This is a genomic window from Providencia sp. PROV122 (genome assembly GCF_028482365.1).
Classification (GTDB): Bacteria; Pseudomonadota; Gammaproteobacteria; order Enterobacterales; family Enterobacteriaceae; genus Providencia; species Providencia stuartii.
This window is the reverse complement of record NZ_JAMPQI010000006.1, coordinates 173,015-230,685: the sequence shown is the minus strand read 5'-3', so window position 1 is coordinate 230,685 and position 57,671 is coordinate 173,015. Positions and strand designations below refer to the sequence as shown.

At 42.4% G+C, this 57,671-nt stretch carries 51 protein-coding genes (2 of these 51 running past the window's edge); 14 read left to right on the top strand and 37 right to left on the bottom strand.

Features of this window, described 5'->3' with window-relative positions:
* Positions 1–321, top strand: partial view of an alpha-xenorhabdolysin family binary toxin subunit A gene (locus tag PSE69_RS05950; protein ID WP_121875166.1) — the 3' portion only. It extends 882 nt beyond the left edge of the window; the window shows 321 of its 1,203 coding nt (coding positions 883–1,203); its start codon lies beyond the left edge, outside the window; the stop codon is at positions 319–321.
* Positions 314–1,342: an alpha-xenorhabdolysin family binary toxin subunit B gene (locus tag PSE69_RS05945; protein WP_272675155.1), complete on the top strand. Its 1,029-nt coding sequence runs from the start codon at positions 314–316 to the stop codon at positions 1,340–1,342. The genes PSE69_RS05950 and PSE69_RS05945 overlap by 8 nt, the downstream gene beginning before the upstream one ends.
* Before the next feature lie 54 nt (positions 1,343–1,396).
* On the opposite strand, the gene nuoN is transcribed toward PSE69_RS05945, so the two are convergent.
* The 14 genes from nuoN to PSE69_RS05875 all read right to left on the bottom strand — a co-directional run bounded on the left by nuoN (position 1,397) and on the right by PSE69_RS05875 (position 18,063).
* Positions 1,397–2,860 carry an NADH-quinone oxidoreductase subunit NuoN gene (gene nuoN, locus PSE69_RS05940; protein WP_004921103.1) on the bottom strand — a complete coding sequence of 488 codons (1,464 nt, stop codon included), beginning with the start codon at positions 2,858–2,860 and terminating at the stop codon, positions 1,397–1,399.
* A gap of 6 nt (positions 2,861–2,866) precedes the next feature.
* A complete protein-coding gene (gene nuoM, locus PSE69_RS05935) occupies positions 2,867–4,387 on the bottom strand; it encodes an NADH-quinone oxidoreductase subunit M (protein ID WP_004921104.1) in 1,521 nt (506 codons plus the stop codon).
* Positions 4,388–4,406: 19 nt separating this feature from the next.
* The gene (gene nuoL, locus PSE69_RS05930; protein WP_121875165.1) at positions 4,407–6,263 is read right to left on the bottom strand and encodes an NADH-quinone oxidoreductase subunit L; all 1,857 of its coding nucleotides are present in this window, start codon (positions 6,261–6,263) and stop codon (positions 4,407–4,409) included.
* Positions 6,260–6,562 (bottom strand): NADH-quinone oxidoreductase subunit NuoK, encoded by a 303-nt coding sequence (nuoK, locus tag PSE69_RS05925; protein WP_004921109.1) that lies wholly within the window; start codon positions 6,560–6,562, stop codon positions 6,260–6,262. Before nuoK ends, nuoL begins: the two co-directional genes overlap by 4 nt.
* A complete protein-coding gene (nuoJ, locus tag PSE69_RS05920) occupies positions 6,562–7,107 on the bottom strand; it encodes an NADH-quinone oxidoreductase subunit J (RefSeq protein ID WP_004921110.1) in 546 nt (181 codons plus the stop codon). Before nuoJ ends, nuoK begins: the two co-directional genes overlap by 1 nt.
* Positions 7,108–7,119: 12 nt before the next feature.
* Positions 7,120–7,662 (bottom strand): NADH-quinone oxidoreductase subunit NuoI, encoded by a 543-nt coding sequence (gene nuoI, locus PSE69_RS05915; RefSeq protein ID WP_004921112.1) that lies wholly within the window; start codon positions 7,660–7,662, stop codon positions 7,120–7,122.
* A gap of 14 nt (positions 7,663–7,676) precedes the next feature.
* Positions 7,677–8,654: an NADH-quinone oxidoreductase subunit NuoH gene (gene nuoH, locus PSE69_RS05910; RefSeq protein WP_014656260.1), complete on the bottom strand. Its 978-nt coding sequence runs from the start codon at positions 8,652–8,654 to the stop codon at positions 7,677–7,679.
* A complete protein-coding gene (gene nuoG, locus PSE69_RS05905; protein ID WP_071821155.1) occupies positions 8,654–11,386 on the bottom strand; it encodes an NADH-quinone oxidoreductase subunit NuoG in 2,733 nt (910 codons plus the stop codon). Before nuoG ends, nuoH begins: the two co-directional genes overlap by 1 nt.
* 90 nt (positions 11,387–11,476) lie before the next feature.
* Positions 11,477–12,835, bottom strand: coding sequence for an NADH-quinone oxidoreductase subunit NuoF (gene nuoF / locus PSE69_RS05900; RefSeq protein ID WP_004921121.1), 1,359 nt, complete (start codon positions 12,833–12,835; stop codon positions 11,477–11,479).
* Positions 12,832–13,374, bottom strand: coding sequence for an NADH-quinone oxidoreductase subunit NuoE (gene nuoE / locus PSE69_RS05895; RefSeq protein ID WP_004921124.1), 543 nt, complete (start codon positions 13,372–13,374; stop codon positions 12,832–12,834). Before nuoE ends, nuoF begins: the two co-directional genes overlap by 4 nt.
* Before the next feature lie 2 nt (positions 13,375–13,376).
* On the bottom strand, positions 13,377–15,176 hold the full coding sequence (gene nuoC / locus PSE69_RS05890; protein WP_272675153.1) for an NADH-quinone oxidoreductase subunit C/D: 1,800 nt from the start codon (positions 15,174–15,176) through the stop codon (positions 13,377–13,379).
* Between the two features lie 73 nt (positions 15,177–15,249).
* Complete coding sequence (locus PSE69_RS05885; protein ID WP_004921127.1) at positions 15,250–15,924, bottom strand: NuoB/complex I 20 kDa subunit family protein; 675 nt, start codon at positions 15,922–15,924, stop codon at positions 15,250–15,252.
* Positions 15,925–15,942: 18 nt separating this feature from the next.
* Positions 15,943–16,386, bottom strand: coding sequence for an NADH-quinone oxidoreductase subunit A (locus PSE69_RS05880; protein WP_014656263.1), 444 nt, complete (start codon positions 16,384–16,386; stop codon positions 15,943–15,945).
* Positions 16,387–17,133: 747 nt separating this feature from the next.
* Entirely contained in the window at positions 17,134–18,063 is a 930-nt protein-coding gene (locus PSE69_RS05875) for a LysR family transcriptional regulator (protein WP_014656264.1), read from the bottom strand.
* A gap of 772 nt (positions 18,064–18,835) precedes the next feature.
* Here PSE69_RS05875 and PSE69_RS05870 point away from each other — a divergent pair.
* Positions 18,836–20,050, top strand: a complete 1,215-nt coding sequence (locus PSE69_RS05870; protein WP_014656265.1) for a pyridoxal phosphate-dependent aminotransferase — start codon at positions 18,836–18,838, stop codon at positions 20,048–20,050.
* Positions 20,051–20,577: 527 nt separating this feature from the next.
* Here PSE69_RS05870 and PSE69_RS05865 read toward each other — a convergent pair.
* Positions 20,578–20,937: a hypothetical protein gene (locus tag PSE69_RS05865; protein ID WP_121875358.1), complete on the bottom strand. Its 360-nt coding sequence runs from the start codon at positions 20,935–20,937 to the stop codon at positions 20,578–20,580.
* Positions 20,938–21,149: 212 nt separating this feature from the next.
* Between PSE69_RS05865 and yfbR the strand changes: the two genes are divergently transcribed.
* The gene (yfbR, locus tag PSE69_RS05860) at positions 21,150–21,731 is read left to right on the top strand and encodes a 5'-deoxynucleotidase (protein ID WP_014656266.1); all 582 of its coding nucleotides are present in this window, start codon (positions 21,150–21,152) and stop codon (positions 21,729–21,731) included.
* Between the two features lie 337 nt (positions 21,732–22,068).
* Here the strand turns inward: yfbR and PSE69_RS05855 are convergent, their stop codons facing one another.
* From PSE69_RS05855 to yfbV, 4 genes are all read right to left on the bottom strand, one after another.
* Positions 22,069–23,898: an SLC13 family permease gene (locus PSE69_RS05855; protein WP_121875314.1), complete on the bottom strand. Its 1,830-nt coding sequence runs from the start codon at positions 23,896–23,898 to the stop codon at positions 22,069–22,071.
* A gap of 87 nt (positions 23,899–23,985) precedes the next feature.
* A complete protein-coding gene (locus tag PSE69_RS05850) occupies positions 23,986–24,660 on the bottom strand; it encodes a sugar phosphatase (RefSeq protein WP_014656268.1) in 675 nt (224 codons plus the stop codon).
* Positions 24,661–24,680: 20 nt separating this feature from the next.
* Entirely contained in the window at positions 24,681–25,175 is a 495-nt protein-coding gene (locus PSE69_RS05845; protein WP_014656269.1) for a YfbU family protein, read from the bottom strand.
* A gap of 127 nt (positions 25,176–25,302) precedes the next feature.
* Positions 25,303–25,758 carry a terminus macrodomain insulation protein YfbV gene (gene yfbV, locus PSE69_RS05840; RefSeq protein ID WP_004921149.1) on the bottom strand — a complete coding sequence of 152 codons (456 nt, stop codon included), beginning with the start codon at positions 25,756–25,758 and terminating at the stop codon, positions 25,303–25,305.
* 603 nt (positions 25,759–26,361) lie between these two features.
* Here yfbV and ackA point away from each other — a divergent pair.
* The 4 genes from ackA to PSE69_RS05820 all read left to right on the top strand — a co-directional run bounded on the left by ackA (position 26,362) and on the right by PSE69_RS05820 (position 31,128).
* Positions 26,362–27,564 carry an acetate kinase gene (gene ackA, locus PSE69_RS05835; RefSeq protein ID WP_004921151.1) on the top strand — a complete coding sequence of 401 codons (1,203 nt, stop codon included), beginning with the start codon at positions 26,362–26,364 and terminating at the stop codon, positions 27,562–27,564.
* Between the two features lie 82 nt (positions 27,565–27,646).
* Complete coding sequence (gene pta / locus PSE69_RS05830) at positions 27,647–29,791, top strand: phosphate acetyltransferase (protein WP_014656270.1); 2,145 nt, start codon at positions 27,647–27,649, stop codon at positions 29,789–29,791.
* Between the two features lie 284 nt (positions 29,792–30,075).
* Complete coding sequence (locus tag PSE69_RS05825) at positions 30,076–30,756, top strand: hypothetical protein (protein ID WP_147441386.1); 681 nt, start codon at positions 30,076–30,078, stop codon at positions 30,754–30,756.
* A 57-nt stretch (positions 30,757–30,813) separates the two neighbouring features.
* Positions 30,814–31,128, top strand: a complete 315-nt coding sequence (locus PSE69_RS05820; protein WP_154610222.1) for a hypothetical protein — start codon at positions 30,814–30,816, stop codon at positions 31,126–31,128.
* A gap of 119 nt (positions 31,129–31,247) precedes the next feature.
* Here PSE69_RS05820 and PSE69_RS05815 read toward each other — a convergent pair whose 3' ends face one another.
* The 4 genes from PSE69_RS05815 to yfcD form a co-directional block, all read right to left on the bottom strand.
* Positions 31,248–32,702, bottom strand: a complete 1,455-nt coding sequence (locus PSE69_RS05815; RefSeq protein WP_014656274.1) for a sodium:solute symporter family protein — start codon at positions 32,700–32,702, stop codon at positions 31,248–31,250.
* Positions 32,699–32,896, bottom strand: a complete 198-nt coding sequence (locus PSE69_RS05810; protein WP_060561124.1) for a DUF3311 domain-containing protein — start codon at positions 32,894–32,896, stop codon at positions 32,699–32,701. The genes PSE69_RS05815 and PSE69_RS05810 overlap by 4 nt, the downstream gene beginning before the upstream one ends.
* Positions 32,897–32,914: 18 nt before the next feature.
* Positions 32,915–34,150, bottom strand: coding sequence for a M24 family metallopeptidase (locus PSE69_RS05805; protein ID WP_004921161.1), 1,236 nt, complete (start codon positions 34,148–34,150; stop codon positions 32,915–32,917).
* Positions 34,151–34,353: 203 nt separating this feature from the next.
* The gene (gene yfcD, locus PSE69_RS05800) at positions 34,354–34,896 is read right to left on the bottom strand and encodes an NUDIX hydrolase YfcD (protein ID WP_004921163.1); all 543 of its coding nucleotides are present in this window, start codon (positions 34,894–34,896) and stop codon (positions 34,354–34,356) included.
* Positions 34,897–35,194: 298 nt separating this feature from the next.
* Between yfcD and PSE69_RS05795 the strand changes: the two genes are divergently transcribed.
* Entirely contained in the window at positions 35,195–36,112 is a 918-nt protein-coding gene (locus PSE69_RS05795; protein ID WP_004921167.1) for a TIGR01777 family oxidoreductase, read from the top strand.
* Between the two features lie 85 nt (positions 36,113–36,197).
* Here the strand turns inward: PSE69_RS05795 and PSE69_RS05790 are convergent, their stop codons facing one another.
* The 12 genes from PSE69_RS05790 to PSE69_RS05735 all read right to left on the bottom strand — a co-directional run bounded on the left by PSE69_RS05790 (position 36,198) and on the right by PSE69_RS05735 (position 48,195).
* Positions 36,198–36,770, bottom strand: a complete 573-nt coding sequence (locus PSE69_RS05790; protein WP_004921169.1) for a UbiX family flavin prenyltransferase — start codon at positions 36,768–36,770, stop codon at positions 36,198–36,200.
* Positions 36,771–36,843: 73 nt separating this feature from the next.
* Entirely contained in the window at positions 36,844–37,668 is an 825-nt protein-coding gene (locus tag PSE69_RS05785; protein WP_121874605.1) for a YwqG family protein, read from the bottom strand.
* A gap of 405 nt (positions 37,669–38,073) precedes the next feature.
* Positions 38,074–39,591 carry an amidophosphoribosyltransferase gene (gene purF, locus PSE69_RS05780; RefSeq protein WP_121874604.1) on the bottom strand — a complete coding sequence of 506 codons (1,518 nt, stop codon included), beginning with the start codon at positions 39,589–39,591 and terminating at the stop codon, positions 38,074–38,076.
* Between the two features lie 14 nt (positions 39,592–39,605).
* A complete protein-coding gene (gene cvpA, locus PSE69_RS05775) occupies positions 39,606–40,109 on the bottom strand; it encodes a colicin V production protein (protein ID WP_004921179.1) in 504 nt (167 codons plus the stop codon).
* A 179-nt stretch (positions 40,110–40,288) separates the two neighbouring features.
* Entirely contained in the window at positions 40,289–40,969 is a 681-nt protein-coding gene (dedD, locus tag PSE69_RS05770; protein WP_004921181.1) for a cell division protein DedD, read from the bottom strand.
* Between the two features lie 5 nt (positions 40,970–40,974).
* Positions 40,975–42,264, bottom strand: coding sequence for a bifunctional tetrahydrofolate synthase/dihydrofolate synthase (gene folC, locus PSE69_RS05765; protein ID WP_183124486.1), 1,290 nt, complete (start codon positions 42,262–42,264; stop codon positions 40,975–40,977).
* The gene (accD, locus tag PSE69_RS05760) at positions 42,257–43,240 is read right to left on the bottom strand and encodes an acetyl-CoA carboxylase, carboxyltransferase subunit beta (RefSeq protein ID WP_036943936.1); all 984 of its coding nucleotides are present in this window, start codon (positions 43,238–43,240) and stop codon (positions 42,257–42,259) included. The genes folC and accD overlap by 8 nt, the downstream gene beginning before the upstream one ends.
* A gap of 159 nt (positions 43,241–43,399) precedes the next feature.
* The gene (locus PSE69_RS05755) at positions 43,400–44,086 is read right to left on the bottom strand and encodes a DedA family protein (RefSeq protein ID WP_036943938.1); all 687 of its coding nucleotides are present in this window, start codon (positions 44,084–44,086) and stop codon (positions 43,400–43,402) included.
* A 128-nt stretch (positions 44,087–44,214) separates the two neighbouring features.
* Positions 44,215–45,030 carry a tRNA pseudouridine(38-40) synthase TruA gene (truA, locus tag PSE69_RS05750; RefSeq protein ID WP_121874603.1) on the bottom strand — a complete coding sequence of 272 codons (816 nt, stop codon included), beginning with the start codon at positions 45,028–45,030 and terminating at the stop codon, positions 44,215–44,217.
* Positions 45,030–46,040, bottom strand: a complete 1,011-nt coding sequence (locus PSE69_RS05745) for an aspartate-semialdehyde dehydrogenase (protein ID WP_121874607.1) — start codon at positions 46,038–46,040, stop codon at positions 45,030–45,032. The genes truA and PSE69_RS05745 overlap by 1 nt, the downstream gene beginning before the upstream one ends.
* 100 nt (positions 46,041–46,140) lie before the next feature.
* Positions 46,141–47,271, bottom strand: a complete 1,131-nt coding sequence (pdxB, locus tag PSE69_RS05740; protein WP_121874606.1) for a 4-phosphoerythronate dehydrogenase PdxB — start codon at positions 47,269–47,271, stop codon at positions 46,141–46,143.
* A 132-nt stretch (positions 47,272–47,403) separates the two neighbouring features.
* Positions 47,404–48,195 (bottom strand): AraC family transcriptional regulator, encoded by a 792-nt coding sequence (locus tag PSE69_RS05735; protein WP_076914126.1) that lies wholly within the window; start codon positions 48,193–48,195, stop codon positions 47,404–47,406.
* A 99-nt stretch (positions 48,196–48,294) separates the two neighbouring features.
* Between PSE69_RS05735 and PSE69_RS05730 the strand changes: the two genes are divergently transcribed.
* Both PSE69_RS05730 and PSE69_RS05725 read left to right on the top strand, forming a co-directional pair.
* The gene (locus PSE69_RS05730; RefSeq protein ID WP_014656279.1) at positions 48,295–49,224 is read left to right on the top strand and encodes a DMT family transporter; all 930 of its coding nucleotides are present in this window, start codon (positions 48,295–48,297) and stop codon (positions 49,222–49,224) included.
* Positions 49,225–49,617: 393 nt separating this feature from the next.
* Positions 49,618–52,953: an SEL1-like repeat protein gene (locus PSE69_RS05725; RefSeq protein ID WP_163885679.1), complete on the top strand. Its 3,336-nt coding sequence runs from the start codon at positions 49,618–49,620 to the stop codon at positions 52,951–52,953.
* Positions 52,954–53,011: 58 nt separating this feature from the next.
* On the opposite strand, the gene PSE69_RS05720 is transcribed toward PSE69_RS05725, so the two are convergent.
* On the bottom strand, positions 53,012–54,430 hold the full coding sequence (locus tag PSE69_RS05720; RefSeq protein ID WP_004921200.1) for a sensor histidine kinase: 1,419 nt from the start codon (positions 54,428–54,430) through the stop codon (positions 53,012–53,014).
* Positions 54,427–55,095 carry a transcriptional regulator TctD gene (tctD, locus tag PSE69_RS05715; RefSeq protein ID WP_004921202.1) on the bottom strand — a complete coding sequence of 223 codons (669 nt, stop codon included), beginning with the start codon at positions 55,093–55,095 and terminating at the stop codon, positions 54,427–54,429. Before tctD ends, PSE69_RS05720 begins: the two co-directional genes overlap by 4 nt.
* A gap of 291 nt (positions 55,096–55,386) precedes the next feature.
* On the opposite strand from tctD, the gene PSE69_RS05710 reads away from it, so the two are divergent.
* The 3 genes in view from PSE69_RS05710 to PSE69_RS05700 are tightly spaced (at most 12 nt apart) and all read left to right on the top strand, a layout consistent with a single transcriptional unit that may run on beyond the window.
* The gene (locus PSE69_RS05710; protein WP_004921205.1) at positions 55,387–56,361 is read left to right on the top strand and encodes a Bug family tripartite tricarboxylate transporter substrate binding protein; all 975 of its coding nucleotides are present in this window, start codon (positions 55,387–55,389) and stop codon (positions 56,359–56,361) included.
* Between the two features lie 12 nt (positions 56,362–56,373).
* Positions 56,374–56,805, top strand: a complete 432-nt coding sequence (locus tag PSE69_RS05705) for a tripartite tricarboxylate transporter TctB family protein (RefSeq protein ID WP_004921207.1) — start codon at positions 56,374–56,376, stop codon at positions 56,803–56,805.
* A 10-nt stretch (positions 56,806–56,815) separates the two neighbouring features.
* Positions 56,816–57,671, top strand: the 5' portion of a protein-coding gene (locus PSE69_RS05700) for a tripartite tricarboxylate transporter permease (RefSeq protein ID WP_004921210.1). Its footprint extends 662 nt past the window's final position; the window shows 856 of its 1,518 coding nt (coding positions 1–856); the start codon lies at positions 56,816–56,818; its stop codon lies beyond the right edge, outside the window.

Genomic DNA, 57,671 nt, shown 5'->3' with positions numbered 1-57,671 from the left:
GTTGAAATCAATAACAAACTCAATAAAGATCGCTTTATTAAAAAAGTTATTTTTGATATTCAAGTACATTTACAGAAGATTGAAGGCTATTTTAAAGATGCAAGATTAGCAGTTGACCATTTAGACTATATGTGGCTTGTTATTTTGACCGAAATTAAGCAGTCAATAGAAACTTTTGCGCGTATTGATAATGCTGCCAACCTTTTAAAGTTTATTGCTCGTTTCAAAAAAATTATCACCGCATGGGCGTCTGTGCAAACTTACTCAGAACAACTCATTGAACTATTTGATATTAAAATGACACATTACTCTCATGCTTAATAAAGGTAATACTATGCACCAAACCGTAAATTTCCCAGTTTTACCTGCTATTGAGTTTTATCAGGTAAGAATGCTCATTAATAAAATTAATAATTTTAATCATAACATTCTAAGTTACGATCCGAGCATTTTTAATCGAATAAAACGGATTGCTACTCAGGCAGAAAGTCTCAATGAGCAAATCAGAAACTCATTGCCAATAATGAAATTAAAAACTCGTTATATCATTGATAGTACGATTAGTGAGCGATTTTCAAGTCAGGATGTTGATGACTTAAAGGGAGGTCAACAGGATTTAGAGTTAACAGAATTTATCGATGACTTTACTGAGCTTAAAAATGAGCTAGAGAAGCTAACGGCACCTTTACGTACCACAAGCGATTATCTATTGGCATTACAATTAGAAGAAGCAAACCACCTTAAAAGTGAGAGCTATCGTAACCTACAAAATCGCCTTTTATTACTGGCTAACAATAATCAAAAGACATTGGATGAGTTTAACCAAGAGTTAATTGCTATTGTTAAAGCTGAAGAAGTTATCTTAAATTACAAGCTAGCGGATTTATTTGATCATGTTTTTCCTGATATATCGCTCATTGAATCATTAAATATCCCTCCTTCTAAAAAAGATCTGCTAAAAATTGCGATTGCCTGTGCCAAGCGCTTACTCACTATCCTTGACAATGGCTTAGATTTTATAAAATTGGTCAATTTTCGACTCTATTTGGTCGATCAAATCGCTGTTTTAAATGAGAAAGACCAGCAGTTTAAAAAGCGCATTGATAAGCTGACACACCTACTTATGCTCACTAAAGATATTTCAAAAATAGATGAGCAACGACAAGATGTGGCTGCCCATTTTCAGCAGTTACAATCTTATTTAACGCAATGGATTGACTATATGCAGACATGTTTAGACGAGCAGACGTTTAATATCCATAATGCCATCAAATCTTGTGAAGCCTTTATGGACTTTATTAATGAAGCCGAATATCAATATCAGCGCCAATTAGCTGATTAAAAAAAACGGCTACTGAAAAGTAGCCGTTTATTTTTACTGTAATGGCGGTGAAGATTAAAGCGGGCTCACAGCCAATACCATATAGGAGAGATTGATAAGCGGTTGCGGCCATACCCCTAGCAGGATCACGATAATTGCACAGATAGCAGCAACAACTGTCCCGAAAGTGGCTTTTTCTGGCCCAGTATAACGATCTGCATGTTCTGCATCACGGCTATACAAGCTTGCCATAAAGCGTAGATAGTAGAATAGACCAATCGCACTACCTAAGACCACGGCACCAGTTAACCACCATAGCTCTGCCTTCACTGCGGAAATAATCACATAGAATTTACCAATAAACCCTAATGTAATCGGTATACCAGCCAGAGAAAGCATCATCACGGTAAGCACTGTCGCAAGTACAGGCTTATGCCAGAACAGCCCGCGAAATGCACTCAAGTCATCTTGGTCATCGCCACGATATGGGCTAGAAATAATGCTGATCACACCAAAGGCGCCCAAACTTGCAAACAGATAGCCGACTAAATAGATAGCGACAGTGACTTGGGAATCTGTTGGGGCGGCGCGTAATGCAACTAAGGCAACCAGCAGGTATCCCATGTGAGAAATGGACGAATAACCAAGTAGGCGTTTGGCACTTTTCTGAGTGATAGCCATCAGGTTACCAAACAGAATCGAAGCAATAGCGATGACGCTAACAACAATCGCCAATGTATTACTTTGAGCAGCAGGCGCTTCCATAAAGATACGCATTAATACTGCAAAGATACCAATTTTACTTCCCGTTGCTAAGAACGCGGATACCGGAGCTGGAGCACCTTGGTAAACGTCTGGAGTCCATAATTGGAATGGGAACAGTGATAATTTAAAACCGAAGCCTACAATCAACATCCCCAAGCCAATCAACACCAATGGCGCATGGATTTGGCTATCAGAAAGACTCTGACCCACAGCCGCAAAGCTTAAGCTGCCTGATTCTGCATACAGTAAGGCGATACCAAAGAGCAAGAAAGAAGAGGCAGCGGCAGATAACAGCATGTATTTGATACCTGCTTCCAGCGAACGTTTACGTTCAAAGGTGTAAGCCACAAGACCAAACAAGGGTAAAGAGATCAATTCAATACCAATGAACATGGATGCCATGTGGTTAGCCATTGAAAGTAAGACGCCCCCTGTTACCGCAATCGCCAGTAACAGATGGAATTCTTCTTTATTATCATTAAAGCCTTCCAACCAATGGAAAGCAAAAATGCTGGTTGCCATACCCGCAATCAGGACCAATGCGCTGTAGAACATCGCATAGCCGTCAACACGAATAAGCGGAGTGACTTCTATTGGCAGCCCCTCTGCAATAAAGAACAGAGATAGCAGCGCAACGGCGAAGCCGAATACTGTCAGTGTGGCACTTGTTAGGTGATCGCGTCGCCACGCAATGGACAGCATCACAACCACCGCCGTCAATCCGACGATCAATAGCGGGAGTATTGCGATCAATTGTTGAAGTGTTATTGTCATGGCGAATTACGGCCTTAATGTTGTAAGTGAAGCAGTGTACAAGTTATGTAATGTTTCCATCGCACCCTCTGAAGTATCCAGAATTGGTTGTGGATAGAAGCCAATAATAACCAGTAAAACAGCCAGAGCCAGCAGCACACCAAATTCACGTGCTGTTAACCCTTTCATTTCGCTCTCGGATTTTGGTGTACCGTAGTAGGTTTGTTGCATCATCCACAATGAGTAGACAGATGCGAACACCACACCAAAGACCATGATGCAAGTCACCAGCGTAAATTGGCTGAATGTACCAAACAGGATCATGAATTCACCGATAAAGTTACCTGTGCCCGGCATACCTAAAGTTGCAGCGGCAAAGAACAGTGATAAACCCGGTAACCATTTAATACGTTTCCATAATCCACCCATCATGCGCATATCACGGGTTTGTGTACGCTCATACAACTGCCCGCTGATGATAATTAATGCTGCACCTGACAAGCCATTTGTGATCATTTGGATCACTGCACCTTGGTATGCAAGAACAGAGCTAGCGTAGATTGCCACCGTCACAAATCCCATGTGAGACAAGCTACTGTATGCAGCAAGACGCTTAATGTCTGTTTGTTTAAATGCAAGCCATGCACCGTAGAAAATGCTGATCACACCAAGTGTCATCGCAATAGGTGTAAACTCGATCGATGCTTCAGGGAACAGAGGTAGTGTAAAACGCAACAGGCCGTAAGCCGCTGTTTTCAACATGATACCTGAGATATCCACAGAGCCTGCTGTTGGCGATTGCTCTTGGGTATCCGCCATCCAACCGTGGAATGGCACTAATGGCATCTTAACCGCAAAGGCAATAAAGAAGCCTAACATTAGCATAAAGCCAACGGTGCTAGACATCTGAGTACCAAGCAACTCATTGTAGTTAAATGTCCACACAGAGGTGTCGCCGAAGTGGACTAATGCTAATCCAACAATCGACACCAACATAATCAAGCCACTCGCTTGTGTGTAGATAAAGAACTTAGTTGCAGCGTTAATATGCTGTCTGTTTTCTGCTCCTTTGTGCCCCCAGTTAGCAATCAGGAAGTACATTGGGATTAACATCATTTCCCAGAAGAAGAAGAACAAGAACAGGTCAACCGCCGTAAAAATCCCCATCACACCTGCAATAATCCACAGCAGGTTAAAGTGATAAGCACCTTGGTTGGCTTGGTTTTCACTCCACGAACTGAGGACTGAGAAAGCCCCCATGATCGCGGTTAGTACCACCATTAACAGTGATAAGCCATCAATCGCCAGATGGAAATTAATACCCAGCATTGGGATCCACGGCATTGAATATTCCACTTGCCATTGTGGAACACCTTGTGGATTTACCAGAGAGTAATCTCCCTGTAGCCATAACAAGATTGATAATATTAATGTTATTCCCATTGAAGCCAGCGCAACCCAACGTGGTGCGCGGTGGCTAAACCGGTCAGCCTGCCAGCTTAGCAGGCCACCGATGAAGGGAATGAGTATTAGCCAGGGTAATAGCATGGCGCAATGTGTCCCTTAATTAAACCAAAAGCAGCAGAGCAAGAATCAGCACTGCACCCAGCCCCAATGAGGCAACATACCAACGGACCTGACCGTTCTCACTAATTGCCAACCCTTTGTTTGCCCAACGAGACAAGCAGGCAGGTAGGTTCATCAATGAGTTCACAGGATCGCTTTCCAGTAGCCATGCAACACCCTTGAAAGGTTTTACAAAGACAACGTCATACAGCCAGTCGAATCCCCACGCATGATACCACCATGTTGAGAAGAAACGGCCTGGTGCACTTTTCGCGATAACTGTGGCGATAGAGCGTCTGTACAGATAAATGAATGCCACAATCAACAGTCCGATAACAGCAAGGCTACCTGAAAGCATCTCCAACTGTAGCTTACCAGCTTCATGCTCCAGTGGATTAACAGGGAATACGCCTTCTAACGGCTGGTGAATCTGCGCACCAATAAATGTCGCTAAAATTGCCAAAATGCCCAATGGTATGGAGTGAGTAAATCCTTTGACCTTGTGCGCTTTAATTTTCGCTTCGCCATGGAAGGCGATGAAAATCATACGGAAAGTATACATTGCTGTCAGTAGTGCACCGATGAGGCCAGCCCATAAGAGAACCGTTTGGCCATCCACTTCTGCACCCCACAAAATAGCGTCTTTACTGTAGAAACCGGCCGTGAATAGAGGTAGTGCAGCCAGTGCACTTCCGCCGATTAACATCACCGTATAGACGTATGGAATTTGCTTACGCAATCCACCCATTTTGAAAATATTTTGTTCGTGATGACAAGCAATGATCACCGAACCTGCTGACAAGAACAACAGTGCTTTAAAGAAGGCGTGCGTCATCAGGTGGAAAATAGCTGCATCCCACGCCTGAACACCTAGAGCCAAGAACATATAACCAATTTGGCTCATGGTTGAGTAGGCCAATACACGTTTGATATCGGTTTGAACCAATGCTGCACAGCCTGCTAACAACAGGGTGACACCGCCCACAATGCCGACCAGATGTAAGATTTCTGGTGCCATCAAGAACAATGCATGGGTACGAGCAACAAGATAAACACCCGCGGTTACCATGGTTGCTGCGTGGATCAGAGCAGAGACCGGAGTTGGACCCGCCATCGCATCGGCTAGCCATGTCTGGAGTGGTAATTGAGCAGATTTACCTACCGCACCACCTAAGATCATTAAGGTTGCCCATGTGATTGCACTGCCACCTTCTGCCATTTTTTGTGGTGCCATTACAGCCATTTCGCTGAAGTTCAAAGTACCGAGTTCATTCCACAGAATAAACATACCGATAGCTAAGAACACGTCACCAACACGCGTAATGAAGAAGGCTTTCATTGCCGCTTTGCCGTTATCTGGATTGGTGTAGTAGAAACCGATCAACAGGTAACTGCACAGCCCTACCCCTTCCCAACCGAGATACATCAGCATCATGTTATCGGCGAGTACTAAAACCACCATGCTCGCGATGAACAAGTTAGTGTAAGTAAAGAAGCGTGAATACCCTTCCTCATCACGCATATACCAAGAAGCATAAACGTGGATCAGGAAGCCAACGCCCGTTACAACACCTAACATCGTCAGTGAGAGGCCATCAAGGCGAATCGTAAACGGGATATTGAAATCTCCCACTGACATCCAAGTCCAAAGCAGATCGGTGTACGGAGGATATGCACCATTTGCAAGTACAGGTTGTTCTAAAAACTCAATACCCGCATACAATGCAACAACCGCTGCAAGGCCGACGACTCCAGCCCCAATAATAGCTGAAACATTTTCTGACCAACGACCGCGGGAAAATGCTAATAGCACTGACCCCAGAAGCGGAAACAGAATTGTTAAATAGAGTAAATTCATCCGCGCATCTCACTGACTTTATCAATATTCAGGTTCTGACGATGACGATGGAGTTGCAGTAACAACGCCAATCCAATACTCGCCTCCGCTGCAGCCAGTGCAATTGCCAGAATGTACATTATCTGGCCGTCTGGTTGCCCCCAAAAACTCCCAGCGACCACAAAAGCGAGCGCTGTTGAGTTAATCATGATTTCCAGTCCGATCAGCATGAAAAGCAAGTTGCGGCGGATAACAAGGCAGCTTAGCCCCATCACAAACAAAATAGCCGCTAAAATCAGACCATGTTGAAGAGGTATCATTATTGTTCCTCCGCTTTCGCTTTCGCATTGCTAACAAGATCAGCACTGTTTTCAGTACGGTCACGACCTACGTGGAACGCAACTACTAAGCCTGCTAGCAGTAACAATGATGCCAATTCAACCGCTAGGACATAAGGTCCAAACAAGCTAATTGCCACCTCTTTCGCACTAATCACCGTGCCAGTAATACCGTCTTGGTATGACAGGCTGGTAATGCCGTAAACCAGAAGTGCCAGCAATACTGCAGATAACAGTGCCGGCCCAATCCAGTTTTTCGGTGCCAGCCATTCACGCTCTTGCTCTTGAACAGAGCGCCCAAGGTTGAGCATCATCACCACGAAAACGAACAGTACCATGATGGCACCCGCGTATACGATGATCTCCAAAGCCCCCGCAAAGTATGCGCCGAGCGAGAAGAACACCATAGACAGTGCCAGCAGAGAAACAACCAGATACAACAACGCATGTACCGGGTTAGTATTGGTTATCACCCTCAAAGTCGCTAAAACAGCAACCAGACCGGCGATATAAAATGTAAATTCCATGAATATCGCTCCTTATGGCAACAGGTCTTTGACGTTAATTGGTTTGGCTTCGTTATCCGCTTCACCTTTGTCTTTACCTGCAATCGCCATACCCGATTTACGGTAAAAGTTATAATCAGGATATTTACCCGGACCTGAAATTAATAAGTGATCTTTTTCATAAACAAGATCTTGACGACGCCATTCACCCATTTCAAAGTCAGGTGTTAATTGGATTGCCGTTGTTGGGCAAGCCTCTTCACACAACCCACAGAAAATGCAGCGTGAGAAGTTAATGCGGAAAAATTCAGGATACCAACGCCCATCCTCATGCTCCGCTTTTTGCAGTGAGATACAGCCCACTGGGCAAGCAACCGCACATAAGTTACAGGCAACACAACGCTCTTCACCGTCTGGGTCACGGGTTAATACGATACGACCACGGTAACGGGGCGGCAGGTAAACTGGCTCTTCGGGATACATTTGCGTTTCACGTTTTTGGAACGCATGCAAACCGACCAACCAAATACTGCGTACTTGAGTGCCGAAACCGACCAATAAATCTTTCAATGTCATGGTTCAATCACCCCTTACTGAGCGTTGTATAAAATAACTGCTGCGGTACCCAGCAGGTTAAGCAGAGTCAGCGGCAGGCAGATTTTCCAACCGAAAGACATCACTTGGTCATAACGTGGGCGTGGTAAAGATGCACGGATCAGGATAAACATCATCATGAAGAAGGCAGTCTTAATCGCAAACCACAGGAATGACGGCAAGAAAGGTCCATGCCAGCCACCAAAGAACAGCGTTACAATCAAGGCAGAGACTGTAACAATACCGATATACTCACCAACGAAGAACAGGCCGAATTTCATACCTGAATATTCAACGTGGTAACCATCCGCAATCTCTTGTTCAGCTTCTGGTTGGTCAAACGGGTGACGGTGACATACCGCAACACCTGCAATCGCAAACGTCACAAAGCCAAAGAATTGAGGAATGATGTTCCACATACCTTTCTGAGCGTCCACAATATCAATCAAATTGAAAGAGCCTGCTTGAGCCACAACCCCCATCAATGAAAGACCTAAGAACACTTCGTAGCTCACCGTTTGTGCGGAGGCACGCATCGCACCTAGCAGTGAGTATTTGTTGTTACTTGACCAACCAGCAAACAGAACGGCATAAACCGCAAGACCTGCCATCATCAGGAAAAATAAGATCCCGATATTCAGGTCAGCGACATACCATGTTGGGCTGACAGGTACGATAGCAAAAGCGAGGAACAGCGAACAAAACGCAATCACAGGTGCTAACGTAAAGATTTTTTTGTCTGCAAACTGTGGGATCCAGTCTTCTTTGAACAACATTTTGAACATGTCGGCCATTAACTGCCCCATGCCGAATGGTCCAACGCGGTTAGGGCCATAACGATTTTGGAATAAACCGAGAATACGGCGTTCACCCAAACTCATGTATGCCCCACAGATCACAACAACCAATAGGATGACAATCGATTTAAGGACGGAAACCAAAATTTCCATCACTTCTGGGGATATCCAATCCATCATGCCCCCCTCCGCAGATTATTGACTGATACACCCGCCATGGCTGGTGCAATACCTGGCATACCCAATGGCAGACCGATTTGACCACTCGACAGATTTTTACTCACACGCACCGTCAGATTAAAGGTTTGTCCTTCATAACTGAACTCCGCTTGAGTACCTGCTGCAAGGCCAATCGCCGCGGCATCTTTTTCATTCAACATGATATAAGGTTCCGGCATGCGCTGCTGGATCACCTCAGAGCGTTGTGACATCTCATCACTGCCGAACAAGTGATAGTAAGGCGCAACCACCCATTGAGCTTCAGTCGCCTGATAAGCCGCTGGGATCTCCGTGAAATAACCCAGTTTACCTTCTGTTGAATTAAACAAACGAACGCCCGGATCACCAAAACGCAGATGGCCACCCACTTCACTTTGGAATTTGTTCCAAGCTTGTGGTGAGTTCCAACCTGGTGCCCATGCAAATGGAATTTGCTGACGTGGTGCCGTTGGGCTGTTGTTCCCTTCCATAGAGAACGCAAACGCCGTGTCTTTATCTTGCGGTTGGCGCTGTTCATGAACCGATTGATTCGCTAGCATCGCCGTACGCCCACTATAACGGTGTGGCTCACGAGCAAGTTTCTGACCACGAATACGGAAAGATGCTTTTGGTGCCGCATCGACAATACCTTCAAACTGAGGTAACGCAGCCACACAATCCGCAATAACATGATCAAGCTGAGACCAATCTGCATCACGTGCTTGCGCTTCTGTTTGCAGTGAATGCAACCAGCGCCAGCTTTCGTTCATGACGATAGATTTATCGTAGAAAGATGGGTCAAAGACTTGGAAGAAGCGTTGAGCGCGACCTTCTTGGTTGATCAAGGTTCCATCTGCTTCCGCAAAACTTGCCGCAGGTAATACCAAGGTGGCTTTATCCATAATGGCAGTATGTTGATGATCCGCCACAATGAGGTGCTTCAGTTTCGCCAATGCACTATCGACAGCGTTAACACTGCTATGACGGTAAAGGTCATTTTCCATCACAATAGCGACATCGACTTCATTTGCATTAATGCGCTCAAATGCACTATCCAACGGCTGTGCTTTCATCATTGCGAGACCAAAACTATTCGCGTGGGAAGCAAGGTAAGATAGCCCCACTTGAGCACCTTTTGCTTTGAGTGCAAACGCAACGTTAGCAGCCGCTTGGATCATCGCATCGCTTGCTGAGTGGCTACCACTGATAATCAATGGTTTTTTCGCACTGGCCAGCGCTTGAGCAATGGTTTCAACTTTAGCTCGTAAATCAGCAGGTAAATCTGTTACAGCCGGTGCATCACCATTAATCATGTTCGCAATAGCGAAACCAAAACGCGCTTGGTCTGCAACAGGAGCACGGTAGTTAAATGCCGCGATATCATCTAAACGCGTATCGTCAACGTTAGTGATAAACAGAGGGTATTTCGCGTGTTGGCCGATATTCATGATCGCCGCTATTTGCCAGTCTGCCACTTTTTGGGCCGCTGCCATTTCACGAGCTTTACCTTTAACGGCTTGGCGAACCGAGAGTGCCATACGAGCACCCGTCTGAGTTAAATCTTCACCCAGAACCAGTACTGCATCGTAATCTTCCACTTCGCGTAAGCTTGGTGTATAGATCCCCCCGTTTTGCAGAATGTTGTGCATCAATTCAAGGCGACGCTGTTCATCTGCCGAAACACCTGAGTAGAAGTTTTCCGCGCCAACTAATGCACGGAGTGCATAGTTACTTTCGACACTGGCACGTGGAGAGCCGATACCAATCACTTTTTTCGCTTGATTGATGATCTGTGCACCACTTTGCATCGCTTCAATGGCTGAAATCACTTGTTTCACGCCATCTTTATTTAGCAGTGGCTGGCGAGGTCTATCTTTACGGTTAACATAACCATAGCCAAAGCGCCCACGGTCACACAGGAAATAGTGGTTTACTGAGCCGTTGTAGCGGTTTTCAATACGGCGTAATTCACCATAACGTTCACCTGGGCTAGTGTTACAACCGATGCTGCACTGTTGGCAGATCCCCGGTGCAAACTGCATATCCCATTTACGGTTATAGCGTTCTGAATGTGTTTTATCGGTAAATACCCCCGTTGGACACACTTCAACTAAGTTACCGGAGAATTCACTCTCCAGAGTGCCATCTTCAGTACGACCGAAGTAGACATAGTTGTGTGCGCCATACACGCCTAAATCCGTACCATCTGCGTAATCTTTGTAATAACGCACACAACGATAGCAGGCAATACAGCGGTTCATTTCATGGTTAATGAAAGGCCCCAGATCCTGATTGATGTGAGTACGCTTGGTAAAACGGTATTTACGCATATTATGACCGGTCATTACCGTCATATCTTGTAAATGACAGTTGCCCCCTTCCTCACAGACTGGACAGTCGTGTGGGTGGTTGGTCATTAGCCATTCCACAACACTTTCACGGAATTGTTTGGCCTCTTCATCATCGATAGAGATGTAAGTCCCTTCCGTTGCCGGTGTCATACAAGACATCACGAGACGACCACGAGTGTCATCCGCGTTTTGATATTGCTTAACCGCACACTGGCGGCAAGCGCCAACGCTTCCCAGCGCCGGATGCCAGCAAAAATAAGGAATATCTAGCCCCAGAGAAAGGCAGGCTTGTAACAGGTTTTCAGACCCGTTTACATCATATTCTTTGCCGTCTACATATATTGTAGCCATAGTCAGCATGCTTCCCAAAGGCCCGCTCAACAGCAGGCGTTAATCAAAAATACGTTCTTCGTGAAAATCGATTTTTGCGGTTGCTCATTCGCAAAAATATTACCAACGCTGTTTTAATAGGTTGGGCTGGATACCGGCTATCTGAGCAATATTGCGCAGATCTTTTTGCGAGATACCCGCTTCGAATTCTTCACGGAAATATTTGATGGCGCTCTGTAATGGCTCTACCGCACCCGGTGCGTGAGCGCAGAAAGTTTTACCCGGACCTAAGAAACGGCAAAGTTGCTCTAATGTTTCAATATCGCCCGGCTGCCCTTCCCCTTTTTCTAACGCCTGCAAAATTTTCACGCTCCATGGCAAGCCATCACGGCAAGGCGTACACCAGCCACAGGATTCACGAGCGAAGAAAGTTTCAAGGTTACGAACCAGAGACACCATGTTGATTTCGTTATCCACGGCCATCGCTAACGCAGTACCTAAACGGCTCCCTGCTTTACCGATAGATTCAAAATCCATTGGTAAATCAAGATGATCGCCAGTTAAAAAGTCAGTACCCGCGCCGCCGGGTTGCCATGCTTTTAATGTCAGTCCATCACGCATCCCACCTGCATAATCTTCCAACACTTCGCGTGCTGTTGTGCCAAATGGCAATTCCCATAAGCCTGGATTTTTCACTCTGCCTGAAAAGCCCATCAGCTTGGTGCCCGCATCTTTACTCTTGCCAGCACTGAGGTTGATATACCATTGCTCACCATGCTCTAAGATGGCAGGAACGTTACAGATAGTTTCAACGTTGTTTACGCAAGTAGGTTTCCCCCATGCACCTGACGTTGCAGGGAATGGTGGTTTTGAACGTGGGTTCGCGCGACGCCCTTCAAGGGAGTTAATTAATGCCGTTTCTTCACCACAGATATAACGACCAGCACCGGTATGCACGAACAGTTCAAAGTCAAAGCCTGAACCTAAAATATTTTTACCGAGTAACCCAGCCGCTTTCGCTTCTTCGATGGCACGACGTAGGTGTTTGGCCGCCTCAACATATTCACCGCGTAGGAAGATATAACCACGATAAGCTTTTAGCGCATAAGCCCCGATGATCATGCCTTCAACTAAAAGGTGAGGCAGTTGCTCCATCAAAAGACGGTCTTTATAGGTGCCTGGCTCCATTTCATCCGCATTACATAAAAAGTAACGCAGTTTCATGTTTTCGTCTTTTGGCATCAGGCTCCATTTCAGACCAGTGGAGAAACCTGCACCGCCGCGGCCTTTTAGCCCAGCGTCTTTGACAAGGCTAACCACCTCGTCGGGTGCCATGCCCTTAAGTGCACGTTCAACACCTTTATATCCATTCTTACTACGATACTCATCCAGCCAAACAGGTTGTTTGTCATCACGCAAACGCCATGTCAACGGATGTGTTTCCGCAGTACGGATCACTTGTTTAAAGGAGTTTGTCATGGATACTGCTCCAGTAACTTTTTAATATCTTCAGGCTGTACGTAGCTGTGAGTGTCCTCATCAATCATCATAGTAGGACCCTTATCACAGTTACCCAAACAACAGGTTGGTAGCAGCGTAAAGCGGCCATCTGCCGTTGTTTGCCCTGGACGAATATTTAACTGATTGATAATTTCAGCTTCTAATCCTTGGTATCCCGTAATATGGCAAACCACACTATCGCAATAACGAATAATGTGGCGTCCTACAGGTTGACGGAAGATTTGGCTATAGAATGTCGCCACACCTTCGACATCACTCGCGGGGATACCTAGTACTTCGGCAATCGCGTAAATAGCACCGTCTTCAACCCAGCCACGGTTTTTTTGCACAATTTTTAGTGCTTCAATTGAGGCAGCACGCGGGTCTTCATAGTGGTGTTTTTCACCTTCGATTTCAGCACGCTCGGCTTCCGTTAAAACGAAACCGTGCTGTGTTTCTTGCGGTTCAAAAACATTTACGCCATCAAGACTGGTCTGCTTATTATGTTCATTATGCATGGTTAGCGATCCACATCCGACATTACAAAATCGATACTACCCAGATAGACAATCAAGTCGGAAACCAGACTACCTTTGATCACCGCTGGAATTTGCTGCAAATGCGCATAGCTCGGTGTACGAATACGAGTACGGTAGCTCATTGTGCTGCCATCACTCGTTAGGTAGTAACTGTTAATCCCTTTAGTTGCTTCGATCATCTGGAATGATTCATTCGCAGGCATAACTGGACCCCAAAACACTTGTAAGAAGTGGTTGATCAGGGTTTCAATATGCTGCAACGTCCGCTCTTTCGGTGGCGGCGTCGTCAATGGGTGATCGGCTTTGAAAGGCCCTTCTGGCATATTCTTCAAACATTGTTCAAGAATACGCATACTTTGGCGGATCTCTTCCACTTTGATCATCACACGGTCATAACAGTCACCGTTGTGAGCAATAGGAATATCAAACTCAAAGTTTTCGTAGCCTGAATACGGACGCCATTTACGCACGTCAAAATCAAGACCTGTCGCACGTAAACCAGCACCAGTAACCCCCCAAGCCAAGGCTTCTTCTTTTGTATAAGCAGCAACCCCGATTGAACGGCCTTTCAAAATGGTGTTTTTCAGTGCTGTCGTGACATAAGAGTCGAGGCGTTTTGGCAGCCAATCTAATAATTCACGTAGTAATTTATCCCAACCGCGTGGTAGGTCATGCGCAACACCACCGATACGGAACCAAGCTGGGTGCATACGGAAACCGGTAATGGCTTCAACGACGTTGTAAACTTTTTGGCGGTCTGTAAACGCAAAAAACACAGGGGTCATTGCGCCGGAGTCTTGAATATAGGTACTGATATAGAGTAAATGGCTGTTAATGCGGAACAGCTCAGATAGCATCACTCGGATCGTTTTCACGCGATCAGGAACTTCAATGCCCGCTAGCTTTTCAACGGCTAACACATAAGGCATTTCATTCACACAACCGCCAAGGTATTCAATACGGTCAGTATAAGGAATGTAGCTATGCCAAGACTGACGCTCACCCATTTTTTCAGCACCACGATGGTGGTAACCGATATCTGGTACGCAGTTTACGATTTCTTCACCATCTAGCTGCAACACAATACGGAAGGCACCGTGTGAAGAGGGATGGTTAGGTCCTAAGTTAAGGAACATGAAGTCTTCGTTTTCATTACCACGCGCCATGCCCCACTCTTCTGGTTTGAAAGTTAGTGCTTCCATTTCCAGATCTTGTTTTTGCTTAGTTAGCTCAAATGGGTCAAATTCTGTAGCGCGCGCTGGGTAGTCTTTACGTAATGGGTGACCTTCCCAGCTTGGTGACATTAGCAGGCGGCGTAAGTTTGGGTGACCTTGGAAGGTAATACCAAACATATCCCACACTTCTCGCTCGTACCAGTTAGCATTTGGGAACAGTGACACGATAGAAGGTACATTCAGGTCTTTCTCATTTAATGCGACCTTCAACATGATATCGCGGTTGCGATCAATCGAGATGAGGTGATAGAAAACACTAAAGTCTGCCTCTGGCAAACCTTGTCTATGTATTCTCTGACGCTCATCCACCCCATGCAAGTCAAATAACATGACATAAGGTTTTGGCAATTTTTTCAAAAAGTCTACGACTTCCAGTAACTGCTCACGTCTTACCCAAATAACTGGCATTCCAGTACGGGTAGCTTGAACAGAAAAGGCATCCGGGCCAAATTGGTTGCGCAGTTCCAGAAGCACAGGATCATTTAAATGTTCCTGTGTCTGCCATCCTGGCAGGGTACTCTCTTGCGCTATCTGATCTGTCATCATTCTTCACCATAACGCTTGATCAGGTTTATCATTTCGCAACACATTGCTCTGTTACGCTGTATGGCTTTAAGCCTTAAATTTCGTCTGGGGTTCGCAAGTTAGTCACTGCGATACGTTCACCGTGCTTTCTTTCTCTTTCTGATTGCATATTGGCACGATAAACCCCCTGATCACCAACAACCCACGATAGCGGACGACGCTCTTTACCGATGGATTCCTGTAACAGAAGCAGAGCTTGCATATAAGCTTCAGGACGTGGTGGGCAACCGGGAATATAAACATCCACAGGAATAAATTTATCTACACCTTGGACGACAGAATAAATGTCATACATACCGCCAGAGTTAGCACATGAACCCATGGAGATGACCCATTTTGGTTCAAGCATCTGGTCATAGAGACGTTGAATGACGGGAGCCATTTTCGTAAAGCAGGTTCCTGCAACGACCATAAAGTCTGCTTGACGAGGTGAAGCACGGAGAACCTCTGCCCCAAAGCGGGCTACGTCATGAACTGCTGTGAACGACGTCACCATTTCAACATAGCAACATGAGAGACCAAAGTTATATGGCCAAAGAGAATTTTTGCGTCCCCAGTTAACGACATCGTGTAAGGCATGAGAAAGTTTTCCCATGTAAACACTGTTTTTAACTTGCTGCTCAAGTGGATCGGTAACGATTTCTTGAGTTTGCAGGGGATAACGGTCGTTCTCACCGTTCGGATCTATGCGGGTGAGCGTATAATCCATTGTATAATGCCTCGCTTGTTACTGCGGATGACGATTGCTGATTTTAATAACTTCACTAGGACCTTTAACTGCGCGACGTGAACGGACAGGAGTCCAATCCAATGCACCAACGCGAACCAGATAAAACAGTCCAGCCAACAATACCAAAATGAAAATTGCTGCTTCGATAAAGCCTAACCAACCGACTTCACGGACGGCTACAGCCCATGCAAACAGGAACATGGCTTCCACATCGAAGACAACGAAGAACATGGCAACCAAGTAGAATTTCGCCGACATCCGAAGACGGGCACTCCCTACTGAATCAATACCTGATTCATAAGGTACGTGTTTTGTTCTGGCTTTGGCACGGCTGCCGAGGAAATGACCAGCGACCAACATAAACGAACAAAGGGCGATGGCGCCGACAAAGAATATCGCAAAGGCCCAGTTATGGGCTAACGCTAGGATAGATTCAGACATACTCGTTGCTTACTCATTACACATGGTGCGTGAATCTGCTCTTAACGGCAGTATTACACCATAATTGCCCAGTTAACCGAGAAGAAAGACCAAAAATCATCACCAAACATAAAAAAGCAGTCTGAAGACCGTGTTTGGTTTGTCCTCTCTCCGACTATTTATTTTGCTCAACTTAAGCAAAATAACCCGTACTTGCTACAATTCGTTGACCTACCAAAAACAAGATTGCAACAAAAAGTACTCAAAATCAGCTAAAACGTGTCAGTGTGTAAATACACACAATAAACGCAATGACTAGTCTAACTGATTATTCGCTTTTACTACACTATTATCTCAGGAAAAACCTGTCTTACCAGATGAAAACTTGCTCTTTTTATTTGATCTAGCGCACAGTTTTATTGAAAATTTGCTCATACTGTTTACAGAATATTCAAATTTAGTCTAAGTCACATTAACTGTTTTTTATTCACTAAATCAAGTAACTGTCTGACTAAGCAGTCCTATTTTATCAATTCAGCAAAATATGATTGTTAACAAGATAACAATTTTGTAACTAAAAAATGAAATTCATGTTCTGCCATCTACATCACAATTATTTCACGTAATATTATTTTAAACCATACTTATTAAGTGGTTACTTTGTCCTTTTTTGCCCCGTTTTGCTCAAAAAAAAACCGCGAAGTTATCGCGGTTTTTTCCATTGAGTTTGTACTAATCAATTAATAATCATCAAATAATTATTGGTGCTTAAAATGACCCTTCACTTTCGTTAACAATGACATCGTCACTGGTAGGTGCAACAGCATAAGGGATCTTTTTGTTTTCAATTGCACTAAATACTGTTAACACTGAATCCTTTTGTTCATCAGCATTTTTATACAGCCAATATTGGATATCAGGCAAACGAGGCAGACCATCCGTTTCATTTAAAATGCGCAGATCCGCATTTTGCATTTCCATCGGTCGCGCTGTCACGCCGACTTCTGCATTTACAGCCGCTCTGACAGCAGGAAGTGATGCTGCTTCATACGCAATATGCCATGCAAGCCCCGCATTATCTAAAGCATCAGTACTCAGTTTGCGGTATGGGTTTGTTTCATCCATAACTACTAATGGAATCGGCTCATTAGCGCGCAACTGGAAATCAGGGGCACTGTGCCATAACACCGGTACTGTTCTTAATGCTGTTTTTGGATGATGGCTAATACGCGCCGTCGTCAAAGCTAAATCAATCTCATGATTATCTAGCATTGACTCAATAAATTGTGCGCGTTTGATCCTGACTTCAACAGCAAGACGCGGGAAAATAGACGCAATACGGTTGAGTAAAAATGGGAGTAAGATATCAACCGTATCATCGGATGCACCTATTCTCAATTCACCTTCAGCGTCGTTATAAGTCAATGATGCTGTTGCGTCATCATTTGCACGCAAAATTTGTCTTGCGTAGCCGAGTAATTGTAAACCATGTGCGGTGAGTAATTTATTCCTCCCGTGGCGAGCAAATAACTCACGACCGACTAATTGTTCTAAGCGTTGCATTTGCTGACTGACAGCAGACTGGGTTCGACATACTGCAGCAGCAGCGGCAGCAAATGTATTTAGATCGGCAACTGCGACAAATGTCCTCAGTAGGTCCAGATCAAGGTTCATTATTGGACGATTGGAATTTATCATCTTTAATTCTCTTATATAATTTTATGTTACCTGGTGTTCCTGCTCTCCTCCTTGAGATCAGCTTGTTTAATTACTGAAATAACTTGCTTGATGCTTATCTAATCCTTAGACTCACATTTATTACACTTTATCCGAGTGGGACAATCTTAAAATGAACGTTCCACCGAACGACAAAGAAGCATGTTAACCAATCGATTTAATTTAAATCGTAAAAACAACCTTCTTATTTGCCGTCCTCTAAATACTAACATATTTAATGTAATTGCAATTATTTTAATGTAAATGCCTTTAAACATGTACTCACGCCCTAACTCAAACGTTTATTTTTCAGTTAGTTATAGTTTTATCATTCATTTTTATTCATTATTTTCTCACTAGAACAATCAATATTACTAACAAAAAGAGCTAATTTCTGTTGAAATTCCACGGAAATTTATGAATTTTTATTTCTATACATCCAATTTCGTCATCAATCTTACAATTTGATACAATCTTTTTGTTTCTAGCCATTATTTGTCCATAATTTCTATTTTTTCCTCCAAAACAGCCAGAATTGACAACAGATAACTTCAAATTAATTAATATTATTGGCATCTACATTCAACTTAAGTGGCATGTTTAGTTATCAACAGTCACATCACAGCATAAACCAACCTTTTTCACCAAAAATTATCTCCTATCTTCAAAAGCTTCCGTGGTAAGAGTAGAGTAGTAACAGATAAGCCGGAATCCCCCTACTTAAGTCTTCCCAAATAGGGTAATGAGAGAACGAATGAATAACATTAAAAAATCTAACAAGCTTGATAATGTCTGTTACGACATTCGCGGGCCTGTATTAAAAGAAGCAAAGCGCTTAGAAGAAGAAGGTAACAAAGTCCTCAAGCTAAATATCGGTAATCCGGCACCGTTTGGCTTCGAAGCCCCAGATGAAATTCTGGTCGATGTATTGCGTAATCTACCGAGCTCGCAAGGTTATTGTGATTCAAAAGGATTATATTCCGCACGTAAAGCCATTGTTCAGCACTATCAGGCTCGCAATATTCGTGAAATGACGGTTGAAGACGTTTATATTGGTAATGGTGTTTCTGAACTGATTGTGCAAGCAATGCAAGCGCTGCTCAATAATGGTGATGAGATGCTAGTACCTGCCCCTGATTACCCGTTGTGGACTGCGGCAGTTTCTTTATCCGGTGGTAATGCAGTTCATTATATGTGTGATGAACAGCAAGGTTGGATGCCTGATATTGATGATATTCGTAAAAAAGTTACGCCTCGCACTCGCGGAATTGTCATCATTAACCCAAATAACCCAACCGGCGCGGTTTACAGTAAAGAGTTATTGTTAGAAATCGTTGAGCTTGCACGCCAACACAACCTTATTATTTTTGCCGATGAGATTTACGATAAAATCCTGTATGACGGTGCCGTGCATCACTCAATTGCGGCATTAGCGCCAGATTTACTGACCGTCACTTTTAACGGATTGTCAAAAACCTATCGTGTGGCAGGTTTCCGCCAAGGTTGGATGGTATTAAACGGGCCGAAACAACAAGCTAAGAGCTATATTGAAGGTCTCGAAATGTTAGCATCAATGCGCCTGTGTGCTAACGTTCCTATGCAGCATGCTATCCAAACAGCGCTCGGCGGCTATCAAAGCATCAGCGAATTTATTCAACCCGGTGGTAGGTTATATGAGCAACGTGAACGTGCTTGGCAATTAATTAACCAAATCCCAGGGGTTTCTTGTGTAAAACCACAAGGCGCGCTGTATATGTTCCCTAAAATCGATATTAAGCGTTTCAATATCCATGATGACCAGAAAATGATCCTTGATTTATTACTACAAGAAAAAGTGCTTCTTGTACAAGGTACTGCATTTAACTGGCCAGAGCCGGATCACTTCCGCATCGTGACCCTGCCTTATGCAGATGATCTTGAAATGGCAATTAATAAATTTGGTCGTTTTATCGAAAATTATCGCCAATAATGCTTCATTAATCGTTAAGACAGAAACACTCCCTCAAAAAAGGGAGTGTTTTTTATGAATCGTCTGTTACGGCTTAACATTTATTACTTTTCCAATTTAAGCTAGAAAATAAAAAAGCCCTGCTGTCTTATTGAGACAATAGAGCTAAGCATTCATCAAACACAATAGACGGCCTATCACCTCTTTATTGAACAACGTTTTGTTAATACTCTTAAAAAGATGATTCAGACTTATTTATTATCGTTTATCAATAATCATATAATAGAAATAAAATAAACTGCTGCTAAAAAGAATAGCAATAATATAATTGGAAAGTATTTCATATTATCCCCTACCATTATTTATTAAGAATGTTATTCCTGATTATAGATTTTTATCACCGCAGATCAAACAATAATTAAAAACAAATAAAACAACAATAAAAGAACATCATAAACAGACGTTCTATAAAAGTATATTGGCCTAATAAAATTAAAGCTACTATCTTATTATGATAGCATTATCTCTTCTCTTTTAAATTAGCTTTACTAGGCTCTTAGTAGTTTAGTTTTGCAACCACTTGAGTGAGAAAATGCAATATACATGGTTCTTGCATCACCATTAACACCAACAATAACTGTTGGGTCATCATCTTCAGTAATAGAACAGTAAAAATTATTTTTTGTAATAAATCTTTCTCCTCGCTCTGTTATTATTTCTAGTCGCCAATAATCTTCATAGCCAGAATACTCAAATGAACCTGCTTTTTTTATAATCTTCCCATGCTCAATATTATAAGGTGTCATATCTGTTGGCTTACCATGAGCGGCCGTATGATGTAATCTGACATATTTTAATTTTTCATGCCAAAAATTTTCAAATGTAATAAACCCCAAATTCCAAGGCATAAACCCTCCATATAGTTTCTCATGCTATCAATAGAAATAAATTTAATTAATGCTGTTTTACAGCAGATATAAAATAAATGAATGATTAGCGATATAAAATCACTTAAATTATTAATTTACTTCTATTTTAATTTCCTTAACCTTTGACAAACCAATATCTATTTTAAATAGACTATAATATAATCGTTTCTTTGCCCATTTAATGAGGTTTTATGAGCTACTTTTTTGCCCACCTTGCACGAATGAAACTCATCTATCGCTGGCCGCTAATGCGTAATGTCCGTACTGAGAATGTCTCAGAGCATAGCTTACAAGTTGCCATGGTCGCTCACGCGCTGGCGATTATCAAAAACCGCAAATTCGGTGGTCACGTTAACGCTGAACGCATTGCTTTATTAGCAATGTACCATGATGCCAGTGAAGTGATTACGGGTGACCTTCCCACCCCGATTAAGTATCACAATTCACAGATTGCGCATGAATATAAAAAGATAGAACAATTTGCCCAGCAAAAATTGCTAGATATGCTTCCAGAAGAGCTACAAGAGGATTTCAAGCCACTTCTCATTGAAGAGTTGCAATCGGATGAAGAGCACAGCATTGTTAAACAGGCTGACTCGCTGTGCGCTTATTTAAAATGTTTAGAAGAGTTATCTGCCGGAAATAGTGAATTTAAATTAGCCAAAAAACGCCTTGAAAAAATCCTTGCTGAGCGACAAAGCCCCGAGATGGATTATTTTATCGAGATTTTTGTACCTGGTTTTAAACTATCTCTTGATGAAATTAGCCATTAATCTTCAAAACTGGAATGGTACTTTTCATTCCAGTTTAATCAATAACACTCACTCTCATTCTTTTAATACTGTCGGGAAATCGATATTCAGTCGTCTTGAATCACCATTAATACCTAATATAACTTTTCCATGATCACTCTCTATGAGAACAATAGAAATTGTTTTTTGTTTGCTATTTTTTTGCCACTTTTAATCATGTATTTTACAGGCCAATTATCATAAGCGTTAATCTGAAGTCGGCTTAAGCCGATCTCAAGTTATTTAAGCTATTAACGGTTACGTTTTTTAATGAATACAAAAAGAAGTAGAAGCCCTCTGATAAAGGGCTTCATTCTCATTAGAAAGGAAAAAGAATAGGTACTAATAATACGCTTATAATCATCACGATGATGGTAAATGGCACACCAATTTTGACAAAATCACCAAACTTATAGCCCCCAGGGCCTAGCACTAATGTGTTCACTGGTGACGAGACTGGCGTCATAAATGCCGCAGAAGCTGCAATCCCAACAATCATCGCAAACGGTAATGGTGAAACCTCCATCTGACGTGCCGCAGCAATCGCGATAGGCGCCATTAAAACGGCCGTAGCGGTATTAGAAATAAATAAACCTATTGTGGCACAAAGTATAAATAGACATAGCAGCATGACATGTGGCCCCAAATTACCCGCAACCTCCATGAGGGCATCAACCGCCAATGAGATCCCGCCCGTTTTTTGAAGCGCCAATGCAAACGGCATCATCCCAACAATTAAAATGATACTGGGCCAGTGAATAGACTTATAGGCGCTCTCCATATCAATGCAACGGAATTTCCCCATTAATAAACACGCAATCAACGCTGCAACAAAGTTAGGAATTTCATTTGTTACCATCATAGCGACCATCAATGCCAGACAAAACAGCGCATGAGGAGCTTGTGAGGCGGCTGGAGCGACTGCCTCTACTTCAGCAGCAAGGTTTAACACAATAAAATTGCGCGGTTTTGTCGACAAAATGCGGATCAGTTTCCAATCCCCAATGACCAAGAGAATATCACCGAGCCTCAATGGTTCATCAACTAATTTACCATCCATGGCCTTGCCATCTCTGCGGATCCCCACAACATTTAGGCCATAACGAGTACGAAACTTAATATCGCGAAGACTTTTACCCAATAATTCAGAATCTGGGTTCATAGACACTTCCGCCATACCAACATCTCGAGATTGATCAGAAAAATAGTCACCGCGTAAAATCATCGGTTCCAGTTTCTGTTCAAAACAGAATTGGCGTAACTCATCATCACTGACAGAAATATCTACCAGCAATACATCTTGCTCTCTAAGTTCTGTTCCCCCTGTTGCACTGACCATAACACGGCGAAATTTCCGCCAGCGCTCAATGCCTACCACGTTAGCTTCATAGCGAGAGCGTAAATGCAATTCATCAAGGGAATGACCAATTAATGGCGAGCCTTTACGGATGGCAAGACGGCGCGCTCTACCGGTTAATTTATAGTCACGAATGAGGTCACGAAAAGTACGTTGATAACGTTCGGGGAGCTTATCGGGTTCACTACTTCCTAACCAGCGGCGGGCAAGCCACATATAGGCGATACCCGCCAATAAAATCACAATACCAATTGGTGTAATGGAGAAGAATTGAAACCCTTTGATGCCTTCCCTGACCAATTCACTATTGACTACCATGTTCGGTGGTGTCGCAACTAATGTCATCATGCCACTAATTAAGCCCGCAAAGCCTAATGGCATCATCATGCGACCTGGAGAGATTTTCATGCGGGCGGCAACACTCAGTACAACAGGGATGAAAATAGCAACCACCCCTGTAGAACTCATAAAAGCGCCTAGCCCAGCAACCGTTAGCATTAAAAATACTAACATCTTGCTTTCACTACTACCTGCAACACGAACCAGCCAATCGCCCATTTGATAGGCGATCCCTGTTCGAACCAAGCCATCACCAATCACAAATAACGCCGCTATCAATAATACGTTAGGATCGGCGAAACCCGCAGTGGCTTGCTCTAAAGTTAAAGTATCACTTAGAACAAATGCAACGATAACCAATAACGCGACCACATCCATCCGAATTTTGTTTGTGGTAAACAGTACGATAGCTATCAGTAGCAGGGTTAACACCCACAGTAATTCTCCGTTCAAAGCATCCCCTTTCGACGAAAAAAACAGTGCTAATCAATTCCTTTAGTTAACCATGTTTAGCGGAGAATTTCTTTGATTAATTCGGTATTAAACATTTTTTGATACAGATAGTGTGAAAACACCATTTTTGTCTGGGCCAGATACCGAAATTTGCGTTAATGAACTGATTATTGCATGAATTTGTTCTCTTCTTGGCATACTCTCTGGGGCATGAACAGCGACCACTTGGCAGCCTGCATCAAGGGCTGAGTGAATGCCTGCTTGTGCATCTTCAAATGCAATACACGCTTGTGGATCTAAATTTAGGCATTTTGCCCCTAATAGGAAAGGTTCAGGATCAGGCTTACCTTTTGTCACTTTTTCAAATGTGACCCAATGTTTGGGTTCAGGTAATCCTGCTGCTTGTTGACGACCATGCGCTATCGGTACGGTTCCTGAGGTTACGATAGCCCAAGGCACCCCTAACTCCTCTAAACGGGTGAGCAGTGCTACGGCGCCTGATAACGCAATAACACCTTCAGTGTCGGAAGCTTCCATTTCTTCTAACCAGCGAAAACGAGCATTAATTTCGTCTTCACTGGCATCAGGCATAAAGTGGCGTAAACTGGTTAGCGCAGGTTTCCCATGGATAAAACGAATGATTTCTTCTGGCGCTACCCCTATCTCTTTACCAAATAAGCACCAGCAGCGCTCAACAACAGCTAATGAATCGACAAGTGTACCATCAAGATCAAATAGTAAACCTTTTGCTTTTAACTCCACTTTTACCCCTTACAAACGCATTATGCGTTAATAATTTGACTAATCTCTACCGCAGATAGGTGGTATTGGCGAGGACATGCACGCCAGATCCCCAGCATCCGCACATATTTATCCCACATTGGTGTTTGTGAGTTGAAACCATGAGTTCCGCTATCGAAATGCGTATAGCGACCTTCCGTATTAACCATAAAGCGAACATAACTCAAATAACGCGCCTCTGTTGCTGCATCAAAACCTAAAAATTGTACTCGACGCGCGTCAATGCCTTGTGGGTCACTCATATTGCCATATGAGACCTGTAAAGCATGATACATTTCCATAATATCAATGACGGTACGGCAAGTGCTTTCACTTAATTCACCAAAATCTCTATCAAGCTCACGCATTTGCAAACCAAAACCCCGCTCTACAATCGTTTGTAGACGGCGATAACGATCCGCATTTTCAGGATCGAGCATAGTCATCATTTTATATTGGTTAGATAAAATTAGGCGTTGTGCGTTGGTCATTTCCATCATGCTTCTCCTCGGAAAATTTTTAGCTCATCTTCGCATTCAAATTTCATGATGGACAGTGAAAACATCACTTTTATTGATCTAGACAGGCTTTTTGCGTTACTTGTTGTTAAATCGGACTTTTAATTTAAATATCGTCCATAAATGACTTATCTAATTGTTTAAATGCTCGTTGTAACAATTGTGCTAATGCCAAGTAATCAGGCTGCCCTTCTACAGGTGCCATCGCAATCCCTGCTTGTACAAATTTTTCTCGAATTTCGTAGAACCAACTCAACAAACTGGCGGGAAGTGGAGTCGATGCTCTTTTACCAAGCCACCACAAACCCTGCATCGGTAAACTGCAAGCAAATAGTGCTGTTGCAACCGCAGGACCGAGGTCTCCCCCTAGTGCGATTTGCCAAGTCAGTGTAAAGATAGCAATAGGCGGCATATAGCGAATACCAAACCGAGTCGCCTTGATCATGCGCAATTCAGGGAAGATTGGGGTTAACTTTTTCTCCATAGGAAACGTTTTTAGGTACAGGTTCCCCAACCTAAATCGTTTAAAAAAACCCGATGGTGAGTTTTGTAATGTACTCATACATTCCTTCCTATGACTCGCAAACCTATATAAAGAAATAACACATTTAATACTTACCTTACGCCATTTTAACAGCAATGCCTATGAATAAGCACAAATAGATAATTTTCAATTATTGCCGCACTAATCTGATCATTTTTGGCGAAATCAGCTATCCTGATTGATAGGTAAATTTGCATAAAATGCGTATTTTTTACGGTGCTTATGATTTTAATCAATCAAACCGGCCATTTCTAAAAAAAACATACAAAATATAAAATAATTTTAGTAGAATTGGCCGCATTTAGCATCGCTGTAGAAGTCTGTTAATTCATGCTTGGTTTCAATTGTTCTACAGCTTTGATATATATTGGGGTTTTTGCGTGTTATTTCAACGCCAGTCATTAAGTTCACTCATCATGCGCTTAATGCAATTAAAAACACGGCTTTTTTAACCCTTTATTAGGCACCGATACATGTAGTTTTGACATTATCATTGATATCAATCATGAAATATCAGGTGTCAAATGCGCTAGTCTCTAGCGATACCATACTTTTTACAAAGTCTTTTTATGCTTTTGCAACTTAAAGGCTTCACAACAACAATTAACGATAGGTATTTCCATGTCAAGTAAGCTGGTACTGGTACTAAACTGCGGTAGCTCCTCACTGAAATTCGCCATCATCGATCCAACCAATGGCGATGAATATTTATCTGGATTAGCTGAATGCTTTAATCTGCCTGAAGCTCGTATTAAGTGGAAAATGGACGGCGCTAAGCATGAAGCTGAATTAGGTGCAGGCGCGGCACACAGTGAAGCACTGAACTTCATTGTTAACACTATTCTTGCAGCAAAACCTGAGTTGTCTGCTCAAATTTCTTCTATTGGTCACCGTATTGTTCATGGTGGCGAGAAATTCACCTCATCTGTTTTGATCAATGACGACGTCGTTGAAGGCATTAAAGCAGCAGTGCCATTTGCACCTTTGCATAATCCAGCTCACTTGATTGGTATCGAGGAAGCGAGAAAGGCATTCCCTCATTTAGTACACAAAAACGTAGCGGTTTTCGACACTGCGTTCCATCAAACTATGCCTGAAGAAGCTTACCTATATGCACTACCATATGAATTATATGAAGAGCATGGTATCCGTCGTTATGGCGCTCACGGAACTAGCCACTACTATGTCTCCCGTGAAGCGGCGAAAAAATTGAATAAACCGGTTGAAGAGCTTAACGTTATTACCTGCCATTTAGGTAATGGTGGCTCGGTGACGGCGGTTGTTAACGGTCAATGTGTTGACACCTCTATGGGTCTGACACCATTAGAAGGCTTAGTCATGGGAACGCGTAGTGGTGATATCGACCCTGCGATCATTTTCCATCTACATGACTCACTCGGCATGAGCGTTGAGCAGATCAACAAGTTGCTAACAAAAGAGTCTGGCCTTCTCGGCTTAACCGGTGTGACTAGTGACTGCCGTTATGTTGAAGATAACTATGCAACCAAAGCCGACGCTAAACGCGCTATGGACGTTTTCTGCCATCGCTTAGCGAAATATGTCGGTGCATACTGTGCATTGATGGAAGGCCGTCTTGATGCCATTATCTTTACTGGCGGTATCGGCGAAAACTCTGCGCAAGTACGTGAGTTAACGCTGAAGAAACTGGCCCTACTTGGCTTCGAGTGCGACCATGAGCGCAACTTAGCTGCACGTTTCGGTAAAGAAGGCTTAATCACCACAGATAACAGCCGCCCAGCGCTGGTTATCCCAACTAACGAAGAGTTAGTGATTGCTCAAGATTCAGCACGCTTAACCGCTTAAGATTCTCTACCGCCAGCCTAACCCGCTGGCGGTACTACTTTATGATACTGTTTTATTAGAGTAACCGATTAAAGAGGTTCCCGTGTCTCGTACAATTATGTTAATTCCTACCGGCACTAGCGTTGGTTTGACCAGCGTCAGCTTAGGTGTCGTTCGTTCAATGGAACAAAAAGGTGTCCAGTTGAGCGTATTTAAACCTATCGCTCAGCCACGTATTTCCGGTAGTAAAGATCAAACCACTGAAGTTTTACGCTCTCATTCAAGTCTCACCACTATCGTCGAACCATTAAAAATGGAATATGTAGAGTCATTACTGACCTCTTCAAAAAAAGACGTGCTTATGGAAGAGATTGTTGCCCGTTATCATGAGCAAACTAAAAATGCTGAAGTGGTATTAATCGAAGGTTTAGTGCCAACGCGTAAGCACTCTTTTGCACAGTCTCTGAACTATGACATCGCAAAAACCTTAGGTGCAGAAATTGTGTTTGTCACCGCACCGGGTAACAGCAATATAACTCAAATGAAAGAGCGCCTTGAGTTAGTACGTAACGAATTCGGCGGCCAACGCAATAAAAATATTATCGGGGTTATCGTCAATAAAGTGAATGCCCCTGTTGATGAGCAAGGTCGTACTCGCCCTGACCTCTCTGAAATCTTTGATGATTCGACCAAAGCAACCATTGCGAATATCACAGCAAAAGATTTAGAGTGCCTAAGTCTACCGGTTCTAGCATCAATCCCTTGGAACTTTGACCTGATTGCAACGCGTGCCATCGACATGGCAAGACACTTGAATGCCGACGTTGTTAATGAAGGTGAAATCAATACTCGCCGCGTGAAATCAGTGACTTTTTGTGCTCGTAGTATTCCTCATATGCTTGAGCATTTCCGCCCGGGTTCACTCTTAGTGACTTCGGCAGACCGCCCAGATGTATTAGTTTCTGCGTCTCTTGCGGCAATGAATGGCGTTGAAATTGGTGCAATCCTGCTAACTGGCGGCTACCAAATCGACGAGCCTATTCGCCAACTCTGTGAACAAGCTTTTGAAACAGGTCTACCTGTATTTATGGTGAAAAGCAATACATGGCAAACTTCACTGAATCTACAAAGTTTCAGCTTAGAAGTGCCTGCGGATGACCATGAACGTATTGAAAAAATTCAAAACTACGTTGCTCGTCATATTAGCAGTGAATGGATTGAATCACTCGTGGCTGATTCTGAGCGTCCTAACCGCCTATCACCACCTGCTTTCCGTTATCAATTAACTGAACTAGCACGTAAAGCCGGTAAGCGTATTGTTTTACCAGAAGGTGATGAGCCACGTACGGTTAAGGCTGCCTCTATCTGTGCGGAGCGTGGTATTGCAACTTGCGTACTATTAGGTAATCCAGAAGATATTCGCCGCGTCGCTGCTGCGCAAGGTATTGAGCTTGGTACAGGCATCGAAATCGTTGATCCTGTGAAGGTACGCGAAGATTATGTTGCTCGCCTAGTTGAGCTACGCAAAAACAAAGGCATGACCGAAGTTGTTGCTCGTGAGCAACTTGAAGACAATGTTGTTTTGGGTACATTAATGCTCGAAAAAGGTGAAGTTGATGGTCTCGTATCCGGTGCCGTCCACACCACAGCAAATACTATCCGTCCACCTCTGCAATTGATCAAAACAGCGCCGGGTAGCTCATTAGTCTCTTCTGTCTTCTTTATGCTACTCCCTGAGCAAGTCTTCGTTTATGGTGACTGCGCGATCAACCCAGACCCAACCGCAGAGCAACTGTCAGAGATTGCTATCCAATCAGCAGATTCCGCGAAAGCCTTTGGTATCGAACCTCGTGTTGCAATGATCTCCTACTCTACTGGTAATTCAGGTGCAGGAAGTGACGTTGAGAAAGTGCGTGAAGCAACTCGTTTAGCACAAGAAAAACGTCCAGACTTAATGATTGATGGTCCATTGCAGTATGATGCGGCTGTAATGGCGGATGTCGCGAAATCAAAAGCACCAAACTCACCTGTTGCAGGTAAAGCTACCGTGTTTATTTTCCCTGACTTGAACACGGGTAACACGACTTATAAAGCGGTTCAGCGTTCAGCCGACCTCGTTTCTATTGGTCCAATGCTGCAAGGTATGCGTAAACCGGTTAACGACCTATCACGTGGTGCATTGGTCGATGATATTGTTTACACCGTTGCTCTGACAGCGATCCAAGCCGTACAAAATGAAAATGCCTAATATAAATTATTAGCATTTTGTCTTAATTAAAAAGCCAACTGAACAAAAACGGTTGGCTTTGTTTTATCTAACAAAAATACGCGAGACGCTTTTCCTCATCTCCTCTTAACTGCTGAAAATTGCAAGATTAATTACCATTAATAGTAATAATAAAGGAACATTTAAAATATAATTAAGCGCGGAGATGAGCATGCTAGATGCTTTTAAATATTCAGTAAAATTTGAGCAAGTTGATATTATCAACCATTTTAAAAACACCTCAAAAAATAATTGGGGTAGATAATATGAAAAGTTTACAAGATGGGATCTGTTATGGGCTAACTAACTCTTTTTTATATTATGCTCATGCAAACCAAGAAGAGATCTATGTCACTGAGACATATAACGCTTATAAAAACATAAAAAAAATAAAGTTGGTTGATTTTTTAAAAGACACCTATCATTATAAAGCCTTTAAAAAACATAGTGAGGCCTTGTTAAATCAGAATTTCAATAAAGCTAGGAACATTCAAAATCATCATCACATGATTTATTTTTTAAGAGATATACTGAATAAATTCAATAAAATAAAAAAAGAATATAATGAAGATGACTGTGATTACATAAATAGGTTATTTCAAAAAAACACGTTATCAATTAAAGAGGATGAAAAACATTTATATCTAGAGCTACACGAGTTTATCAATAAAGTTTACCATGATGCACTTAATCCTCCTCTTAAATTAGAAAAAAACCGTTATAATAACTTAGTTAGTGATGTCTCTTCAAAATGTTTTCAGAATGAAAGCGAAATAGACTCACTGCGCTTTCCACTATTTTTCTCTTTAGTGAAAGATTATTATTTAGAGCTTACAAAAGAAAGATTAACACAGCTTGAAAATATACAAAATATACATTATGACTCAATTACATCTATTGATTTCGATATCACCTTTACATCCAAAGAATTAAAAGCACACATTTAAGATTGCTTAATAAAGAAAAAGGATATTATTGGTAACCTGTGCAGTCAAACGCACTCAATGGGAATTGTCGTTAAATATAGAAATGGTAAACCTATTTTTGAATTTTTCGAACCGAATAAAGGACTATTTAAAACAACCGATAAAAGTCATTTTTTTAACTTCTTAGATGCTCTGTTTAATGATAAGTCATATAAGTTTGAAATGAGAGCCAAAACTGAAGAAAAAACTGTCAGTTTGTCTAGCTCACTGGCTGCAAATCAAACATTCAATTATATCCAAGCACCAAGAATAGATGAGCGCTTGGTAAACCAAGATGCAAAAGCATTAAGAATGAAAAGTAGCAAATTAAAACATCACAGAAAAACAATTTAACTTATGGGGTTATAAAACTAAAATATTAAAAACCATACCAGCAAATAACCGCTACACCACCTATTAGAAATAACTAACTGATTGATAGGGCAAAAACACTGCCCTATCAACAATAGCATCTAAATCGCTTTTTGCTTTCTACCCATCAATAACGATACGACCGTTGCAACAATAATATTTAACACAAATGCAGCGATACCGATATTCATAAATTCAAGCCCTTTGCCTAACCAAGGGAACAGTTGCGATAACGAAATGTGCTCAATATAAGTCACTGCAAGGAAAATGACCCCTGCGATAATACCAGCCATTGCCCCCGTCGCCGTCATAGGGTTATGTTTTCTAAAGCTCATCAATAACGCGGGAAAAAATTGTGCGACAATATTAACACCTAATAACATGATAGCCACTAATGTGTCGTTGCTGTGAAAAATAAAGTACAAACTCACTAACGCAACCAAAGGCACCATAAAACGCGCATAAATCCCTGATTGACGTTTCTCTTCACTCACATTTAATGCTTTTTGCACCACTCCCGCCAACATATTAGACGTCGTCAATAATAACATTGAACCAGGTACTAATGCCGTCAGCATACCCGCGGCACCAATAAGACCAACAATAAGCGGTGAAAATGTGGTTTTAGCGATCTCAAATAACGATAAATCCACCATTGAGCCATCAAGATGCGGTATTTGTAATATTGCAGCATAACCAACAAAGAACGCGAACAGCATAATCAAGCTGTATGCAGGAATGAGAATACTATTACGCTTTAATGACTTTTCATCTTTAGCTGTAAATACGGCGGCCATATAGTGCGGCCAGCAAAAATAAGCCACTACAGATAAAAAGATAGTTGAGATATACCACGGAATATTCAATCCCTGCTCAGAAAATGTCAGAAAGCCTGGGCTAGCCGTATCGATAGCACGGAACATATCGCCAAAACTACCGTAGTAATGCAAGGGAATATAAACACCGATAAAGACAACAACAATTAAGATCATCAAATCTTTTAATGCCGATGTCCATGCTGAACCATGAATACCTGAAATCATCACAAACAAGGTCACTGCAATGATGCCTATCCAAATCGCCATATCTGCGGGAATAGCACCATAAGAGGCTTGAGAAACAATAATACCAAGCCCTTTAAGCTGCAATACGAAAAGGGGCACCATCGCCACAATGGAAATTAGGCTAATCAATAGTGCTAAGCCTTGGCTTTGATATTTTGCCCCAAAGAAGTCAGAGATGGTTCTAATATCATTCTGCTTAGCAAATCGCCATACACGAGGATGCACCCAATATAGAAATATCCCCATAAAAGCGTTAACCGCCAATGTGTATAATATGGCAGGCCCTTTCCCATATGCCCAGCCACTCCCCCCTAAAAAAGTAAAGGTAGTATAAATTTCACCTGCACTGAGTAAAAAGACTAATAAAGCGCCATAACTACGTCCACCAACAGACCACCCTTCGTGATCCATGGTTTTACCTTTTTTCGACCTTAATGCAAGGTAGATACTCAATAGGAAAAACAGTGTAATGACAACTAAAGCGTAGCTCATTGTTTTTCCTTATTCTTTTTAGAGTCTAAAATATTAATTAGCAGCATAATTAAAGCGCTGATCACCACCCAAGCCACAATCCAAAACATTAAAAAAGGCAATCCCATAACAAAAGGCTCTACGCGATTGGCATAGTAAATACCCACAGTTAGAGCCAGTAGCGGGAAGAGCACCAAAAAGTGATACCATTTCATACATTAATTCCTTCTTACTTAACCACCAGAAACCAAATGACGTGGCAAATGGCTGAGCATCTCAACTCCCTCTTCAGTGACTAGCAGCATGTCTTCAATCATAATGCTGCCAATGCCGATACCGTAATAAGGTGTTTCTAGGCTCATCACCATTCCCGGCTGAAACACATCAGTCGTCGCTGCACTCACAAAAGGGGCTTCTTCTAACCCGACAAATACGCCATCTCCATGCCCTAAGTGACCACGGTTATAGTGTGGTAAGCCAGAACAGCGAATTAATGCCATGGTTTCATTGAACACATCACTTAAACGTACCCCGGGAGCGACACGGTTGAGCATGTATTCATGGCCTTTATGTATGGTTTGATAAATCTCTTTAACTTTATCGTTAGCATTGCCAACGACAAAGGTTCTTGCAATATCAGCCCCATATCCCGCAACATCAACACCACAATCGAATTTAATAAGATCCCCTTCTTTCGCAGGCACATTTTCCGGTAGCATTTTTGGGGAGAAATCACTGCCGACTGAAATTAAATTGAAACGACTGTAGTTAGTTTCTGGAAACTCCATCACTTTAGCTTTAAAAGCTGCGGTTAATTCAGCGGAAGTACAACCCACTTTGATTAATTCGCTAGCAGCTTGAATACCCGCTTCTGTAATTTGAGCACTTTTTCTTAAGTGAGCGATTTCCCATTCACTCTTGATAACGCGCAATTCATTGAAGAGCGGAGCGGAATCCACTAGATTTAATTCTGGGATCACCTTGTCTAGCCACACTTTCCCCATATGGCTGATTTGACCCAATTCAATGGCGACAGGTTTACCATATACATCGGCTTCGGCCAGCGCATCTTTTAATAGCGTAAAGATAGTCTCAATCGGGCTATGAATAGGCCTTTGCTTAACAACTTTGCCATTATCAGGGTGATAAGGATCATCCACATCAACCCATATTGGGAATGTACGCACTTGTGCATTAGGCATTTCCAATTGCAAATTTGCAGCCTCAAATTCATTCATAATCACCAGCGATTTCACTGATGGGTCACGAAAAATTACCGCGATCGCCGAGCCTGTTTGCCTAAAGGTATACATGAAGAAACTAGCAAAACCGGTTAAGTGATAAAAATTATCTCCCACGGTAGCTACGAGGGCTTCAATCCCCTCTCGCTCCATAATCGCACGGGCTTTATTCGTGACATTTTGTAGGTGTTGTTGTTTTAAAGAAGATACATCTTTATGAATTGTCATTATTTATTCTCTCGGATGGTGCAACATGGTGACCAAGAATTAATTAGCAGGAAGGCATAATTCAGTGGGCATATAAATATATCAAATAGCCCACTTATTAATTATAACTAATAGTTATAATATAGTATCAGTAACACTATAGAATAGAAGACAGTATGAATTAAAGGGCTAAAGCATAGCCCTTATCAATTTAAGTCGTTAAGTTACGAATTATTTGCACACGAAATAGCTTTCTCAAACTCATTATTCCGTGTTAACCATAAAGAGAGCGCTTTTAAGGAGTCAGGGGTAAATTCATCACAACGAGCACTAATTTCGGCTGGCGTTAACCAATTCACCTCAACCACCTCAGACTCTTGCAATGCAAAAGGGCCATGGCTCACACAACTAAACAGACCGCCCCATATACGGCAGTTTTCGCCTTCATAATAAAATAAGCCATGTTCAGCAAACGGCACGCCTGCAATGCCTAATTCTTCTTCTGCTTCACGCTTAGCAGAATCTAAAATATTTTCACCTTGAGTCACCACTCCGCCAGCAGTCGCATCTAAGTAGCCCGGATAGAAATCTTTACTATCCGTTCGCCTTTGTACCAGTATTTTGCCCATTCCATCATGGACAACAATGTAAGTAGCACGATGGCGCAAGTTCTCTGCTCGCATCTGGCTACGTGTGGCCTGAGCGATAACCTCATTGTTCTCATCAACAATGTCAACCCATTCAACCACTTCGGTTTGTTCTTCCATCCTTAAAACCTTTTTTTAACCTGTTAACACAGTTTTTATGCCATAGAACTATTGCCGAAATCGGTCAAGCAAACAGTCTGTAACAAGGTATGCTTTTCACGTTCCCCTTGCAAGTGATAGCACACAAATTTGAGTATTGATTTCATGTTGCAGGAGCTTTAATAATAGGCTATTTACAGGAACAACAAGCGAATTTTTAGGAAATGCAATGCAGTCTCAGCAAATTTTCTGAGTAGCTGCTATAGTTAGCTCAGATAAGCTTTACACTGATTAGTCCAATTTTTCACAGGAGGCGATTATGCGGATACTTATTACCGGTGGTACCGGTTTAATTGGTACACCTCTCGTACAACGGCTTGTTGCTCGCTCTGATAAGGTAACAGTACTAAGCCGTTCCCCGCAGAAAGTCTACAGCCGCTTTTGTAAGGCTATCGAATGTTGGACTTCACTACAGGATAAGCAAGATCTCAATGATTTTGATGCTGTGATTAACCTTGCTGGGGAGCCTATCGCTGAAAAGCGCTGGAGTGATGAACAAAAAAAATTGTTGTGTGATAGCCGATGGAAAATCACTCAACGCTTAACTGAATTAATCGCTGCAAGTAAAACACCACCGCATACTTTTTTATCTGGCTCTGCGGTTGGTTATTATGGCGATCAAGGCCAAGCCGTTGTCACAGAATCAGAGCAGCCACACGATGAATTTACTCATCAACTCTGCCAACATTGGGAAGCCCTTGCTCAAAATGCGCAATCACCATCGACCCGCGTTTGTTTATTACGTACAGGCATTGTGATGTCATTAAACGGAGGCGCGCTCGCAAAAGTCCTTCCTATCTTTAAAATGGGGGCTGGTGGCCCAATTGGTCATGGCAAACAATTTATGCCATGGATACATATTAACGATATGGTCAATGCTATCTGTTTTTTGCTCGATAACCCAACTTTATCAGGCCCCTTTAATATGACAGCGCCTTATCCTGTCCATAATGACCAATTTGCCGCTATTTTAGGCGAGGTCATTAACCGCCCCGCTTTTGTTCGAACTCCCGCCTTTATGATTAAGGCCATTTTGGGTGAAGCAGCGACGTTAGTGCTTGGTGGGCAGCAAGCTATCCCAAAACGCTTGGAAGAGGCGGGTTTTCAATTTGAATATATTGAGTTAAAAATCGCCTTAGAAGATTTATTTAAAACGCGTGATAGTTCAACGAGCTAGTTTGAGCAGGCTACTGACCATTCAATGCGTCATGGTCAGTAGATTAACTAAACGGCGACAATTTATAACTGGTAATCGAATAAAACTACTTCCCTCCCTGCCAGCGGGTAAATAAATCTTGGTCTAATTCAATATCAAATTGATCGAGGATTCGGTTCACTGTTTGGTCAACAATATCTTGAATGGATTTAGGCTGATGATAAAAGGCTGGCATTGGCGGCATAATGACCGCTCCCATTTCAGCCGCTTGCACCAGTAACTTTAAATGCCCTAAATGCAGCGGTGTTTCACGTACCCCTAGAACGAGTTTTTTACCTTCTTTCAAGACCACATCGGCAGCACGAGTGACTAATGTATCGGTATAGCTGTGTACAATGCCAGAAAGTGTTTTCATGGTGCATGGCATAATCACCATACCCGTTGTACGAAAGGAGCCGGAAGAAATAGCCGCGGCGATATCGCGGCTATCATAATGATGATCAGCTAATTGCTGAACCTCTTTGACACTATAATGTGTTTCTAATGATAAGGTTTGACGGGCCGCTGCGCTCATCACTAAATGGGTTTCCACATTCTTAACAGGTTTTAGCACCTCTAATAACCTAACGCCATAGATTGCGCCACTTGCTCCTGTTAACCCAATGATTAGCTTCTTCATTCTGCTCCCCGCACGATTCGATATCACCAACAACCATAGTAGCAATTATCGCAATGAAAAGCCCTTAAATCTATCAACCACAATCCCAGTTATAGACCACTTTGCTGAAATCTTTATTTTTTAAATCTTCAGGATGAATAAAAAAGTTACCGACGCCAATATCGCCCCATAAAATGCCAGTTTCATAATCACTGTCGATTTGCAGTAACAATACATAGTCCTGAATTTCTTTACGATACTCTCTAGGGTCGGTTTGAGTAAAGAAAGGATAGCCGCCAATACGATGACCGTTCGACACAAAGTGTTCATTGTAAGGTTCTAGCCATTCATCGTAAAAATCCTCGCCTTCAAACTGATCTTCGTAATCATACAGATCATCAACATCTAAAATTTTGCGGCCAAACTGAAAGTCGTTCGAGCTGATATATTGTGTCGCGGGTGTGAATTCGAGACTAAACTGCCCTTCTATTGGTGAGTAATACTCATCTTCATAAGCGGCTTCAATGGCGGAGAAGTCTTGTTGGAGTTTTGCGTTATCTTCAATAACACTATCCCAATAGATGACGCGAAAACCGTTTTGGGTTTGTAGATCATCAAAATCCGCACCATACAAATCATCACCGCCGATAAAAAACTGCAATAATCCAGTTGTTGGATAGTTTTCAAGTGGCGGCATTTGTGCGAAATTAATTTGTGCCAATAGTTTTAAAGGAATGCCATCACTATCGACAGGAAAATCTGAGCCTAAAGGCAAATAAGGTATGCCACCAATACGACTTTCCCACAAAATCGGCTGTTCAACAGGCGTGAGTTGCATCTCTATGGTTGGTTTAGCTGTAGCCGTGATTTTATCAACAAAAGGCTTTAAGTTATCGGGTAAGGCTGTTAGGTCAATCATGAGAACTCCAGATGCGTGAGGATATTCACAACAAGATACTCAATTAAAAACAGCAATATATCAGATATAACTGGAAATTTTTATTTTAATAACGTGCTTTTAATTCCTAACTTAAATATTGATTTCACAACGATTAATTACCTATTTTATCTCAAATAAGAGCCTAATATCTTTATTGTCTTTTGGTATCTGGTAATCAAATAAAAATCTCTTATGGTGATTAAATAAGAGCAAGAAACCGATTTCAGGTTAGCAACTGTTTTCATCACTGACTAATTTAAAGATTAAAATATATGCAGTTTTTTTGAATGTTTTTATTGAAAAGTATTTGTAGAATCAATCGCGGTGAATAAAAAAATGCCAGCAATCATCTCGCTGGCATTCTTAATATGTATAAAGAAATGATTAACCTTCGTTATAAATTTCTAGGTTCTCAATTTCATTTTGATCTTTAATTTTTAATTCATCGTCTTTACGGAGATTTTCTAAATAATCTAAGTAAGTTTGGTCAATATCTTTTGTGACATAGATACCATCAAATACAGAGCACTCGAACTCATTAATTTCTGGATTCTCTTCACGAACGGCATCAACCAAGTCATTCAGATCTTGGAAAATTAATCCATCTGCCCCAATCAGTTTACGAATTTCATCGACTTCACGCCCATGGGCGATCAATTCATTCGCGTTCGGCATATCGATGCCATACACATTTGGGAAACGCACTTCTGGTGCAGCGGAAGCAAAATAGACGTTTTTCGCGCCAGCTTCACGAGCAAGTTCGACAATCTGCTCTGAGGTCGTGCCACGCACGATAGAGTCATCCACTAACAATACGTTTTTATCACGAAACTCTGCACGATTTGCATTGAGCTTACGACGCACCGACTTACGACGCTCCTGCTGGCCTGGCATGATAAAGGTGCGCCCCACATAGCGATTTTTGACAAATCCTTGGCGATATGGTTTATCTAATATGTGGGCAATTTCTAGGGCGATATCGCAAGAGGTTTCTGGAATTGGAATAACCACATCAATTTGCAGATCTTCCCATTCACGGGCAATTTTAGCACCTAATTTCTGCCCCATACGTAGTCTCGCATTGTAAACCGAGATCTTATCAATAAAAGAGTCTGGACGAGCAAAATAGACGTATTCAAATAAACAAGGCGTTAATTGTGGGTTTTCTGCACATTGGCGAGTATACAACTGCCCCTGCTCTGTCACATAAACCGCTTCACCGGGTGCGACATCACGTAAGAATTCAAAGCCTAACGTATCCAACGCAACACTTTCTGAAGCGACCATGTACTCTTGTGCGCCGTTTTCTAATATGCGGCGCCCCAAGACCAATGGCCGGATACCATAAGGGTCACGAAACGCCAACATACCGTGCCCAATAATCAATGCAACACATGCGTATGCGCCACGCAACCTTTTATGCATTGCCGCAACCGCCGTAAACACATTGTCTGGCTCTAACGGAAAGTGGTCAAAACGGTCTAATTCATAAGCCAAGATGTTCAACAAAATCTCAGAGTCGGAGGTTGTGTTGACATGGCGGCGGGCGGTTTCAAATAAACGGCGCGTTAATTCATGCGCATTTGTCAGATTACCATTATGAGCAAGGGTGATACCAAAAGGTGAATTCACATAGAAGGGCTGCGCTTCTGATGCACTCGAACTACCTGCGGTTGGGTAACGGACATGACCGATCCCTATATTACCTTGTAGTCGGAGCATGTGCCGCGTTTCAAAGACATCTTTGACGAGGCCATTCGCTTTACGTAAGCGAATATTATTTTTGCCATCAATGGTAGCAATCCCTGCTGCATCTTGCCCACGGTGCTGAAGCACCGTCAAAGCATCATAAATTGATTGGTTAACCGGCGTAACACCGGCGATACCGACAATACCGCACATTTAGTCTTTCCTCATCAGCCAGACGGAGAAATATTCTCCGGTAGGAAACTTGACGCATTTTGCAGGTAGTCAAAGAACCACCTGATTATATGACTGAACTGCGGAATAAGTTCCGAACGTTGCCAATCCTCACTTTGAGGTAGGGGCGTAAAAGTATCGAGAAAAAAGAGTAATGCCGATACAATCAATACCCCACGCAACGCTCCGAAGCAGATCCCCAGAACACGATCTGTACCCGATAAGCCAGTCTTTTGAACCAGAGAACTAATGACATAGTTCACAACAGCACCGACAATTAATGTCGCGATAAATAATGCTGCAATGGCGATACCATTTCGTACCAGTATATCCTCAAAGCGCGTAAAGTATTCCGCCAAGTAAGGATAAAATGTACTAGCAACAAAAAAAGCACAACCCCATGTGATTAGTGACAACGCCTCTCGAACAAACCCACGGATCAGGCTTACCAATGCCGAGAAGCCAATGATGGCAATAATTGCGTAATCTAACCAGACCATATCTTATTCCAAAATTCGCACCCACGGCAGTGGCTGGAGTGCATTCTAACAGAAAACGAAAACGTTTGCGTAACCAATTTACATACAATTTAAAAAAACCAGCGGCGAAAAGAAAAATTCATCTTCGCCGCTGTAATTGATTAAAAGCTCAGGCTTTTTGTGATATTCCTATTTTAATATCATGGCTTAAAAGCCCTAATCTCTCCCTGTAGCCCCGTGATTGAACGTAGCTCAGGTAGTGCGCCTTCTAACAATTGCCTTGAAGCTTCTGGTCCGACAAAAATTCGCGTCAGTTGCCCATTGACTGGCCGTGAAGGTACGGTATAAACCTGATACCCTGACAACCTCAATTTTGCGACAATTTCCTCAACTTTTGCTGCATTTTTCAACGCCCCAAGCTGTACCACAAAAGCTTTACCTTGTGGGGCCTGTACTTCTGGCTTAGGCTCAGGTTTTGGCTTCGGCTCTACTTTAACCTCAGGTTTTGGCGTTGGTTTAGGTTCAGGCTTTGGCTCCACCTGTTTAGGTGCCTCAGCAGGGATATTCGGCACCTCTTGAGGTTGAGAGGCAGAATTTGCAGCGGCTTGTTGCTCACGCTGTCGCTGTTGCTCCTCCTGCTTCTGCTCGGAAATCGCTTCTGACAGCATAGCCTCAGAAGCTTGGCCTGACGCCGGATTTTGTGCCAGCGGTGCAATAGCTTCGATATCCTGTTCATCACCAGGTTTAGGAATAATAGGAATGGCCGCAAATTCATTTTCATTATATTTCTTATCGCCATCAAGTAGCGCAGGCAATACAATGACCCCCGCCGCGATTAAAACAATGGCACCGACAAGACGATTCTGAAATTTACTCGCCACCGATTTTATCCTTTTGAATTTTCTAACAACATCATTACGTGAGCGACCGTATGGAATGAGCCACAAACAACAATGATGTCGTTATCTGTTGCATCAAGGCACGCTTTTTGCCACGCGTCATCGACTGAATCAAATACTTGTGGTGAATCAAGATATTGACTCAACTGCGAGGCAGGCGCCCCACGAAACTCAGTAAGAGGAGCCACATACCAATCCGTCACTTGCTCTGATAAACAGGTGAGTGTACCTTGAATATCTTTATCTCCAAGCATTCCCACCACGGCTCTGACACGACGCCCTTCCACAGCAGGCAGTTGTGCTAAGCGGTTTATCAAATATCCAGCAGCGTGCGGGTTATGCGCGACATCCAAAATCATTAATGGCTTTTCACCAATAATTTGGAAGCGCCCCGGTAACTGAGCCGATCGCAAGCCGTCATGAATTGCCTGATCAGTGATTTTAGTCGCAAGTTGGCTATCAATCTCTTTAAGGCAACATATCACCCCCAATGCGGTCGCTGCATTTGCTAACGGCACATTAGGTAGTGGTAAATTCAGCCATTGGCATTGACGACTCTGCCATGCCCAACAATCTTGCTGTTGTTCAAATGACCAATCTTTATCCCGACGAAACAGCAACGCACCGATATTTTCGGCATGTTGACCAATTGACTGAGGCATATCAGGTTCACCGACAACCGCATAGCGACCACCGCGGAATATACCCGCTTTCTCAAAACCGATATGTTCCCTATCTGACCCTAACCAATCGGTATGGTCGAGTGCAATACTGGTCACCGCCGCGACATCTGCATCGACGATATTCGTCGCATCCAAGCGACCACCTAAACCCACTTCAAGGATCACGACATCCAATGAGGCTTGCTTAAATAACGTTAATGCCGCCAGCGTGCCATATTCAAAATAGGTTAAAGAGATATCGCCTCGCTCTTGTTCAATCTCTGCAAAGGCACGGCAAAAGTCGGACTCGGCCAATTCCGAACCTTGGATACGAACACGTTCCGTATAACGAACAAGGTGTGGTGAGCTGTAAACACCTACTTTCAGACCGGCAGCCATCAAAATAGATTCAATCGTATGGCAGGTTGTACCTTTACCATTAGTACCACCGACGGTAATGACGCGAGGTGCGGGTTGTGTTAAACCCATTTTGCGGGCGACTAAGCCAACTCGCTCTAGCCCCATATCAATATTTTGGCTGTGCAAGTTTGTCTGATAAGAGAGCCAAGCCTCCAGCGGAGACTCGGCATTAGGGATTGTAAACTGATTATTCATCATCTTTTTTATGCTTAGCAGAGTCCTTTACTTGCTCAGGAGCATCGATGACAGCATCGTCACTGGCGATATCGATTTTCACATCCTCTTCTTCGACGACTAATGTATCTTCAGTGGTATTAAAACTTGGCTTGTTAGTCAACATTGCCAATACATCTGCCAAGGTATCACGCATTTCAGGGCGACGAACAATCATATCAATCGCCCCTTTTTCCAGTAAGAACTCACTACGCTGGAAGCCTTGAGGTAGCTTTTCACGCACAGTTTGCTCAATAACGCGAGGACCTGCAAAACCGATCAGCGCTTTTGGTTCAGCCACGTTGATATCACCTAGCATCGCCAAACTTGCAGAAACCCCCCCCATGGTTGGGTCAGTTAACACAGAAATGTAAGGTAACCCACGCTCTTGCATTTTGGCCAATGCCGCGCTGGTTTTTGCCATTTGCATCAGTGATAACAGCGCTTCTTGCATACGCGCACCGCCACTAGCAGAGAAACAAACCAATGGGCAGTTATCTTCTAAAGCTTGTTCAACCGCACGCACAAAACGTGCACCTACCACGGAAGCCATAGAGCCTCCCATGAAAGAGAACTCAAAAGCCGCCACGACAACTGGCATCCCTTTTAACGTTCCTTTCATTACGACGATAGCATCTTTTTCACCGGTCTCTTTTTGAGCCGCTGAGAGTCTATCTTTATATTTTTTGGAATCACGGAACTTCAGCGCATCTTTTGGCTCAAGCTCACTGCCTAATTCTGTTGTCGAGTTTTCATCGAGGAAAGCTTCAAGACGCTGGCGTGCATGAATACGCATGTGATGATCACATTTAGGGCATACTTGTAAGTTACGCTCTAATTCAGCCCCATAGAGGACTTGCCCACAGCTATCACATTTTGTCCAAACACCCTCTGGGATGTTGACTTTGTTTGATTGGGTCAAGTTACCTTTTTTTAATATTTTTTCAATCCAGCTCATTAATGGACCTTTTCGTCTGATTGATCTCTGACTTTCCTTAGCGAATTCAAGCAACAAAAATAATTGCCACATCAACTCACTCAGGTAAAACGCCAGTATGTAATTTTGTGCCATTAAACCACAATGGTACACCACTGTGGATAAAAACTTTTAAATCCGTTATGGATTATCACTTTTTTCAACCGCAACACGTTTTTCTTTCGCGGCGGCACGACGATGACGAATCACTTCGATCACCCCCGGAAGAATTGAAATAAAGATAATTGCCACTATCAATAATTTCAAATTCTGTTGTATAACGGGTAGATCACCAAACAGATAACCTGCATAAGTGAATGACAGTACCCATAATAACGCCCCTGTCACATTATAAAAGGCGAAATGACGATAAGACATTTTGCCCATTCCCGCAACAAATGGCGCAAATGTTCTAACAATCGGCACAAAACGAGCCAAAATAATTGCTTTACCACCATGCTTCTCATAGAAAGCATGGGTTTTTTCCAGATAAACACGACGGAATATTTTTGAATCCGGGTTTTTAAACAGTTTATCGCCGAAAATACGCCCGATCGCATAATTAACAGCATCACCAAGAATAGCGGCTGTAATCATCAATGCGACCATTAAATGTACGTTTAAATCATTGCTATCTAACGCGGAAATAGCCCCAGCGACAAACAGCAGCGAATCTCCCGGCAAAAATGGGGTAACGACCAGCCCAGTTTCGCAAAACAAGATCAGAAATAAAATACCGTACACCCATACACCATACTCAGCAACTAACTCTGCTAGATGGACATCGATATGCAAAATAAAGTCGATAATAAAACTGATAAACTCCATACAAACCTCATTATCAATAGCATCCATGCTATACTCATGATACCTTCAATGACGGCACTGTTGACTCTGGACACCCACACAAGTCACCTAGCTGCTTCTGAAATTATTTAGAGTATATAAAATTAGATTCACATCAGTTCGTCCGCTAAGAACAACGGCCCCATCACATTCGACGGTAAAGCGAATTTTTCAGGATAATCAACGGATACTAAATACAAGCCATCAGCTTTGGCAGTTGCCGCAGCTTTCGTTCTGTCTTTTAGTTCGAGCAATTGTGCCATCCAATTAATATCCTGATTACCGCAGCCAATTTCTAGCAAACTTCCCACTATATTTCTGACCATATGGTGAACAAAAGCATTGGCTTTAATATCCACCACGACATAATTACCGTGACGTGTGACTTGCACATGCATCACATTACGCCAAGGTGTCCGCGACTGACACTGGACTGCTCTGAATGAGGTAAAATCATTTTCCCCCAACAGAGCTTGCGCCGCTTCATGCATCTTTTTTTCATCTAGTGGATAGTGAAAATGTGTCACTCCACTGGACAAAATCGCTGGCCGATAACGGTGATTAAAGATGACATAACGGTAACGGCGTGCTGTTGCACTAAACCTCGCATGAAACTCTTCATCGACAGGTTTACACCAACGTACCGCAATATCCTCTGGCAAATGGGTATTGACTCCCATTGTCCATGCGGCTTCTTTGCGGATCACAGGGGTATCAAAATGCACCACCTGCCCCGTTGCGTGAACCCCTGCATCCGTGCGACCTGCACAAAATACATTAATCGGATGATTCGCCACTTTTGACAAAGCGTCTTCAAGACAGCCTTGCACACTTTTCACTTCCTGTTGGCGCTGCCATCCATAATAACGACTCCCATTGTATTCGATGCCTAACGCAACGCGAGACAACTTTGTTGACTCTGACATCAGTAAAACAACTCCTGAGCCAGTTTTTCAGCCGTTTCCACTGCCATTAAAGCGCCACCGAAACGCACATTATCGGCCACCGACCAAAATTGCAAAATTTCAGGGATACCATAATCATTACGAATACAGCCAATACTTAAGCGATCATTACCCGATGCTTCAGTGACCTGAGTTGGATAATCACCTTCTTCTGAGACCTGAATATCATCAAAACGTTCCAGTTCATCTCGAGCTTCTTCTACTCCAACAGGACGAAATGTTTCGAGATACACCACTTGAGCATTGCCATAAAACACAGGCGATTGAATAAAACTCACCGCAACAGGTAGTCCATCGTCTTGTAAAACTTTTCTGACTTGTTCAACTAAACGGCGTTCTTGCTGTACACTGCCTTCCATATCTGCCAGCATAGGCAACATATTAAACGCCAATTGTTTACTAAAACGCCCTTCTTCCGCAGGAATACCGTTTAATAAGCGAGCACTCTGCCCCGCTAACTCATCAACAGCCGCTTTGCCATAGGAGGAAACAGACAACATGTTTGTTAAGGTGATACGGCCGATACCCGCCGCTTCAATCAATGGCTTCGTCGCACTAAGTAACTGACTTACATAACTATCCGCTAGTGCAATAATATTGCGGTTACGGTAATCAGCAAGCACATGAGGGTTCACGCTGGGAACAACTAAAGGTACGTCAGGTTCAAGCGCAAATACACCACTCGTATCAATCACGATGCACCCTTCTTGGGCGGCACGCTCTGCATAATATAAACTGGCTTCTTCCCCAGCGGCGAAAAACGCGATTTGAGCTTGTGACCAATCAAAATCGGTAGCGTCTTGAACTTGATAACTTTTATTATTAAAACGCAGGCTTTCTCCAGCGCTTCGTTCACTCGCCAATAGATGCAATTCGCCAACAGGGAACTCGCGTTCTTGTAATAATGCTAAAATAGCTTCACCGACAGCCCCGGTGGCTCCCAATAACGCAATATTCCAACCTTCAGTCATTGCTGTTTCTCCAAAAATATAACCATTAAATGAAATCATCTACGCGTCTTAATAAAAGGTTGATGTTACATTCACCAACCTTTATCGAGACACGCTGTGATCACTTAATTAAATGTGCATTAAAACCCAGTGCAGCAAGTTGAGATACCGTTTGCTCATCATCACAGTGCACTTCAAGAGAGGACCACTCACGGCGTTCTTGGTAGTGTTTACGTAATTTGTCAAATTCACCAGGGATTGCCGCTACTTCACGTAGTGCGGCATCATCGCGACGCACATCATACACCAGATGAACTAACCTTTTGAGTTGACTTTGCGTTAATTTACCGAGAAAAGTGATGGCGCTGATCTCCGGTTTCGGTAATAACGATGATAGCGCGATACGGTCCGGTTGACCTAAAAATTGGCAGTACGCTTCATAAACTTGAGTCGTACCGCGCGCTTTCCCTTCTAAGGTATAACCTGCGATATGCGATGTGCCAATATCTACCCATTCTAATAATTCCGTGTCTAAATTAGGCTCTGGCTCCCAAACATCTAACACAACGCTCATGTTTTTGCCTTGCTTTAACAAAGACAATAGTGCTTGATTATCAACAACCTCACCACGGCTCGCATTAATTAAAATCGTACCATCACGTAAGTTAGATAAGCGTTCAGCATCCATTAAATGATAGGTTTTATCTGCGCCATCCATATTCAATGGGGTATGGAACGTTAGGATATCCGCATCAGCTAACAAGGTTTCCAGCGGTAAAAACGCCCCTTGTTCCCCCTTTGCTTTACGAGGCGGGTCACATAAAAGCGTTTTCACTCCCCAAGCGGATAATCGGTTAGCGAGGCGTCCACCCACATTCCCGACACCAACAATACCGACCGTTTTATCACGCAAATCGAAATGGTCACGTTCAGCAAGCATCAATAAGGCCGAAAAAACATACTCAACCACCGCAATGGCATTACACCCCGGAGCCGAAGAAAAGGCGATATTGGCTTCCTTCAACCATGCCGTATCTACATGATCAAAACCTGCCGTGGCAGTACCAACAAATTTGACAGGCGTTTCACTTAATAGTGCTCGGTTAACTTTTGTTATCGAACGTACCATTAACGCATCTGCATCCAGAAGTTCAACTTCAGGTACTGGACGCCCAGGTACGGCTTTAACCTCACCCAGTTTGCTAAACAACTGCTGAGCATACGGCATATTTTCATCAACCAAAATTTTCACTTTATTCGCCCCAATCATGTCATTGTATGCTCAATGATCAACATACAAACTACTGTATGGTTGTTTCATTTTATGAGTGCTTATTTTGCCACGTTCCACGCACATTGCCTATGTGCGATTACTGTGATTTCACTATTCTTTCGCACGGAAACGGTCGGGTGTTACCCCTGAGATCTGTTGGAACATCGCAATAAATGCAGACGCTGAGCTATAGCCAACATCCAGTGCGACTTCATGTACGCTTTTCCCTCGTTCCAGTGCAGAAACGGCGTGCAAATAGCGTAAACGCTGACGCCATTCGCTAAACGACATTCCCAGCTCTTGCTGGCAACGACGCGACAATGTACGCTCTGAGGTGTAACTCCGTTTCGCCCAATCCGCAAGTGTGGTGTTATCGGAAGGGTCTTTTTGCAAAGACGCTAGGATTGGCGATAAAAATTTATCTTTGGTGATAGGCAGATACGTTTTTTGGCAAGGTGACACTGCAAATTGGTCAATCAGTACACTGGCTAATCGTATGTCCTCCTCCGTTTGTGGCTCGACGACCCCCCTTTGATAAAGATCGGCCATAATTGTTTGAAAGATAGGACTGAGCTTAATCACACCAGCACGGGATGATAATTTATCGCTAAAACGTTGCGCGAAATCGATAATACGAAATTTCACACTCTGCTTATTAAAGCTTGCATGCTGTGTATTTGCGGGGATCCAAACACAAAATTCCGGTGGTGCAAGGTAGTGTTTGCCTTCGACTTCCATTTCCATAATGCCACACACCACATATAACAATTGACCAAATGGATGGGAATGCGATTTGTACTCGCTTTGAGTATCAATTTGTTCATGGCGCAATGCAATGAATACAGGTTCGATAATATTGCATTCATTAATCAGCCATGTTGGTGATTTTTGATCTTGTTGCATAAATGTTGTCTGAAAACCGTTATCGAATGTCTGGATATCAGTATATATAAAAAATCTGACAACGGTATACTAACGCCACTCATTAGGGAGAAACTTTTAATGAAAAATTTATTATTTCCGCTAATAGCGGTTTTACTTTGGTCAATGAATGCGATAGTGAATAAAGCCGCGGCAACCGCTATCGATCCCGCCGCAATATCCTTTTACCGTTGGGCATTAGCTCTGCTTGTCATGACTCCATTTGTGCTACGCTCTGTCTTGCGTCACTGGTCGATAGTCAGAAAACATTGGTGGCAACTCGCCATTTTAGGGGCGCTGGGTATGATGCTTTACCAAAGCTTAGCCTATTATGCCGCTCATTCTGTCAGTGCAACCTTTATGGGAATTATGAACTCCTTAATCCCATTATTAACTGTTGTCATCAGTATTTTTGTCCTGCGAGTGATCCCAACCGTTGGTATTTTTATCGGTACTCTGTTATCGCTGGCGGGTTTAACTTGGTTAGTCAGCCAAGGTAACCCTGCAACGCTCTTTTCCCAAGGATTAGGCACCGGTGAACTGTTGATGTTGATTGCCTCTGCCGCTTATGCCTTATATGGCGTCTTAACTAAGCGTTGGGCTATTCAATTATCAAGTTGGGATTCACTGTATGTACAAGTTTTCTTTGGCGTTATTTTATTAATTCCCAATTTCTTATTGGCAGATGACGTGTCGCTTAACCGTCACAACATTGGTCTTGTGGCCTTCGCGGGTATTGCAGCCTCTATCCTCGCACCTGCATTGTGGATCCAAGGGGTTATGCGCCTAGGCGCCAATACGACCTCGATTTTTATGAATTTAGCGCCAGTATTTACAGCAATCATCGCTATCTTTGCGCTCGGTGAAGAGCTGCAAAGCTACCATTTAATTGGTGGTGGCGTGGTATTATTAGGTGTTATGTTAGCACAGCAATTACGTACCCCTCTGACTCATCTTTTTAAGAGCAAGAAAAAAATTGAGCAGAAAAAAGATTGCTTAAACGACTCCTAGCAGTAAAATTAAGCTTCAAGCAATGCAATGTCGTAATCCATATGCCCCACACTTGTGGGGCTATGTTTTTTATTATGACCTATTAATTAGAATAGTTTGAACTAAATATAAATAAGCAAAACATTCCGTTTTGGACAAGTTATTCGCTAAGCAATTAATATTATCAGGAAAAGGAAATTTTTTATTCCACTGCCGTTAGATATCGTGCAAATCACGGCATGCTGGCTAAAACAACCTGACGCAATTTTTGCTTCAGGTTTTCCTGAAAAAGATCAGTTTATTCTTTAATACCCCAAGCGTTAACAACTGTAAACTAGCATTGGTAATATATAAGTAATCGCGTTTAAAATAAAAGTACAACTTGATTTATGATGAATATGAAAAAGGATAACCATGCTCCCTAATATTAAGCCACTGATAACACCGACTGTGCTTTTAACTGCATTGATAAGCCTAAGTTTTATTCCATCAATAAGTCAGATATCACCACTATCACCTAGTTATGCATTTTCTCAATCCGATGCCCCCCAAAAGGATTTAATATCACTGACCGAAAGTGCCAATAATGACTTATCATCAACGGTTAATCTCCCTACTATTTTTTCAATGATTGTTGACGATCATTATGCAAAAAAAGCTTATTTACTGTATCAAATCTATAATGGTGACAAATATGGAAAAAGTTTAAAACCCGATCAATTGCAGGCTCAAAAATACCTTCAGCTAGCTGCCGAACTTGGGCATCAAGATGCATTAATCGAAATGATTGACCAATCAACCAACCTTTATAATGCACCAGGGAAGTATCTTGATAGTCAAGCCAAAAAATATATCAATATGCTGCTAGAAAAATATCCGAATTCTCCAAAAACACTGATCACTGTAGGAAACCTCTATGCAGACTATAGAAAGCATTTTTATAATCCTGAAAAATCATTTGAACTAATTCAAAAAGCTAGTGAAATCTCACCATCAGCAGAAATCAACTATGATCTCGCAAAAAAGTACGCTCTAGCGCTAGGTACAGAGCAAAATTTAAAAAAGGCGATCAGTCTTTTACAAGAAAATATTACGAATGATAAATTAGTACAAGATAGTCAATATGCATTAGCACGACTCTATTTTCAATTTGATGTATCCGATGAAATTGGAAAAGATTTCGTTATGGATATACTCAGAGAAAGTGTTGAAAGAAATAAGTCCGCCTTGTTTCCAGATTATAGCTTAGCGCATTACTATGCAGACTACCTTTTAGAACAAGATCCGATTAATAATAGAGAATATGCTTTTTCCTTATACAATAGAGCAAGTCATTATTTTACTGATGCGAATATACATCATGCATTAGCGCTAATAAAATATGAAAAACACGAAAAAGAACAAGCCGCCTACCTTATTTTATCAACTTTAAAAGCGGATCAAAAATATCATTATCTCACCACAATAGAGCGTCAAAACGCTTATAACTTGCTCTTTAAACACTTTCTTGACTATCCTGGAACAATTCAATTTCTTGTTGAACAGTCACTTAATAATGAGCAAGTAAAATCAGCTATTCAACCTCTATTAAAGCAAAACCCTGACGCAAAGTTTAAATATGCCATAGCGAATGTTAACCGTATGAGCATCAAGAATACAATTGATGACAAGGCGTTAGCATTACATTATCAAGACATAATTACAGCCGCAGAACTGGGTTCCATTGATGCAATGCTGTTTATTATTCATGGTAAAGTCGATGATGACCGTCTACCCGGAACTCTTTTTGATGATAATAGATTTGACCAACTCACGGGGATAACGAATGATGATCGTTGGATGTGGCACAATAAATGCGCTGACCAAGGAAGTAACCGCTGTTTAGCCGAACTTGGTTATCGCTACCAATATGGTAAATTTGGCGTCGAAAAAGACTATTCAAAAGCACTTAAATATTATAAGCGCATTCATATTACACCGGATAATTATGAATTTCTTAATTATGAATCCGATATGAAGCTTATTGAAAAAGAACAACAAAAATTCAATGAGCTACTCAATCAATACAACAATAATGATGCCGAAGCCGCCCACAGGCTAGCCGATGTCTATCGATTTGGTAAATATGGGCAAAAAGAAGACAATGTTAAGTGGCTTAAATATCTAGATCAAGCAGCAAACTTAGGTAGTGCTAAAGCATTACATGAATTATGGTCCTATTATGAGGATGAAGGTCAGCTCGAAAAAAACAGAGCTAAAATCATGAGCTATTATAGCAAGCAGATCGCCTCTGGGAATCAATCTGCTGCTCTCACCTTAGGCTTAAATTATTTATATGGGTTACACCTTGTTAATGCGAACCGAACGAAAGCGCGTGAATTATTGAAGAAATCAGGTAAAGATGGTGAGCGCTATCTCGCTGAAATGGATAAGTTTGATGAGAAATATACATTAAAAGATAAAGATGCCACCACTAATTATCAACTAGGCGTTGCACACACATATGGTCGGGGCGCCAGCATTGATCATTTAAAAGCGAGGCAATTTTTTAAAACCGCAGGAGAACAAGGCCATCAAGAATCTGCTTACACATATATTAGGTCATTGCAAAATGGTATTTATGATTATAAAAAAAATCGCTGGATCGCAGAACCTAATTGGTATGAAGCTATTTCGTGGCTAAAACAATACCCTCTCGCATGTTGTCAGGAAGATGAACTGCTTCGCTATAATACACTAGTATTACCGGCTTTAAATAATGATATTAATGCGACATTAAAACTTTCTCATTGGTATATTGAGCAACAACAACATACTGCTGCGGCCTATTGGTATAACAAATTACTTGATAAAAAAGATTTAAATATCATTATTCCTGCGCTTGATAAAATCATTACGAATGATGGCAAAAAGCGTGAATTGTACTCAGCGGGAACCTTGAAAAATGACTTATATTCTAAAGTACACTTTGCGTCTTTAGCTGTAAATAATAAAAAAGTCGCTGCAAACCCTGAACTCTACCAGTCTATGATTCAATTTCTACATGAGGGATTAGGCTCAAGCGATCCTATCATTTCAGATCTTGCATTTAACTCTTTACTTACTGCCTATAGAGATGGAACCGAACAGTATAGTTATATATTCCGTCGCCCGATAAATGAGAAAGCGTATGTAGAATTATTGGAGTCACAGTCTAAAAATCGTGATGATGTTCTCATGTTATTGTCAGAATATTACACAACCCAAAATCCCCAAAAGGCTCTAGATTATGCTCAAAAGGCTTATGAAAAAGGTGATATCAGAGCAGCTAAATATCTATATAATTTTTATTATGCTCACCTTGATGTCAATCATGAAAATCTTAAGCGTACTACTCAATATCTCAAAAAATATCTCAATATGAGGGAAAGTGCTGATGAGAAGATTATCAATGAGCTTACTCTTCCTACTGAACATATAATCGGCATTGCTGATATCTATTTCGAAGGCTTTTACGATATGCCGCGAGATCTAGATAAGGCAATTGAGATGTATCAATATTTATTAAAATATGAACCTGAAATTGCTTTAGAAAAACTTTATGAGTCACATATCCTAAACGGAAATACCAATGAAGCTTATTACTATGCATTAATTCTCAATAAAGATACGGATAATGTCACCATGTTTAATACGCTAACAGATGTACAACGTGAAGCGATCAAAACACGTGTACAAGATTATTTTGATAACAAAAATACGAATAAATAAGTTAATTACAGCAATGAGGGTGCTAATGTTGATTATATTAATACCCTCATCTGACTTATCACTGGCTAGTTTGAAACACCACCTTTGCCAACAAACCACCGAGTTCTCTTCCCTTCAATAATTGCAGGTCGGTACCATGATAAATTGCAATATCTTTCACTAACGCAAGCCCGAGACCTGATCCTTCCATAGCTAATGCATTATTTAAGCGTGTAAATGCTTCCATTGAGCGACTGATTTTTTTATCGGGGATACCGGGTCCTGAATCTTCAACTTCTAATATGGTATGCTGTTTGTTTTCACTTAATAATATCCGTACCGTTACAATACCGTTATCAGGGGTATATTTAATGGCATTATCGATTAAGTTCGCACACATTTCTGCCAATAAAATAGGCTCACCTTTAATCCATGATTGCTCTTGTCCTTCATAACCAAGGTCAATTCCTTTACTTTCGGCTTGCCCCAATCGTGTAAAACAAGCCTGTTGGACTAACTCCACTAAATTAATCGCGCGATAGTGACGAATAGCCTCTTTCTCATGCGCTTTTAAACGCGCGAGTTGCAATAACCTATCAGTTAAGACAATCGTACTGTCGAGGGTTTTATTAATCGCATGCAGACTTTGCTGCCGCTGAACTTCATTTGTACTATTCAGGGCAACCGACACTTGGGTTTTAAGTACCGTTAAAGGTGTTTTCAATTGATGAGAAGCGTCGGCACTAAAGCGCTCTTGGCGTTTAACCATCCGTTTTAGCCTTTCAATATAGCGATTCAGGGCGTCCACGAGTGCCGATAATTCAGACCATGGCAGAATATCAGGAATAGGTGTGAGATCATTAGCAGAGCGCCCCATCATTAACTGAGATAACTTTTTCAACGGCGTTAATAGCTTACTCAGTAATAAATAGGCCAGCACTAATGTCAGGAACACGACTGTACCTTGGCTCATTAATGAGGATATTAATAGTTGACGAGCAAACTCATGCCGCGAAGAGACTGTTTCAGCAACGCGAATTTGCACCATTCCCATCATGCCACCTTCATTTATCGGTTGATAAAACGTGGCCACACGGATAGGCAAACCTTTATATTCGGCATCATAAAAATAGACCAGCGCCGTATAGTACTGAGAGCGCATCCAATTTGGGGGAATTTCAGGTAGGTCATCATAGCCAGAAATCGTTTCACCATTAGGCGCAATCACTTGGTAAAACAATCGGTCATTAATATTTCGTTCGAAACTGTCTAAAACGACATAAGGAACATCAACAATCAAATGACCGTTTTCAACCTTTAGCCGCTCGGCAACAGTACGAGCCGAAGCCAATAATGTCCGATCATAAGCCTGATTTGCCGCGTTTTTGGCACTGTAATAGTGAGTATAAACGGAGAATCCCCCCAACATAATGAGGGGGATACCGAAAAAGAGCAGTAACTGATGAAAGAGAGAGCGTGGATGAGAGACTAATTTCATACACTACACTGCTCTAATCGGTATCCTAATCCGCGAAGCGTATTGATATTGACATCGGTTCCTGTGAGTTTTTTCCTTACTCGATGCACATACAATTCAATACTCTGTAAGTTAGCTTCATCGGACAATGAAAAAACCTGTTCGAATAATTGTGTCTTTGAGACAGGCCGCCCACGACGATGAAATAATGTATTAAGTACTGCGAATTCTCTTGGTGTTAAGGCCAGCGGCTCTTTATCCACTAAGAAATAGCCTTCTTCATGGTAGCAAAGTGAACCAAAACGTTGTGGCTCATTCACCTGCCCTTGGCTCCGCCGTAATAATGCTCTGATCCGAGCTTCTAATTCCGCTAAATCAAACGGTTTAGTGAGATAATCATCTGCCCCTGCATTTAACCCTTTGACCCTATCTGAGACATCTGAGTTTGCCGTTAACAACAACACGGGGATCTCTTGACCCCGTTTTCTCATTTGGGCAAGTACTTCTAACCCGCTGAGCCTTGGCAACGACACATCTAATACCACTAATGAGTAGCTTTCTGTTTGTAATAATTGATCAGCAATCGCGCCATCACTCGCAATATCGACAGCAAAGCCGGTCGAACTAAGCGCTTTTTGTAACCATAACGACAACTCGTCATGATCCTCAACCAATAATATTCTCATTTGTATGCTCTCAATTCATTCAATACTGAGTATACGTTCGCATTAACCCCTGAGAAATAAAATACTTAAGCACAATATTTTCAAGGTGGCTCACAAGAATATTACATGAATACAAATTAACATTAAATTAACAAGTTAAAACTACTAATAATAAACAATCTGATATTCATCACAAAAAAACAACTTCATTTGTTAATGAAAGGTAAATGAAAGCTTTATGAGCCAATGATGATGATTAGAAAAACAACAATGACATCTCTTTTTGTCTGCTTTTTTGTGAGGAAATAAAGAATGAAAAAAACATCATTAGCGACACTCGCTGCTGCCCTTTTCTTTGCTGGTCTTAACCAAGCTGCGGCTCTACCTGAGCGTACTGAATGTATCGCACCAGCAAAACCCGGCGGTGGATTTGATTTAACCTGTAAGTTAGTGCAAGTTTCCCTACTCGAAACCAAAGAAATTGAAAAACCCATGCGTGTTACCTATATGCCTGGTGGTATTGGCGCGGTGGCTTATAATGCCATCGTTGCACAACGCCCAGCCGAAGCTGGCACAATCGTTGCTTTCTCAGGCGGCTCACTGCTTAACCTAGCGCAAGGGAAATTTGGTCGTTACAACGAAAATGATGTACGTTGGCTCGCCAGTGTGGGAAGTGATTACGGCATGATAGCTGTTCGTGAAGACTCTCCTTATAAAAATCTAAAAGATCTGATGGAGGCATTCAAAAAAGACCCTAACAGTATCGTCTTTGGTGCTGGTGGATCGGTAGGTAGCCAAGATTGGATGAAGACGGCATTACTCGCGAAACAGATTGATGTGGATCCGCGCAAAATGCGCTATGTGGCCTTTGAAGGCGGTGGCGAAACTTTAACTGCACTGTTAGGTAATCACATCCAAGTCATGTCGGGTGATATGAGTGAAATGGCTCCTTACCTTAATGATGGGAAAGTGCGTGTATTAGCCGTTTATTCCGATAAGCGCCTTGGTGATGGCCTTGAAAATATTCCAACAGCGAAAGAACAAGGTTACGACATTGAGTGGCCGATTATTCGTGGTTTCTATATGGGGCCAAAAGTCTCAGATGAAGATTATAATCAATGGGTTGAAGCCTTCAAAAAACTCCAACAAACCGATGAGTTCAAGAAACAACGTGAGCTACGCGGGTTATTTGAATATAACTTAACAGGTCAAGAGCTGGATAGTTATGTCAAAAAAGAGATCGAGCAATACCGCGAACAAGCTCGTTCATTTGGCTTAGCGAAATAACGGAGGCCAATAATGAGCCAACGCATATTCGCCATTGTCTGGCTAATATTGTGTGGTATCGGCCTCTATATTGGCTGGGGGATACAAAGTGAATACGCCTATGAACCACTTGGCCCCCGCCCTTTTCCGATAGCCATACTTTCGTTAATGGCTTTATGCGCATTCATCTTACTTGTTGGTAAACAAGAAGCGATTGAATGGCCTAAGGCATATGTGTTACGTCGCTTAGTATTACTCATCCTTTCATTGGTTATCTATGCTTGGGTATTTGAGTGGCTAGGCTTCCCGTTATCGACCTCTCTATTGACTATCAGTATTGCGTTGCTGTTTGGCGCGACACCTATTGCTGCCATCATTTCCGGCCCAGTATTAGGTATCACGCTTTTTTATGCTTTCGACAAGCTACTGGATGTCACTTTGCCAATTGGCAACTTGTTTAATTAAGGAGATAGCCATGGAAACTTGGATGTACCTTTCACAAGGCTTTGAAGTGGCACTAATTCCACAAAACCTAGTGATCGCACTTATCGGTTGCTTTATTGGTACGGTTGTCGGTATGTTGCCTGGATTAGGGCCAGTAAACGGCGTTGCAATACTTTTACCGCTCGCTTTTGCCCTTAAACTGCCTGCTGAATCGGCTTTAATATTGTTGGCAACCGTCTACCTAGGCTGTGAATATGGTGGTCGAATCTCGTCTATTTTATTAAACGTGCCCGGTGATGCTGCCGCGATTATGACAACCCTTGATGGCTACCCTATGGCAAAACAGGGTAAAGGTGGGGTGGCGTTATCAATTTCAGCGGTAAGTTCCTTTATCGGCTCTACCATCGCTATCTTCGGGATCATTCTATTCGCCCCATTACTTGCACAATGGGCGCTGGCGTTCGGCCCCGCCGAATACTTTGCGCTCATGGTATTTGCCATCGCGTGCCTTGGCAGTATGATGAGCCAAAACCCAGTTAAATCCCTACTGGCTGCATTAATTGGCCTTGCATTCGCCACGGTGGGTGTTGATGCAAACTCTGGTGAGTACCGCTTTACTTTCAATAGTGTCAATTTATCGGATGGCATCCAATTTATTGTGCTCGTTATTGGGCTATTTTCCGTTAGTGAAATTCTATTGATGTTAGAAGGAACTGCAACAGGCCAAGGGCTGATCCGTAAAACAGGCCGTATGCTGTTCAATCGTAAAGAGGCTAAAGCTTGTGCTGGCCCTACGTTACGCTCCTCTTTTATCGGTTTTTTTGTCGGTGTACTCCCCGGCGCGGGTGCTACCATCGCCAGTGCTATCACCTATATGACAGAGAAAA

Coding starts and splice junctions, on each gene's coding strand:
- PSE69_RS05945 (WP_272675155.1), top strand. CDS start 314: ATGCTTAATAAAGGTAATACTATGCACCAAACCGTAAATTTCCCAGTT.
- nuoN (WP_004921103.1), bottom strand. CDS start 2,860: ATGACAATAACACTTCAACAATTGATCGCAATACTCCCGCTATTGATC.
- nuoM (WP_004921104.1), bottom strand. CDS start 4,387: ATGCTATTACCCTGGCTAATACTCATTCCCTTCATCGGTGGCCTGCTA.
- nuoL (WP_121875165.1), bottom strand. CDS start 6,263: ATGAATTTACTCTATTTAACAATTCTGTTTCCGCTTCTGGGGTCAGTG.
- nuoK (WP_004921109.1), bottom strand. CDS start 6,562: ATGATACCTCTTCAACATGGTCTGATTTTAGCGGCTATTTTGTTTGTG.
- nuoJ (WP_004921110.1), bottom strand. CDS start 7,107: ATGGAATTTACATTTTATATCGCCGGTCTGGTTGCTGTTTTAGCGACT.
- nuoI (WP_004921112.1), bottom strand. CDS start 7,662: ATGACATTGAAAGATTTATTGGTCGGTTTCGGCACTCAAGTACGCAGT.
- nuoH (WP_014656260.1), bottom strand. CDS start 8,654: ATGGATTGGATATCCCCAGAAGTGATGGAAATTTTGGTTTCCGTCCTT.
- nuoG (WP_071821155.1), bottom strand. CDS start 11,386: ATGCTGACTATGGCTACAATATATGTAGACGGCAAAGAATATGATGTA.
- nuoF (WP_004921121.1), bottom strand. CDS start 12,835: ATGACAAACTCCTTTAAACAAGTGATCCGTACTGCGGAAACACATCCG.
- nuoE (WP_004921124.1), bottom strand. CDS start 13,374: ATGCATAATGAACATAATAAGCAGACCAGTCTTGATGGCGTAAATGTT.
- nuoC (WP_272675153.1), bottom strand. CDS start 15,176: ATGATGACAGATCAGATAGCGCAAGAGAGTACCCTGCCAGGATGGCAG.
- PSE69_RS05885 (WP_004921127.1), bottom strand. CDS start 15,924: ATGGATTATACGCTCACCCGCATAGATCCGAACGGTGAGAACGACCGT.
- PSE69_RS05880 (WP_014656263.1), bottom strand. CDS start 16,386: ATGTCTGAATCTATCCTAGCGTTAGCCCATAACTGGGCCTTTGCGATA.
- PSE69_RS05875 (WP_014656264.1), bottom strand. CDS start 18,063: ATGATAAATTCCAATCGTCCAATAATGAACCTTGATCTGGACCTACTG.
- PSE69_RS05870 (WP_014656265.1), top strand. CDS start 18,836: ATGAATAACATTAAAAAATCTAACAAGCTTGATAATGTCTGTTACGAC.
- PSE69_RS05865 (WP_121875358.1), bottom strand. CDS start 20,937: ATGCCTTGGAATTTGGGGTTTATTACATTTGAAAATTTTTGGCATGAA.
- yfbR (WP_014656266.1), top strand. CDS start 21,150: ATGAGCTACTTTTTTGCCCACCTTGCACGAATGAAACTCATCTATCGC.
- PSE69_RS05845 (WP_014656269.1), bottom strand. CDS start 25,175: ATGGAAATGACCAACGCACAACGCCTAATTTTATCTAACCAATATAAA.
- yfbV (WP_004921149.1), bottom strand. CDS start 25,758: ATGAGTACATTACAAAACTCACCATCGGGTTTTTTTAAACGATTTAGG.
- ackA (WP_004921151.1), top strand. CDS start 26,362: ATGTCAAGTAAGCTGGTACTGGTACTAAACTGCGGTAGCTCCTCACTG.
- PSE69_RS05825 (WP_147441386.1), top strand. CDS start 30,076: ATGAAAAGTTTACAAGATGGGATCTGTTATGGGCTAACTAACTCTTTT.
- PSE69_RS05820 (WP_154610222.1), top strand. CDS start 30,814: ATGGGAATTGTCGTTAAATATAGAAATGGTAAACCTATTTTTGAATTT.
- PSE69_RS05815 (WP_014656274.1), bottom strand. CDS start 32,702: ATGAGCTACGCTTTAGTTGTCATTACACTGTTTTTCCTATTGAGTATC.
- PSE69_RS05810 (WP_060561124.1), bottom strand. CDS start 32,896: ATGAAATGGTATCACTTTTTGGTGCTCTTCCCGCTACTGGCTCTAACT.
- PSE69_RS05805 (WP_004921161.1), bottom strand. CDS start 34,150: ATGACAATTCATAAAGATGTATCTTCTTTAAAACAACAACACCTACAA.
- yfcD (WP_004921163.1), bottom strand. CDS start 34,896: ATGGAAGAACAAACCGAAGTGGTTGAATGGGTTGACATTGTTGATGAG.
- PSE69_RS05795 (WP_004921167.1), top strand. CDS start 35,195: ATGCGGATACTTATTACCGGTGGTACCGGTTTAATTGGTACACCTCTC.
- PSE69_RS05790 (WP_004921169.1), bottom strand. CDS start 36,770: ATGAAGAAGCTAATCATTGGGTTAACAGGAGCAAGTGGCGCAATCTAT.
- PSE69_RS05785 (WP_121874605.1), bottom strand. CDS start 37,668: ATGATTGACCTAACAGCCTTACCCGATAACTTAAAGCCTTTTGTTGAT.
- purF (WP_121874604.1), bottom strand. CDS start 39,591: ATGTGCGGTATTGTCGGTATCGCCGGTGTTACGCCGGTTAACCAATCA.
- cvpA (WP_004921179.1), bottom strand. CDS start 40,109: ATGGTCTGGTTAGATTACGCAATTATTGCCATCATTGGCTTCTCGGCA.
- folC (WP_183124486.1), bottom strand. CDS start 42,264: ATGAATAATCAGTTTACAATCCCTAATGCCGAGTCTCCGCTGGAGGCT.
- accD (WP_036943936.1), bottom strand. CDS start 43,240: ATGAGCTGGATTGAAAAAATATTAAAAAAAGGTAACTTGACCCAATCA.
- PSE69_RS05755 (WP_036943938.1), bottom strand. CDS start 44,086: ATGGAGTTTATCAGTTTTATTATCGACTTTATTTTGCATATCGATGTC.
- truA (WP_121874603.1), bottom strand. CDS start 45,030: ATGTCAGAGTCAACAAAGTTGTCTCGCGTTGCGTTAGGCATCGAATAC.
- PSE69_RS05745 (WP_121874607.1), bottom strand. CDS start 46,040: ATGACTGAAGGTTGGAATATTGCGTTATTGGGAGCCACCGGGGCTGTC.
- PSE69_RS05735 (WP_076914126.1), bottom strand. CDS start 48,195: ATGCAACAAGATCAAAAATCACCAACATGGCTGATTAATGAATGCAAT.
- PSE69_RS05730 (WP_014656279.1), top strand. CDS start 48,295: ATGAAAAATTTATTATTTCCGCTAATAGCGGTTTTACTTTGGTCAATG.
- PSE69_RS05725 (WP_163885679.1), top strand. CDS start 49,618: ATGCTCCCTAATATTAAGCCACTGATAACACCGACTGTGCTTTTAACT.
- PSE69_RS05720 (WP_004921200.1), bottom strand. CDS start 54,430: ATGAAATTAGTCTCTCATCCACGCTCTCTCTTTCATCAGTTACTGCTC.
- tctD (WP_004921202.1), bottom strand. CDS start 55,095: ATGAGAATATTATTGGTTGAGGATCATGACGAGTTGTCGTTATGGTTA.
- PSE69_RS05710 (WP_004921205.1), top strand. CDS start 55,387: ATGAAAAAAACATCATTAGCGACACTCGCTGCTGCCCTTTTCTTTGCT.
- PSE69_RS05705 (WP_004921207.1), top strand. CDS start 56,374: ATGAGCCAACGCATATTCGCCATTGTCTGGCTAATATTGTGTGGTATC.